General features: G+C 42.0%; 39 protein-coding genes and 1 pseudogene. 35 read left to right on the top strand and 5 right to left on the bottom strand.

Going from position 1 to position 45,330, the window contains the following annotated elements; all coding sequences use genetic code 11:
• The 4 genes from SST62_RS0106885 to SST62_RS0106870 form a co-directional block, all read left to right on the top strand.
• On the top strand, positions 1-648 hold a 648-nt coding region (locus tag SST62_RS0106885; protein WP_029186782.1), incomplete at its 5' end, for a MucBP domain-containing protein.
• A 699-nt stretch (positions 649-1,347) separates the two neighbouring features.
• Entirely contained in the window at positions 1,348-2,349 is a 1,002-nt protein-coding gene (trpX, locus tag SST62_RS0106880; protein WP_079267451.1) for a tryptophan ABC transporter substrate-binding protein, read from the top strand.
• A 22-nt stretch (positions 2,350-2,371) separates the two neighbouring features.
• Entirely contained in the window at positions 2,372-3,238 is an 867-nt protein-coding gene (locus SST62_RS0106875; protein ID WP_029186780.1) for an ABC transporter permease, read from the top strand.
• Positions 3,235-3,993 carry an ABC transporter ATP-binding protein gene (locus tag SST62_RS0106870; RefSeq protein WP_029186779.1) on the top strand — a complete coding sequence of 253 codons (759 nt, stop codon included), beginning with the start codon at positions 3,235-3,237 and terminating at the stop codon, positions 3,991-3,993. The genes SST62_RS0106875 and SST62_RS0106870 overlap by 4 nt, the downstream gene beginning before the upstream one ends.
• A 64-nt stretch (positions 3,994-4,057) precedes the next feature.
• On the opposite strand, the gene SST62_RS0106865 is transcribed toward SST62_RS0106870, so the two are convergent.
• A complete protein-coding gene (locus SST62_RS0106865; RefSeq protein WP_029186778.1) occupies positions 4,058-5,293 on the bottom strand; it encodes a DNA cytosine methyltransferase in 1,236 nt (411 codons plus the stop codon).
• A 112-nt stretch (positions 5,294-5,405) separates the two neighbouring features.
• Between SST62_RS0106865 and SST62_RS0106860 the strand changes: the two genes are divergently transcribed.
• The 8 genes and pseudogenes from SST62_RS0106860 (at position 5,406) to SST62_RS0106825 (ending at position 13,892) form a co-directional block, all read left to right on the top strand.
• Positions 5,406-6,389, top strand: coding sequence for a HaeIII family restriction endonuclease (locus SST62_RS0106860; protein ID WP_029186777.1), 984 nt, complete (start codon positions 5,406-5,408; stop codon positions 6,387-6,389).
• Between the two features lie 366 nt (positions 6,390-6,755).
• Positions 6,756-8,417: a ribonuclease J gene (locus tag SST62_RS0106855; protein ID WP_029186776.1), complete on the top strand. Its 1,662-nt coding sequence runs from the start codon at positions 6,756-6,758 to the stop codon at positions 8,415-8,417.
• Positions 8,418-8,476: 59 nt separating this feature from the next.
• The gene (locus SST62_RS0106850) at positions 8,477-9,253 is read left to right on the top strand and encodes an alpha/beta hydrolase (RefSeq protein WP_029186775.1); all 777 of its coding nucleotides are present in this window, start codon (positions 8,477-8,479) and stop codon (positions 9,251-9,253) included.
• Between the two features lie 65 nt (positions 9,254-9,318).
• The gene (locus SST62_RS0106845; RefSeq protein ID WP_029186774.1) at positions 9,319-10,014 is read left to right on the top strand and encodes a M57 family metalloprotease; all 696 of its coding nucleotides are present in this window, start codon (positions 9,319-9,321) and stop codon (positions 10,012-10,014) included.
• Between the two features lie 9 nt (positions 10,015-10,023).
• The gene (locus SST62_RS0106840; RefSeq protein WP_029186773.1) at positions 10,024-10,389 is read left to right on the top strand and encodes a hypothetical protein; all 366 of its coding nucleotides are present in this window, start codon (positions 10,024-10,026) and stop codon (positions 10,387-10,389) included.
• Positions 10,390-10,490: 101 nt separating this feature from the next.
• The gene (gene abc-f / locus SST62_RS0106835) at positions 10,491-12,389 is read left to right on the top strand and encodes a ribosomal protection-like ABC-F family protein (RefSeq protein ID WP_029186772.1); all 1,899 of its coding nucleotides are present in this window, start codon (positions 10,491-10,493) and stop codon (positions 12,387-12,389) included.
• 197 nt (positions 12,390-12,586) lie between these two features.
• Positions 12,587-13,063 (top strand): annotated as a pseudogene (locus SST62_RS01000000111620) (DUF3955 domain-containing protein).
• A 1-nt stretch (position 13,064) separates the two neighbouring features.
• Positions 13,065-13,892, top strand: coding sequence for a putative RNA methyltransferase (locus tag SST62_RS0106825; protein WP_029186771.1), 828 nt, complete (start codon positions 13,065-13,067; stop codon positions 13,890-13,892).
• Positions 13,893-13,930: 38 nt separating this feature from the next.
• Here the strand turns inward: SST62_RS0106825 and gatD are convergent, their stop codons facing one another.
• A complete protein-coding gene (gene gatD / locus SST62_RS0106820) occupies positions 13,931-14,716 on the bottom strand; it encodes a lipid II isoglutaminyl synthase subunit GatD (protein WP_029186770.1) in 786 nt (261 codons plus the stop codon).
• Positions 14,716-16,059 carry a lipid II isoglutaminyl synthase subunit MurT gene (gene murT, locus SST62_RS0106815; RefSeq protein ID WP_029186769.1) on the bottom strand — a complete coding sequence of 448 codons (1,344 nt, stop codon included), beginning with the start codon at positions 16,057-16,059 and terminating at the stop codon, positions 14,716-14,718. The genes gatD and murT overlap by 1 nt, the downstream gene beginning before the upstream one ends.
• A gap of 183 nt (positions 16,060-16,242) precedes the next feature.
• Here murT and cdaA point away from each other — a divergent pair, with 183 nt between their 5' ends.
• The 14 genes from cdaA to SST62_RS0106725 all read left to right on the top strand — a co-directional run bounded on the left by cdaA (position 16,243) and on the right by SST62_RS0106725 (position 31,079).
• The gene (gene cdaA, locus SST62_RS0106810) at positions 16,243-17,097 is read left to right on the top strand and encodes a diadenylate cyclase CdaA (RefSeq protein WP_029186768.1); all 855 of its coding nucleotides are present in this window, start codon (positions 16,243-16,245) and stop codon (positions 17,095-17,097) included.
• Positions 17,087-17,791, top strand: a complete 705-nt coding sequence (locus SST62_RS0106805; protein WP_024399761.1) for a YbbR-like domain-containing protein — start codon at positions 17,087-17,089, stop codon at positions 17,789-17,791. Before cdaA ends, SST62_RS0106805 begins: the two co-directional genes overlap by 11 nt.
• Positions 17,792-17,803: 12 nt before the next feature.
• Entirely contained in the window at positions 17,804-19,153 is a 1,350-nt protein-coding gene (glmM, locus tag SST62_RS0106800) for a phosphoglucosamine mutase (RefSeq protein ID WP_029186767.1), read from the top strand.
• A gap of 163 nt (positions 19,154-19,316) precedes the next feature.
• Positions 19,317-20,861, top strand: coding sequence for an ABC-F family ATP-binding cassette domain-containing protein (locus SST62_RS0106795; RefSeq protein WP_029186766.1), 1,545 nt, complete (start codon positions 19,317-19,319; stop codon positions 20,859-20,861).
• Positions 20,862-20,965: 104 nt separating this feature from the next.
• Positions 20,966-21,742 carry a class I SAM-dependent methyltransferase gene (locus tag SST62_RS0106790; RefSeq protein WP_029186765.1) on the top strand — a complete coding sequence of 259 codons (777 nt, stop codon included), beginning with the start codon at positions 20,966-20,968 and terminating at the stop codon, positions 21,740-21,742.
• 172 nt (positions 21,743-21,914) lie between these two features.
• On the top strand, positions 21,915-22,694 hold the full coding sequence (locus SST62_RS1000000111930; RefSeq protein WP_050571896.1) for a trypsin-like serine peptidase: 780 nt from the start codon (positions 21,915-21,917) through the stop codon (positions 22,692-22,694).
• A 368-nt stretch (positions 22,695-23,062) separates the two neighbouring features.
• Complete coding sequence (sstT, locus tag SST62_RS0106765; RefSeq protein ID WP_029186764.1) at positions 23,063-24,268, top strand: serine/threonine transporter SstT; 1,206 nt, start codon at positions 23,063-23,065, stop codon at positions 24,266-24,268.
• Positions 24,269-24,583: 315 nt separating this feature from the next.
• Entirely contained in the window at positions 24,584-25,984 is a 1,401-nt protein-coding gene (gene pepV / locus SST62_RS0106755; protein WP_029186763.1) for a dipeptidase PepV, read from the top strand.
• A 692-nt stretch (positions 25,985-26,676) separates the two neighbouring features.
• A complete protein-coding gene (locus tag SST62_RS0106750; RefSeq protein WP_029186762.1) occupies positions 26,677-27,135 on the top strand; it encodes a GNAT family N-acetyltransferase in 459 nt (152 codons plus the stop codon).
• Positions 27,122-27,700 (top strand): uracil-DNA glycosylase family protein, encoded by a 579-nt coding sequence (locus tag SST62_RS0106745; protein ID WP_029186761.1) that lies wholly within the window; start codon positions 27,122-27,124, stop codon positions 27,698-27,700. Before SST62_RS0106750 ends, SST62_RS0106745 begins: the two co-directional genes overlap by 14 nt.
• A gap of 71 nt (positions 27,701-27,771) precedes the next feature.
• Positions 27,772-28,554, top strand: coding sequence for a TPM domain-containing protein (locus SST62_RS0106740; RefSeq protein WP_029186760.1), 783 nt, complete (start codon positions 27,772-27,774; stop codon positions 28,552-28,554).
• Between the two features lie 71 nt (positions 28,555-28,625).
• Complete coding sequence (locus tag SST62_RS0106735; protein WP_029186759.1) at positions 28,626-29,207, top strand: LemA family protein; 582 nt, start codon at positions 28,626-28,628, stop codon at positions 29,205-29,207.
• 11 nt (positions 29,208-29,218) lie between these two features.
• The gene (locus SST62_RS0106730; protein WP_029186758.1) at positions 29,219-30,688 is read left to right on the top strand and encodes a flotillin family protein; all 1,470 of its coding nucleotides are present in this window, start codon (positions 29,219-29,221) and stop codon (positions 30,686-30,688) included.
• A gap of 82 nt (positions 30,689-30,770) precedes the next feature.
• Positions 30,771-31,079, top strand: coding sequence for a hypothetical protein (locus tag SST62_RS0106725; protein ID WP_029186757.1), 309 nt, complete (start codon positions 30,771-30,773; stop codon positions 31,077-31,079).
• A 122-nt stretch (positions 31,080-31,201) separates the two neighbouring features.
• Here SST62_RS0106725 and SST62_RS0106720 read toward each other — a convergent pair whose 3' ends face one another.
• Both SST62_RS0106720 and mnmE read right to left on the bottom strand, forming a co-directional pair.
• A complete protein-coding gene (locus SST62_RS0106720) occupies positions 31,202-32,278 on the bottom strand; it encodes a hypothetical protein (RefSeq protein ID WP_029186756.1) in 1,077 nt (358 codons plus the stop codon).
• Positions 32,279-32,481: 203 nt separating this feature from the next.
• Complete coding sequence (gene mnmE, locus SST62_RS0106715) at positions 32,482-33,855, bottom strand: tRNA uridine-5-carboxymethylaminomethyl(34) synthesis GTPase MnmE (protein ID WP_029186755.1); 1,374 nt, start codon at positions 33,853-33,855, stop codon at positions 32,482-32,484.
• Between the two features lie 297 nt (positions 33,856-34,152).
• Between mnmE and SST62_RS0106710 the strand changes: the two genes are divergently transcribed.
• The 9 genes from SST62_RS0106710 to deoD all read left to right on the top strand — a co-directional run bounded on the left by SST62_RS0106710 (position 34,153) and on the right by deoD (position 45,288).
• Entirely contained in the window at positions 34,153-36,057 is a 1,905-nt protein-coding gene (locus tag SST62_RS0106710) for a DNA methyltransferase (protein WP_029942673.1), read from the top strand.
• A 3-nt stretch (positions 36,058-36,060) separates the two neighbouring features.
• The gene (locus SST62_RS0106705) at positions 36,061-38,697 is read left to right on the top strand and encodes a DEAD/DEAH box helicase family protein (protein ID WP_029186754.1); all 2,637 of its coding nucleotides are present in this window, start codon (positions 36,061-36,063) and stop codon (positions 38,695-38,697) included.
• Between the two features lie 14 nt (positions 38,698-38,711).
• Entirely contained in the window at positions 38,712-40,754 is a 2,043-nt protein-coding gene (locus SST62_RS0106700) for a hypothetical protein (protein ID WP_029186753.1), read from the top strand.
• Positions 40,735-41,028, top strand: coding sequence for a hypothetical protein (locus SST62_RS0106695; protein WP_029186752.1), 294 nt, complete (start codon positions 40,735-40,737; stop codon positions 41,026-41,028). The genes SST62_RS0106700 and SST62_RS0106695 overlap by 20 nt, the downstream gene beginning before the upstream one ends.
• Before the next feature lie 123 nt (positions 41,029-41,151).
• Positions 41,152-41,826, top strand: a complete 675-nt coding sequence (gene rpiA, locus SST62_RS0106690; protein ID WP_029186751.1) for a ribose-5-phosphate isomerase RpiA — start codon at positions 41,152-41,154, stop codon at positions 41,824-41,826.
• Positions 41,827-42,153: 327 nt separating this feature from the next.
• Positions 42,154-43,365: a phosphopentomutase gene (locus SST62_RS0106685; RefSeq protein ID WP_029186750.1), complete on the top strand. Its 1,212-nt coding sequence runs from the start codon at positions 42,154-42,156 to the stop codon at positions 43,363-43,365.
• Entirely contained in the window at positions 43,365-43,721 is a 357-nt protein-coding gene (locus tag SST62_RS0106680) for an arsenate reductase family protein (protein WP_029186749.1), read from the top strand. The genes SST62_RS0106685 and SST62_RS0106680 overlap by 1 nt, the downstream gene beginning before the upstream one ends.
• Before the next feature lie 11 nt (positions 43,722-43,732).
• Positions 43,733-44,542, top strand: a complete 810-nt coding sequence (locus SST62_RS0106675; RefSeq protein ID WP_029186748.1) for a purine-nucleoside phosphorylase — start codon at positions 43,733-43,735, stop codon at positions 44,540-44,542.
• Positions 44,543-44,574: 32 nt separating this feature from the next.
• A complete protein-coding gene (gene deoD, locus SST62_RS0106670) occupies positions 44,575-45,288 on the top strand; it encodes a purine-nucleoside phosphorylase (protein ID WP_014638302.1) in 714 nt (237 codons plus the stop codon).
• Positions 45,289-45,330 lie beyond the last annotated feature (42 nt).

The following is a 45,330-nucleotide window of genomic DNA, read 5'->3' as shown; positions in this document are numbered from 1 at the left end:
ATCGAAGGTACAGAGACTGAAATCGCAGACGATAAGACAGTCAAACCAACTGATACACCAGTAGATGAGCCATATGGTGACACTCCACCAGCTACTATCACAAAAGATGGTAAGACTTACGAGCTTGTTCGTACACGTACTAACGAAGGTGATGTCCCAGAAAACGGCGTTGTAAAAGAAGGCGAGCAAACTATCACTTATGAGTATAAAGAAGTTGTTGATACACCAGTTGTTCCACCAGTTGTTGAAAAACAAGGTAAAGTAATTGTTCATTATGTTGATGAAAATGGTAATGTTATCAAGACACCAGTAGTTGATACTGAGAACGGTACAGTGGGCGGAGACTACGAAACTTCAGACAATCGTCCAAAAGTGATTGTATTCAATGGAAAACGTTACATTCTTGTAGAATCTCGTATTCCAAATAATGCAAAAGGTAAAGTAGTTGAAGGTGAAACTCATGTAACTTACGTTTATAAGCAAGAAAATGAGGAGCCAACAACACCGGTGACTGAGACAACAAAAGTAACACCTAAGACAAGCGCAATCTTGCCAGAAACAGGTGAAAGCACATCTGCACTTGCATTGGTAGGTTTAGCTTTGTTGTGTACAGTTGCAGTGGCGTCACGTCGTCGCAAAGAAAAATAGTAGTAATTTAGTAAGATTTGCAACATATCAAGCTAAATTGGGTGTATCATTTCTCTTGTCAATTGGTAAAAATTTAATCAAAAGTATTGACAAAGACTGATGGATGCCGTATAATCGTCTGTAATCAGAAGAAGTAGTAAAGCAGAAGTCTTCAGGGAGCCCATGGTGCTGAGAATGGGTGGCGGAGTTTTATGAAATGGGCTGATGTGCAGAATTGTCTGTTTCCAGACTTAGATGCACAACGATTGTTTGGTGTAATATACTTTGCGTAGACTGTTTTGGCTGAGTACGAGGTAGTTCAACGCAGCTTATACTGGCGGTATAGCAAGGAGAGCTAACGAAGTAATCAGCCAAATCAATCACGCAAATGAACTTAAAACAATGATAGTTCGGTCCGCACACCTTACAGTGCAACTCCTTGTTAGAGGAGATGAGATATGGGAGGATTCTAGACAATTCCCATAAGTGAGGTGGCACCGTGTCATTGACGCCCTCGCGTACTGTTTTTCAGTATGTGGGGGCTTTTTCCTTGTCTTTGTAGACTGTTGTTCAATTGAAAAAAACGGTATACAGATAATGACATTCTACTTTGACTATGGTAGATAATATGAGGTAATCAAGATGAAACGATGGCGATGGTGGAATAAAATAGTGATGACGTAGAGATTGGATAGTGTGTATTTTTAAAGGAGAATGAATATGTTGAAAAACAAAAACTTACTTGCTACAATTGTTGCCCTTACTGTGATGGTAGTTGCTGCCCTGTTTTTGACGCAAAAAGAGCAGAGTAGTCAGTCTGCTAGCTCTGAAAAAGTTAAAATTGGGGTTCTGCAGTTTGTGACGCATGATTCACTAGATGAGATTTACAAGGGAATTAAGGCTGGACTAGAAGAAGGGGGCTATTCAACGACGGATAATCTGGAGATTGATTTTATGAATGCTGAGGCTGACCAGTCCCAAGTTCAAACCATGAGTAAAAAACTGGTGGACAATGGCAATGAATTATTGATTGGTATCGCAACACCTGCTGCACAAGGTCTTGCCAATGCAACCACAGAATTACCCATTATCATGGGGGCTGTAACGGACCCAGTTGGTGCAAACTTGGTGACAGACTTGAAAAATCCTGGTGGCAACATCACAGGGGTATCTGACCAAACACCAGTTGCGGACGCTGTTTCACTCATCAAAGAAATCACACCAGATGTAAAAACAATCGGTGTCCTCTACTCTTCAAACGAGGACAATTCAAAAATTCAAGTAGCGGAATTTAAGACAGCAGCAGAAGAGGCTGGCTATACTGTTCTTGAATATGCAGTTGCTTCTAGTAATGAAATTGCAGCGACAGTAGAGGTCGCAAGTAGTAAAGCAGATGTTCTCTTTACACCAGTAGATAACACAGTTGCCTCAGCATTTTCAACTGTCGTATCTGTGGCAAATAAAACCAAAACTCCGATTTTCACCAGCGTAGAAGATATGGTAGAAGGTGGAGGTATCGCATCTGTTACCCTTAGCCAATATGACTTGGGTGTGGCAACTGGTAAGATGGCTGCGAAAATTCTTGATGGTGTCAATCCAGCGGATACACCTGTACAAATCTTTAACGAAGGAACCGTTGTCGTTAACCAAAAAGTTGCTAAAGAATTAGGAATTACCTTGTCAGATGACGTGATTAGTAAAGCAAGCAAGGTTATCGAATAAGAGATAAGAGAAAAGGAAAAATATGATTGTATCAACAGTTTCACAGGCTCTTTTATGGGCTGTACTAGGTTTGGGAATATTCGTTACCTTTCGGATTCTGAATTTTCCTGATATGACGACCGAAGGCTCTTTCCCTCTAGGTGGTGCAGTTGCTGTTACCTTGCTCACTCAGGGAGTTCATCCTGTTTTGGCAACTTTGGCAGCTGTATTGGCAGGGTGCATGGCAGGCTTGGTTACAGGCTTGTTATATACCAAGGGGAAAATCCCTACACTTTTGGCTGGTATTTTAGTGATGTCTTCCTGCCACTCCATCATTCTCTTTATCATGGGCCGGGCAAATTTAGGCTTGTTAAATACTAGTCGTTTACAGGACTTGCTTCCATTTTCAGAGCAGGTGAATGGTCTCTTGCTTGGTCTGGGCAGTATTGCTCTAGTCATTGCTTGTTTGATATTCTTCCTTTATACCCGACTTGGGCAGGCCTTTATTGCAACGGGTGATAATCCAGATATGGCTCGCAGTTTTGGTATCAATACTAGTCGAATGGAATTGCTAGGCTTAGTCCTCTCCAATGGCATCATCGCTCTTGCGGGTGCCTTGATTGCCCAACAAGAAGGCTATGCGGATGTGTCGCGTGGTATTGGGGTCATCGTGGTCGGTATGGCTAGTCTGATAATCGGTGAGGTCTTGTATGGAAACCTGACTATGTTAGAACGATTCTTGGCCATTGTTGTCGGAGCGATTTTCTATCAGTTTTTAATTTTGGTGGTCATTTCCCTCGGTATCAATACCAGCTACCTCCGTATCTTCTCGGCCATGATTTTGGCGGTCTGCCTCATGGTTCCTGAGCTGAAAAATAAACTTCTGAAAGGAGCCAGCCTGTCACGATGAATGCAATTGTTGAATTAAAAAATGCCACCAAGGTGGTGACAAACGGTTTTGATGAAGAACGTGTGATTTTGGACAATGTCAATTTGACCATCTACCAAGGTGATTTTATTACCATTTTGGGTGGAAATGGTGCTGGGAAGTCAACCCTCTTTAATGTCATTGCTGGAACCCTACCCTTGACTAGTGGTTCGGTCCATATTCTTGGTGAGGACGTGACCAATTGGCCTGCAGAAAAGCGTGCCAAGTATCTGGCCCGTGTTTTCCAAGACCCTAAAATGGGAACAGCTCCGCGGATGACGGTAGCAGAAAACCTGCTTATCGCTAAGTATCGTGGCGAGGGACGGGGCTTGGTGCCACGCAGATTGGCCCAACAGACCGAAGAATTTACCCAGCTTCTGCCGAGAGTGGGAAATGGTCTGGAAAAACATCTGGATACGCCAGCAGGTCTCTTATCAGGTGGTCAACGCCAGGCATTGAGTTTGTTGATGGCGAGTTTGAAACAGCCTGAACTTTTACTCTTGGATGAGCATACCGCAGCCCTTGACCCCAAAACCAGTCAATCCTTGATGCAGTTAACGGATGAATTGATTGCGACCAAGGGAATGACGGCTCTCATGGTCACTCATCAAATGGAAGATGCTCTCCGTCACGGCAATCGCTTGATTGTCATGAAAAATGGTCAGATTATTCAGGACCAAACAGCAGAGGAAAAATCCAAGATGAAACTGGAAGATTATTACAAGTTGTTTGATTAGTTTGAGGTTTATGTGTCAATAAAGATAAAGAAAGAATCCTGTGTTTGGTCAGGATTCTTGTTTTTTATAGTAGATTTTTGTAGTAAAATTCGACAATAGGTCTGGCAATTTTTTCAGCCAGCATAACAGGTACAGCATTTCCTATTTGCTTATATTGTTCATTTAATCGATGGTTCTCTGTCACATTTCCTTTATTTCCGTTAGAAAATTCAAACCAATCCGGAAAGGTTTGAATGCGAGCACATTCTCTGACAGATAGTCTACGATTATGGTTTCCTTGAAATACCCATGTTTCCTTGTCTATTTTTTTCATAGGTAATCCGTGGGGATGCTGGGGTGCCTGTCTAGCGCTGGCTTGGATTGTAAAGCTTTGCTCTTCCCATGTTTTCTTACGGTTTCGGCTCATGTACATAGAAGAATATGTTGAATCGAAGACATCGCTCGGCTCAAGAGGTAAATCTCCGATGGCATCTTTGAGTGTGACATATGCTTCTTTATCTGGACCGTGTGTTGCTGGTGGCAGTTGATAGACATAGTTGAATTTTTTCTGAATATCTTTTCTTACACCAATAATGAAAACACGTTCTCTTAATTGTGGAACTCCATAATCTCGTGCGTTTACAAGGTGAGCAGTAACGACATAGCCAGCGGCTGCAAAGTCTTCTGTAATTTGTTCTAGCACTTTTCCTTTTCCGAGTGTCATTAGACCTTTAACATTTTCTGCAATAAAGAACTCAGGTTTTGACTGCATGAGTGCACGGATGTAATGAATGTATAAGAAGTTACGCTCATCATCAAGCAAGCGTGGACCTGCAACACTAAAGCCTGGACAAGGAAATCCTCCAAGAATGATATTGGATTTTGGAAAAAGGGAAACTTTTTGGATATTTTTAGAACTTTTGTAAGTCGTATCAGGGAAGTTTTTTAGGTAAGACTGATTTGCTGATTCAAATAAATCATTTGAAAAAATGAAATTGATAAGCTTGTTTCTGTGACTATCATAGGACAACTTTGATTGGAACAGTTGATAAGCTTTTTCTTGACCGTACTGAGCAACAAGACCAGCTAATTCGACACCTAAATCAAGTCCACCACAGCCACTAAAGAGGGAAACAATATTGATTTTGCTTTCATCGTATTGAATAGTATCAATAACAGCTTGTTCCTTATCTTTTTCCTCTTGAGTAATGGCATCTTCGACTTTTTGAGTTTCTTCTTTGATTTTAGCTTGTAATATTTCTTCAATCTCTTCTACAGTGAAGGTGGATGAAGATATAAATTGCTTGTTTGTTTTTTTCATAAGAACTCCCAACTGAATATATACTTTACAAGTATAACAAAAAAAAATAAACTTGGCCAGTAGAAACTATTGTGGGATAATAAAGGTAGTAAAAATATATAGGAGTAGTAGAATGGCTAAGCAGACAGTACAAGGAAAAGGATTTGAATATGCTTGTATTACAACTTTTTACAAGGCTTTGACAGAATTGGGTATGAGATGTGAAATTGAAGAGAGCAAGGCCTATCTAACTGCACGGGATAATTTCCAAAAATTAGATAGCGTTTTACAAGAAGATATGTTCCAAGCTGCTAAGGCAAGTCTAACTACTATTTTAAAGGCAGAACCCAATCTGTCTAATGGTCAGGAATTAGTAACCTTATCCATTTTAGTTGATAAAAGTGGTGGAGATGGTGATGTTAGGGATATTGTATTTATCAAAGGTGAAACTGATTGGGAGATTGGGATTTCTTGTAAACATAATCATCACGCCCTAAAACATTCTAGGCTATCCAATGATATAGATTTTGGTATGAAATGGTTGGGACTTCCAGTTTCTAGAGATTACTTTGAAGCCATCAAGCCTGTATTCACTAGGTTAGCAATTTTGAGGGATGAAACCAAGCACCTGGATAAAGCTGAGCAGCATAAGTGGACCATGTTTGAAAATAAAGAAGTGGAAATTTATTTACCTGTTCTTGAAGCTTTTAAATTTGAGTTGCTTCGTCTATACGAGCAAGATCAGGATGTCCCCAAACTTCTAATTGAGTATCTACTAGGACGAAAAGATTTTTATAAAGTCATCGCAAAGGATAAGGAACGGAAAACGATTGTTCAAGCATTCAACTTAAATGATACCTTATCTATCAATTATCAAACCATTCGTCCAAAGACAAGGGTTAAGGGCTTGTCAACTGTTTTACCAACAAGAATTTTCTCTTTAGACTACAAGAGAGGTTCTAAAAATACTCTGGAGTTGATTATGGATAATGGTTGGTCCATCAGTTTCCGTATTCATAATGCCTCTTCGAGAGTGGAACCTTCCTTAAAATTTGATATTCAGTTAATTGGTATCCCTCAGAGTGTGACAAATGTTGAAGAGTATTGGGAAGATTGATTATCGACATACGGCAATCTGTTTGACTAAAGTCTGGAGCAATCCAGACTTTTAATATGTCTTAAATTTTAATAAGAATCGATATCTTAATACCAAACTGTAACTAGAATTTAATATGATGTGAGCTCTGTTGAATTTTAGCAGAGTTTTTGTAAATTTTCTTGAAAAAATGTATAATAGAAGCGATAGCTATTTAGGAAATTCTATTAAAAGTTGCTTTGATGGTTGAATAAATTTTGAACCAAAGTGTGTCTTTTGCAAATAGAGCTCCGACATAGCAGACTGTAATTCGACTTGGAACTCCCAAGGACCGTTGGTAAGAAAAAACTAGAGGACACCTGTGGGATGTCCCAAAAAGGAGAAATAATGAGTAGCATAAAAATCATGGCTCTCGGTGGGGTACGTGAAAACGGAAAAAACCTCTATATTGCCGAAGTAAATGAGCATATTTTTGTCTTGGATGCGGGAGCTAAGTATCCAGAAAATGAGCAACTTGGTGTCGATGTGGTTGTTCCCAACTTTGATTATTTGGAAGAAAACAAGCACCGTGTGGCTGGGGTCTTTTTGACACATGGACATGCAGATTCGATTGGTGCTTTACCCTATCTTTTAGAGAAAGTAAAAGTACCTGTTTTTGGGTCACATTTGACCATTGAATTGGCAAAATTAATTGTCAAAGGGAATAATGCAACCAAGAAATTTAATGATTTCCATATTATCAATGCGGAAACGGAGATTGACTTCGGGGATTCAGTAGTTTCCTTCTTTAAAACAACTCACTCTATTCCAGAAAGTTTGGGGATTGTTGTCAAGACGGACCAAGGAAATATCGTCTACACAGGTGATTTCAAATTTGACCAGGCTGCAGATAAATTCTATCGTACGGACTTTGGTCGTTTGGCAGAAATTGGCTCTGAAGGAGTTTTGGCCCTCTTATCCGACTCGGCTAATGCCGATAGCAATGTGCAGTCAGCTAGTATGCATGAAGCGGGTGAAGAAATTTTCAACACCATTGCAGACTGTGAGGGGCGTGTCATCGTGGCTGCAGTTGCCAGCAATATTGTACGTATTCAACAGATTTTTGATGCGGCAGAAGCAACTGGTCGTCGTGTCGTATTGACAGGACATGATGTAGAAAATATTGTCCGTACCGCTATCCAATTGAAAAAACTGCGTTTGGTTAGCGAACGCCTATTGGTTAAACCAAAGGATATGGGCAAGTATGAAGACCATGAATTGATTATCTTGGAAACCGGTCGTATGGGTGAACCCTTGAATGGTCTTCGCAAGATGGCTATTGGTCGCCACCGTTATGTTGAAATCAAGGACGGAGATTTGGTTTACATTGTTACCACACCAAGCGTTTCTAAAGAAGCAGTGGTGGCTCGTGTCGAAAACTTGATTTACAAGGCTGGTGGAACGGTCAAATCTATTACCAAAAACCTGCGTGTGTCTGGTCATGGTAATGCGCGCGATTTGCAGCTCATGCTCAATATCCTCCGTCCTAAGTACCTCTTCCCAGTTCAAGGGGAGTACCGTCAGCTAGATGCTCATGCCAAGGCTGCGCTTGAAATCGGCATGTTCCCAGAAAATATTATCATCGTCAAGCGTGGGGATGTCATGGCTTTTGAAGATGGTGATTTTGTCCATAGCGGAGCGGTTCCTGCTGGTGATGTCATGATTGACGGAAATGCCATGGGAGATGTTGGAAATATTGTCCTTCGTGACCGAAAAATCCTCTCAGAAGATGGTATCTTTATCGTTGCTATCACTGTCAACCGCCGTGAGAAGAAAATTATTTCCAAGGCCAAGGTCAATACGCGTGGGTTTGTCTATGTTAAGAAGAGCAAGGATATCTTGCGTGAGGCTTCTGAATTAGTGAATACAACGGTAGAAAACTACTTTACAAAGGATAGCTTTGATTGGACAGAACTCAAGAGTGCTGTTCGCGATGATCTAGCGAAATTCCTATTCGACCAGACCAAACGTCGCCCAGCTATTTTGCCGGTGATTATGGAAGTAAAATAAGTGAATAGTTTGTGAAGAGCCGAGGGGAACTCAGGCTCTTTACCATAAGGAGAACATTTATGGCAATAATGAAAATTGAATACCATTCAGAAGTATTGGATATGTCTAGACAGGTTACGGTCTTGTATCCAGATCGCAATCGTGTGGACAATCCTGATGATAAAGACATTCCTGTTTTGTATTTGTTGCATGGAATGGGAGGAAATCAAGATTCCTGGCTCAATCGATCAACTATTGAACGACTAGTACGTTATACCAATCTAATCGTTGTCATGGTCAATACAGACAAGGGTTGGTACACCAATACCACCTATGGCATGAATTATTATGATGCTATTGCGATTGAGCTTCCTCAAGTCCTCAAACGATTTTTCCCCAATATGTCAGACAAACGTGAGAAGAATTTTATCGCTGGATTATCCATGGGGGGCTATGGAACCTTTAAGATTGCCATGATGACCAATCGTTTTTCATACGCAGCTTCACTTTCAGGAGCCTTGCTAGTTGATTTCTCCAGTCCATCTGCCTTTGAATTAGGTAGTTCTGCCTATTGGAAAGGTGTGTTTGGAGATGTTGATGACCCAGAAAATCCAAATCTTCTGACCAATATTTGTCGATTATCGGACAAGAAGACCAAGTTCTATGCCTGGTGTGGTGAGGAAGATTTTCTCTTTGAAGGTCATCAAAAGGCAGTTGGAGAGCTGAAAGAGCTAGGCTTTGATATCGAAGCGAGTTTCGGACCTGGCAAACATGAGTGGTATTACTGGAACCAACAGATTGAAAAAGTATTGGCTTGGCTGCCCATTGATTTCAAATTGGAAGAAAGATTGTCCTAGAATTTAAGAAAAGTTTCAGAAAAAAACACTATACTGAAATCTATTTCGAGAGAGAGGTATAGTGTATGTCTTTTATTACTAATTTCTTTAAGTTTATTTGGCGGATATTTTGGAGTCTGGTATGGCTTTCCATGGTCATCATTGCTTGTGGCTTGGGGCTATTGTTTTATTTCCAGCAAGAAGCAGCGCCTCAGATGTTACAAACTCTAGCTCAAGAAGTGCAATTGATGGTCAAAGGGCAGTCAGAAGTGACGATTGAAGAAGGTGTTAATACCATTAAACACCTGACGACGGATACGGTCAATACAGCCGATCATGGTCGATGGGAAAGCAATACTGCGACTGTTTACCTTGAAACCCAGAATCCAACATTTGTAGCTGCCTATGAAACAGCTATTGCCAATTGGAATGCGACAGGGGCCTTCACTTTTGTGATGACAAGTGACCCAAGTCAGGCCGATATTATTGCAACAGAGATGAATGATGGGAATACCCAGGCAGCAGGTGAGGCAAATTCAACGACAAATTTATTGACCAATTATTATAGTTCTGTGACGGTACGATTGAATAGTTATTATTTATTGAATGATCAATATGGTTATGATATGGATCGAATCATCCATACGGCTGAGCATGAATTGGGCCATGCCATTGGTTTAGATCATGACGATAGTCAAACATCCGTCATGGAATCAGCTGGCTCCAATCATGGTATCCAGCAAGCAGATATTGATGCTGTAGTGGCCTTGTATTCAGAATAGAGGAGAAATATGTTACGAACAATTACGAATACTATAAAACGTTACCCAGAGCAAGCCTTGCTTTTCATTTACAATGCAGGTATTTTTGCTTGGTTACAATCTACTAGCCATTCGATTATGGAACAAATCGGTATAGATAGTACTTGGTTTGATAAAATCCCCGAACCAATTAAGGCCTGGACAGGTGCAAGTCTAGAGAGTATGCAAACCTTACTCAATTCTTCCGCTTGGGGATGGCTGATTGTATCTATGATATTGATGTTGGTCATCCGCTTTGTCAAGGGCTTGATTAAGTTTGTCATTATGCTGATTATTATCGGCGGTGGTCTTTACCTGCTCTGGCAGAATAAGGAATTGCTTAGCGGTTTGGTCTAAATATTTTTTGAGAAGGACAGTGACGGTAAAGTCGCTGTTTTTTTGTTGAAATCAGAAAAAGGATTCCGCACTGTTACCCTAAATTATGGTACAATATTTTTATGATTATTCTAAGTGGAAACAAGATTGAACGCTCATTTGCGGGCGAAGTTTTATTTGACAATATCAACATTCAAGTGGACGAGCGGGATCGGATTGCCCTTGTTGGAAAAAATGGGGCAGGCAAGTCTACCCTGCTCAAAATCCTTGTCGGAGAAGAAGCAGCGACCAGCGGTGAGATTTCCACCAAGCGAGATTTGTCCCTTTCTTATCTGGCACAGGATAGCCGTTTTGAGTCTGAAAATACCATTTATGATGAAATGCTCCATGTCTTTGACGACCTGCGGATGACGGAGAAACGCCTGCGGTCTATGGAAGAGCAAATGGGCAGTTTGTCTGGTAATGAACTCGACCAGCTCATGAAGACCTACGATAGTTTGTCAGAAGAATTTCGTCTGGCAGGTGGTTTTAACTATGAAGCAGATATTCGTGCTATTTTGAACGGTTTTAAGTTTGACCAGACCATGTGGGACATGAAAATCTCCGAACTTTCTGGCGGTCAAAACACTCGACTTGCTCTGGCAAAAATGCTTCTAGAAAGCCCAGAACTCTTGGTCCTCGACGAGCCGACCAATCATCTGGATATTGACACGATTGCCTGGCTGGAAAACTACCTAGTGCATTACAAGGGAGCCTTGATTATCGTCAGCCATGACCGCTATTTCTTGGACAAGGTGGCGACACTGACACTGGATTTGACCAAGCATTCCTTGGACCGCTATGTGGGCAATTACTCTCAGTTTGTCGAGCTCAAAGAGCAGAAGTTGCAAACGGAATTGCAAAACTATGAAAAGCAGCAGAAGGAAATTGCCAAGTTAGAAGACTTTGTCCAGAAAAATATTGTCCGTGCTTCGACCACCAAGCGTGCTCAGGCTAGACGCAAGCAGTTGGAAAAGATGGAGCGACTGGACAAGCCAACAACTGGTCAGAAGTCAGCCAACATGACTTTCCAGTCGGACAAGACTTCAGGAAATATCGTCTTGACAGTGGAAAATGCTGCGGTGGGCTACGATGGAGAAATACTTTCTCAGCCTATTTCCATTGACCAACGAAAGCTGGATGCCATTGCCATTGTCGGTCCCAATGGTATCGGAAAAACAACCCTGCTCAAGTCTATCATCGGAGCTCTGCCATTTATCAAAGGTCAAGCCAAGCTCGGTGCCAATGTGGAAGTGGGCTACTACGATCAGACCCAGTCGGCCCTGACGCCTTCCAACACCGTTTTGGAAGAACTCTGGTCAGCCTTTCCGACCACACCTGAAGTGGAAATCCGCAACCGCCTTGGAGCCTTCCTCTTCTCAGGCGATGATGTCAAAAAGTCCGTGTCCATGCTATCTGGTGGGGAAAAAGCCCGCCTGCTCCTCGCCAAGCTGTCCATGGAAAACAACAACTTCCTCATCCTCGACGAGCCGACCAACCATCTGGACATCGACAGCAAGGAGGTCCTGGAAAATGCCCTCATCGACTTTGACGGCACCCTGCTCTTTGTCAGCCACGACCGCTATTTCATCAACCGCGTCGCCACCAAGGTGCTAGAAATCTCGGAAACGGGCTCCAGACTCTACTTGGGCGACTATGATTATTATTTAGAGAAAAAGGCAGAGCTGGAAGTAGAAGCCCAGCCTGACCAGCTAGAAAGCACCAGCCAATCAGCCGGAGCCATGGACTACCAAGCCCAAAAGGAAAACCAAAAAGAGCAACGCAAACTGGCCCGCCGCATCGAGCAAATCGAGGCAGAAATTGACAACATCGAAAACCGCCTAAGCGAGCTCAACCAAGCCATGCTAGAAACAAACGATATCGCCCAGCTGACCGATTACCAGAAAGAAATCGACCAACTGACAGCCCAACAAGAAAGCCTCATGGAAGAATGGGAAGCATTATCTGAGCAGATGGGCTAGGTTGACAGGAAGTTGACAGTCTGTCAGAAACGCTATCATATCAAGCCTGCAAGTAGCACTTGCGCTGGAAAAAGTCTGCCGCAAAGTTCTCTTGCGGTCAAAAGTTCTATTGCAAGCCAGCCTTTCTTGGCAAACATCAACCGACGAGCTAAGATAAAGTCAGGACCTGCCAGACAGGGCCTAGAAAGGAGAACGAAATGAACTTTGGACAACAAATCAAGGACTTACGGAAGAAGGAAGGCTTGACCTAGGAACAGTTTGCCCTCAAACTTAATGTGACACGGCAGGCTGTTTCCAACTGGGAAAATGACAAAAACCTACCCGACTTGGAACTCTTGATTCTCATGTCCTCTGTCTTTTCAATCTCCCTAGATCAACTTATCTTAGGAGGAACTGACATGAACAACATGACAGAAAAACTAGTCAAGGACGGTCGTGAAGGCCGCCGTACCCAGATGCACCTGACCATTACCATTATCGGAAGCTTTCTCATGGTCTTAGGTTTTGTTTGCTTTCTCATCAAGGCCAATTCCGTCGAATATGTCGATTCCAATGGCATTCTACACGAAAACTTCTACCTGCTCCCAGTCGGCTACTTGCTAGTTTTTACAGGAGCCATTGCAACGCTCCTATCAGGACTAGCCCTTCACCGCTTTAGAAAAGAAAATACCTAACATGACCAAACACCCACGTTTCATTAATAGCGACCAATTTTTCGCCTGTCCACATTGTAGGCAGGCTCTTGGTCTTGACCTCAACAGCCTCCGCTGTCCCAACCGCCACACCTTCGACATCGCCAAGCAGGGCTACGTCAATCTGGCACCTCAGGTCAAGCAGTCCGCCAACTACCACAAGTCTAGCTTTGAGAACCGCCAGGCCTTTTTAGAGGCGGGCTATTACGATCATCTTTATGAGGCTTTGGAGGGAAAAATAGCAGAGCTGGGCTTGCGGTCTGTCTTGGACATCGGCTGTGGAGAGGGCTTTTATTCTCGTAAGTTAGCCGAGAAAATGGACTTGGACATTCTTGCTTTTGATATTTCCAAGGATTCTATACTCCTAGCAGCGAAAACAGACAGTACCAAGTCGGTCAAATGGTTTGTCGGTGACTTAACCAAGTTGCCTATTCAAGACAAGACCATTGACGGCATCTTGGACATCTTTTCCCCAGCCAATTATCATGAGTTTGCCAGAGTACTGAAAGCTGGTGGGGCTATTCTCAAGCTGGTCCCAGGCCCCAATCACCTCAAGGAGCTCCGCCATTTAGCCAAAGACCAACTCCGCAAGGAGTCCTATGATAACCAGGATATTGTGGACCATTTCAAGTCTTACGTGGGGCAGGTGGAGCAAGTGCTGGTCAGCCGGACCATGCCGATTACAGTCGCCCATGCCCAAGTCTTGGCAGACATGACGCCCCTCTTTTTCCAAGTGGACCAGTCCAAGTTGGATTTGAGCCAGTTGACCGAGATTACGGTTGAGGGAGTGCTTTTAGTAGGAACTGAATAAAAAATGAAACCGCCTCTGGATTCAGAAGCGGTTTTGCTTTATTTCTCAAATTCTGCCTTGCTTTTTACATCGCCGTATTCTTCAGCGACTTCTTTGCTGAGGATGTCAGCGTAGCTGGCAAGTTGGATGTCTTGTCCGTATTTTTTACGGAGGGCAGTTGTGACTAGGCGGTAGGCTAGGTTGGCATTGCGGGACAGGATTGGTCCGTGGAAGTAGCTGCCGAAGGTGTTTTTATAGTGTAGGCCTTCGCCGCCGTCTTCCTTGTTGTTGCCATTGCCATAGACAACCTTGCCCAGCGGTTTTTGGTTGTCAGCTAGGAAGGTACGGCCTTGGTGGTTTTCAAAACCGTAGTAGGTTTCATTGAATTCATCATTGTGAATCTTGATGTCACCGATGTAACGGTTGTTGGTCTGGTTGAGGGTGTAGTGGCCCATGATACCCAGTCCGTCAATCTTGCGGCCGCCAGCTTCGATGTAGTATTGACCAAGCAATTGGAAGCCACCACAGATAGCCAGCATGACACCGTCGTTTTCGATAAAGTCTGCTAGGCTGTCTTTTTTAGTTGGTAAATCTTTTGCAAGAATAGATTGTTCATAGTCCTGACCACCGCCGAAAAAGGCGATGTCGTAGAAATCCTTGTCAAATTCATCTGTTAGGGAAACGATGTCCACCTGGACGCGAGCACCCAGTTTTTCAGCTACATACTTGAGCATGAGGATATTGCCATTGTCACCATAGGTATTCATCAAATCGCCGTAGAGGTGAGCGATGTGGAGATCATAAGTGTAGTCTTTTTCAGGACTTTTTAATGATGTATAGACCATTATTTCATCTCCTTTCCAACGGCTTGGCGTTGAGCCAGCAAGTCACGGAATTCCAGCATCGCCGTATAGGTTGCGAGGATATAGGCATGCTGACTGCTAGACTGCTCAATCAAGGTCATGATGTCTTCCAGTTTTGGCGTTTCAGTAATCTGGTCCTCTGGATAGCCAGTCACACGGAGGCGACGGGCAATTTCAGACGAGCGAACACCACCTGCAAAGACTTGAGGAATGTCCATTTGAGTGATTTGTTCAAAGTCGGCGTCCCAAATCCAGCTGGTATCAATTCCATCAGCGTAGTTGGCATTGAGAAGGACGGACAGGCTAAAATCGTAAGGAGCCAGTTTCATCATTTCAATGGCCTGGGTTGCACCGATAGGGTTTTTAATCAAGACCAGAGTACAATCTTTATCGCCCAATTTAAAGGTTTCTTGGCGACCAAAGACTGCCTTAGACTTGTCAAATCCTGCCTTGATTTTCTCAGGAGAAACGCCGAAAAATTCTGCCACGCTGACAGCTGCCAGGGCATTGTAGATATTGTAAAGCCCACCGATGTTGATTTTATAATCCTGACCGTCAATGGCAAAGGTAGAAGAAGTATTGGTAATTTCCTTCAACTCTGTTAACTTGTAATCCAGCTCAGGTCGGCTAAAGCCACAGTTGTTACAGATGTAGCTGCCCAAGTTAGCGTAGGTATTGAGCTTGTACTGGATAATCTGGTGGCAATGCGGGCAGAGAACGCCTTCGGTATTGTAATGGGCCAGACGTGGCTCATGCTCTTCCGTCGCAAAACCGTAGTACTTAACTGGATTGATAATCCTCGTCGAGTTGAAAAGTGGGCTGTCACCGTTGGCGAGAATGGTCGCCTGAGGTGCCTTGGCAGCCCCATCTAAAATCATCTGGTAGGTGGTATAAATCTCGCCGTAACGGTCCATTTGGTCACGGAAGATATTGGTGAAGACAATCAGACTAGGCTTGATAAAGTCGGTCACACGGGCCAGGCTGGCTTCATCAATCTCCAAGACGGCAATCTTCTTGCCATTTTTATTTTTCTTGGCGGATAAAAATGTTGCTGTAATCCCCGTAATCATATTGGCGCCGCTGGTATTGGTCGTAATTTCTCCAAAGGCTTCTTGGAGGATGCCAACTGTCAGGGCGGTGGTCAGAGTCTTACCGTTAGTACCTGTCACAACAACGACTTCATAATCCTTAGCCAAACTATCTAAAATATGTTTATCGAATTTGAGGGCAATTTTCCCAGGCAGGGTAGTACCACGTCCTAGTTTGTTGAGGACAAACTGGCTGGCTTTCCCTGCGGCAATCCCTAATAATGTATTTAATTTCATGGGACTATTTTATCACAAAGGTTGGGGATTTTCTAGAATGGAGTACCTTCTTTCAAGTTATAGGATTGAAGTATATTTGTAATATTTTTAATGAGATGTTCATTGATTTCTAAAGAATTGGTGTGAAAATATGATATAATAAAACTATTATTATCTGTATGAGTTAGAAAGTATGAGAAATGTATGCTAAACTTAAACCAGTTATTAGATGCTGGTTATTGGTCAAGCCTGATTGCTAGTCCATGGACTGCAATTTTACACTTGATTGACATCAGTATCGTTGTTTATTTAATTTATAATTTTAGTAAGGCTATTGCAGGTACTAAAATTATGACATTGATTCGAGGGGTTTTTCTCTTCATTATTGTCCAGATTATAGCTAGTTTATTCGGTCTGCAGACGATTGCTTGGCTGATTAATCAAGTAATCACGTATGGAGTTATTGCAGCAGTAGTTATTTTTGCACCAGAGTTGCGTGCCATGCTTGAAAAACTTGGCAGGACAACTCAGATTTTTGGGGCAAATACTGTGAGTGCAGAAGAAAAGTTAATTGTTGCTTTTCTCAAATCTGTTGCTTATATGTCTCCGCGTAAAATTGGTGCACTTGTGGCAGTAGAACAAGCCCAAACATTACAGGAATATAGAGCAACGGGGATTCCTCTCAATGCGGATATATCTCAGGAATTGTTAATAAATATTTTCATCCCGAATACACCGTTACACGATGGGGCCGTAATTGTCAAGGAAGACAAAGTAGCGGTTGCTTGTGCTTATTTGCCCCTGTCAGAGAGCGCAGGAATTTCAAAGGAATTTGGAACACGACACCGTGCAGCCATTGGCTTATCGGAGGTATCTGATGCGTTTGTGTTTATTGTTTCTGAAGAAACTGGCAGTATCTCTGTTGCACGAAACGGGATATTCAAACATGACTTGACTTTGGATGAGTTTGAAGCAGAGTTGCGAGCGACTTTTATTTCTGAAAATGTAGAGAAAAAGTCCATCTGGAAGCGATTAGGAGGTGGCAAACATGAACGATAAGTTTAAAGCTGTAGGTCACTTAGCCCTATCTATTTTTCTAGCATTGTTGCTCTTTTTCTATGCAACAACCACCAACTATAAAAATTCAGAATCAGCTGCACAGAACACGGAGTCAGAAACCTATGTTCACACACTTAACAATGTACCGATTGAGATTGAATATGATACAAACAAGTATTTTATTTCCGGATTTTCTTCGACGGTGGCAGTTGAATTAAGGGGCTCTAATCGTGTTCTCCTACAGAGAGAATCCGATGAGTCAACTCGGACTTTTCAAGTGACTGCGGATTTGAGAGAGTTGAGTGATGGGACACAAACTGTCAAGCTACAATTGACCAATTTGCCGGCAGGAGTGAGTGCGACACTGGCACCTGATGCGATTACCGTCAAGATTGGTAAAAAAGTTAGCAAGGCATTCCCAGTAGCAGGTCGAGTCTATAGTAATCAATTGGCAGAAGGTTACAGTCTGTCTAAGGTTTCAGTCAACGTAGATACCGTTAAAGTGACAACGGATGAAGAAACAATGGCTAAGATTGATCGGGTCGAAGCTGTTGCGATGGATGTGAGCAATCTGTCTGAGAATTATAGTGGCACAGCTAAATTACAGGCTGTAGACAGCGATGGCAATGTCTTGCCAGTTGTACTGTCTCAGACGGAAGCAAATATGCAAATTATACTTACAAAAACAAAATAAGAGGTTATGAAAATGGGTAAATATTTTGGGACAGATGGTGTCCGTGGAGAAGCAAACGTAGAATTAACGCCAGAATTAGCATTCAAATTGGGTCGTTTTGGTGGTTATGTCCTTAGCCAGCATGAGACGGATGTTCCTCGTGTCTTTGTGGCGCGTGACACACGTATCTCAGGTCAAATGTTAGAGGCTGCCTTGATTGCAGGGCTTCTATCAGTAGGGATTCATGTGTATAAATTGGGAGTTTTGGCGACACCGGGTGTTGCTCACCTAGTCAAAACTGAAAAAGCAAGTGCAGGTGTCATGATTTCTGCAAGTCATAACCCAGCGCAAGATAACGGTATCAAATTCTTTGCTGGTGATGGTTTCAAATTGGATGATGTATTGGAAGCGGAAATTGAGGCTCTTCTTGACGCTGAGGAAGACACATTACCACGCCCATCTGCTCAAGGTTTAGGAGATGTGGTAGAATATCCAGAAGGTCTACGTAAGTACCAGCAATTCTTGGTGTCAACTGGTACAGATTTGGAAGGCATGAAAGTTGCCTTGGATACTGCCAATGGCGCTGCATCAACTTCTGCCCGTCAGATTTTTGCGGATTTGGGAGCTGAATTGACAGTCATGGCTGAAAATCCAGATGGTTTGAACATCAATGAGGGCGTTGGTTCAACTCATCCTGAAAAATTGCAAGAACTGGTCAAGGAAACAGGTAGTCAAATTGGACTTGCCTTTGATGGTGATAGTGACCGCTTGATTGCTGTCGATGAAAATGGTGACTTGGTCGATGGCGATCGTATCATGTACATCGTTGGTAAGTACCTATCTGAAAAAGGTCTTTTAGCAAAAAATACCATTGTGACAACCGTTATGTCCAACCTTGGTTTCCATAAGGCTTTGGACCGTGAAGGTATTGAAAAAGCTGTGACCGCAGTTGGTGATCGTTATGTGGTAGAAGAAATGCGTAAAGGTGGCTACAATGTCGGTGGTGAGCAGTCAGGACATGTGATTCTGATGGATTATAACACCACAGGCGACGGCCAGTTGACCGCTGTGCAATTGACCAAAATCATGAAAGAAACTGGTAAGAAGTTGTCAGAATTGGCAGCAGAAGTGACCATTTACCCACAAAAATTGGTCAATATCCGTGTGGAAAACAGCATGAAAGACAAGGCTATGGAAGTACCTGCTATTGCAGCTATCATTGAAAAAATGGAAGCAGAAATGGCTGGCAACGGTCGTATCTTGGTTCGCCCAAGTGGTACTGAGCCCCTCTTGCGTGTCATGGCAGAAGCGCCAACGGATGCTGAAGTCGATTACTACGTGGACACCATTGCCGATGTGGTCCGTGCGGAAATCGGGAGTTAGACAGAAATCAGTAACTCGTAGAGTTTGATTTCGTTGTCTAACCCCCGCAAGGTTGAGTAGGAATTTCACAGCTGATAGGCGAAGAAATTCCACTCAACTACTGCGAAAATAAAAGTAAAAACTGGGGTTTGTTACTCCAGTTCTTTGATGTTATGAGGAAATTATGAGTATTTTAGAAGTAAAGAATTTGAGTCATGGTTTTGGTGACCGTGCGATTTTTGAGAATGTCTCCTTCCGTCTCTTGAAAGGGGAACATATCGGTCTTGTCGGTGCCAATGGTGAAGGGAAATCGACCTTCATGTCCATCGTGACAGGTCAGCTGCAGCCTGATGAGGGCAAGGTTGAATGGTCACGTTATGTAACAGCAGGTTATTTAGACCAGCATGCTAAACTAGAAAAAGGTCAATCAGTCCGTGATGTCTTGCGGACAGCATTCGATGAACTCTTCAAGACAGAAGCTCGTATCAATGATATTTACATGTCTATGGCAGAAGAGGGAGCCGATATGGATGCCCTCATGGAAGAGGTTGGTGAGCTGCAAGACCGTCTGGAAAGCCGTGATTTCTATACGCTTGATGCCAAGATTGACGAAGTAGCGCGTGCTCTTGGTGTCATGGAATACGGTATGGACAAGGATGTGACGGAATTGTCTGGAGGTCAACGGACCAAGGTTCTTTTGGCAAAATTGCTCTTGGAAAAACCTGACATCTTGCTTCTAGATGAGCCGACCAACTATCTAGATGCCGAGCATATTGACTGGCTCAAACGTTACTTGCAGAACTATGAAAATGCCTTTGTCTTGATTTCGCATGATATTCCATTCTTGAACGATGTGATTAACATTGTCTATCATGTGGAAAATCAGCTTTTGACTCGCTACACAGGTGATTACTACCAATTCCAAGAAGTCCATGCTATGAAGCGGGCTCAGTTGGAGGCAGCCTATGAGCGCCAGCAGAAGGAAATCGCAGACTTGCAGGACTTCGTTAACCGTAACAAGGCCCGTGTTGCAACTCGAAACATGGCCATGTCTCGTCAGAAGAAGCTGGATAAAATGGAGATTATTGAGCTTCAAGCAGAGAAACCAAAACCATCATTTGATTTCAAAATGGCTCGAACTCCAAGCCGCTTTATCTTCCAAACGACTGATTTGGAAATTGGTTATGACCGTGTATTGACACGTAAACCGCTCAATCTGACCTTTGAACGCAACCAGAAGATTGCCATTGTCGGTGCCAATGGTATCGGTAAATCTACCCTTCTTAAAAGTTTGCTGGGGATTATTCCACCGCTGGGTGGTTCTGTGGAGCGCGGGGAGTATCTGGAACTAGGCTATTTCGAGCAAGAAGTAGCTGGTGGCAATCGTCAGACCCCGCTGGAAGCCGTTTGGGATGCCTTTCCAGCCCTTAACCAAGCAGAAGTACGAGCAGCCTTGGCTCGTTGTGGTCTGACTTCCAAGCATATCGAAAGCCAAATTCAAGTTCTTTCAGGTGGTGAGCAGGCTAAAGTTCGCTTCTGCCTACTCATGAACCGTGAAAACAATGTCTTAGTTCTCGACGAGCCGACTAACCATTTGGATGTGGATGCCAAGGATGAACTCAAACGTGCCCTTCAAGCCTACAAGGGCTCTATTCTCATGGTCTGCCACGAGCCTGATTTTTATGAAGGCTGGGTGGATGATGTCTGGGACTTTAACGACTTGACATAAGGAAAGAAGCTATCGAAAGGTAGCTTTTTCTCTTTCTTTATGCTATAATATTGATAGAATAGAAAGAGATCAGACTTGCTAGGCCTCTACCAGGAGAAATAAGAATGACAGATTATGTAAACTACAACCAAGAACGTTGGAATCGGGTTTCAGCTAGACAGGGAAATGGCTATACAATTCCCCTCAGTCATGAGGAATTTGAAAAGTCAAAAGCAAAGCCCCTGACAGTTTCCCTGACGGTTGGAAAGACGGTACCGCTTGACTGGTTTGAAAAGGTCCAAGGCAAGCAATTGTTGGGTTTGGCCTGCGGTGGCGGTCAACAGGGGCCGATGTTTGCGGCTCACGGTTACCAAACGACCATTATGGACTTCTCCAAGGAACAGTTGGACAAGGATCGTTTGGTTGCGGAGCGGGAAAATCTGAACTTGCAGACGGTGCAGGCAGATATGACACAGCCTTTTCCTTTTGAAGACGAGAGTTTTGACATCATTTTTTGCCCTGTTTCAAATGTCTATATCGAAGATCTGGAAAATATGTGGCAGGAATCCTATCGGGTTTTGAAAAAAGGCGGACTGCTCATGGCTGGCTACATGAACCCTTGGATTTATATCTTTGACGGGGACGATGTTTGGGACAGTCCAGACAAGACCTTGGTGCCCAAGTATAGCCTACCTTTCAACGCACGACAATTAGAAGAAGCAGGACAAATCACGATTGACCCAGAATATGGCTATGAATTTAGTCACACCTTAGAAGAACAGATTGCAGGGCAATTACGAGCTGGTTTTGCCATGATTGATTTTTATGAATCCAAAGACAGTCGCAATCGCTTGACTCAATTTGCCTCAGATTATATAGCGAATTTATCGATAAAGTGGTAGGCAAATCTTCTGACAGAAAGTATTTTAACAGGGCTAGTTGGATAAGTACTAGTCCTATTTTGGGGCTATTGTCAATGGATGAGAAGAGCCAAATCGTTGAACAAAAAACTTGGAAACGTTTGCATTTTGTAATTAGGATTGATATAATGAAAGAAAAACAGGAGGTTTTCAAATGAAAACGAAATTACTGCTTGGCGTAGCCCTTCTTAGTGTCGGTCTATCGGTGGCTCCTCCTACAATAGTAGAGGTTGAAGCACAGACGACTCACGTTTCAGATCCAGCTCTACGCAATAGTTATCCATATAATTTATCACATTATTTGGAAGTAAATGTTGGTTCCGGTCAAACCAAAAAAGGTTCAGCCATTCTGATAGCTCCGAATACTTTATTAACCGCAGCTCACGTAGTGGCTGATGATGGGACTGGACGTGTGACCAGCCAAACGTGGTCTGGAAATGCTGTTTGGAGTGATGCTTCACCATACTATGAACTGTCAGAAATTAAGAGAACCAATACCTTCAATCCCTTCATTCCGATGCCAGGATATGGTGGAACATGGGATGCTAGTCGTGACGTAGCCCTTGTGAAAATCACCACCCCTAGCAGAAAAACACAGACAGCCAATACGGCAAATGCTCGGCTAGGAATTTACCGTAACACCTATGACCTAGTTGGCCGCCAATTTCTAATGGTCAGCAACAGCATTAATCTCTACGGACGTTGGGAATACGAATATGGAACCATTACGGAAGTCCGTTATGACGGTTTGCTTCAAACCAATATCACAGGTGTTAAGGGGCAATCCGGCTCTCCTGTTGTTGTAGACGGTCGCATTATCGGTGTCGTATCCAATATTGATTCTAATTCAAAAATCGTTATTACTCCGTTGACTATGGAGATGAAAACACAATTATTTGATAAGAATGGTATCAAAAATATTGATATTTACTAGAGATATTCTTGAGCCATTAAAGTCCTGCTTTACTGATAAGGCAGGGCTTTTAATTGCAATCCTAACACATTTTTCGCACATAAAAAAATGATAGGTCAATGTTACCTAGCTGTCATTTGAAATAAAAGTAAGTAGTGGAGTCATCTGTTTAGGTAAAAAAATGATTGCGTAAATCGTTGAGGTCTGGGCAGTAAGTAGATAAAGCTTATAAAGTATTTTGTTTTGATTACAGATGTATATTTATTCGTAAAAATATGGGCGCCACACATAGATTGCATCATGCAGAAAATAGGTTTTAGAAGCGAAGGCTATTGACCTGACTGGATTTTTCTGCTATGATTGAAAAATGTTTGTTTGGAGGTAAATGAGTGAATAAAATAATATCTGTATGGAAAAAAATGAATTTAATCCGAAAAATTGGAATTGGTGTTGTTTTGGGAGTGTTACTAGGCTTAATTGCTCCAAAAATAACAGTCATTGCTCTCTTTGGTAGTCTATTTGTAGGAGCATTGAAAGCTATAGCTCCTCTTTTGGTTCTGACACTAGTTGCGCATGCTCTATCACAAGCTCCTGCTGGTCAAAAATCGAATATGAGGACAGTTATCTGCTTGTATCTATTTGGCACTTTTGCTGCGGCCTTCATTGCTGTAGGAGCAAGCTATTTATTCCCTATTAAACTGGTTCTCTCTACTACAACGACTACGGACATTACTCCTCCACAAGGGATTGCTGAAGTATTCCAAGACCTCTTGTTGAAGGTCGTTGACAATCCAATCAATGCACTTGCAACGGCTAATTATATTGGTGTTTTGACATGGGCGGCAGTGTTTGGCTTGGCCTTTCGTCATGCAAGCAAGACAACAAAAGATTTATTACAATCTGCTGCGGAAGTGACTTCTAAAGTTGTAGGCTGGATTATTGGTCTGGCACCATTTGGTATCATGGGCTTGGTTTTCTATACCATTGCAAATAATGGTCTGACAGCTTTAAAAGACTATGGTTTACTGCTCTTACTCTTGGTTGGAAGCATGGTTTTTGTCGCGCTTGTTGTCAATCCCTTGATTGCTTTTCTTGTAATGAAGAAAAATCCTTACCCGCTGGTGTTTGAATGTCTTCGGGTTAGTGGGGTTACGGCATTTTTCACAAGAAGTTCAGCAGCTAATATCCCTGTCAACATGCAGCTCTGCAAACGTTTAGGAGTGGATCCAGATTCATACTCAGTATCCATTCCGCTCGGTGCCACAATTAATATGGCTGGCGCGGCTATTACGATTAATATTTTAACAATGGCAGCTGTTCATACACTTGGCATCAGTGTTGATTTCAGCTCAGCTCTTCTTTTATCCGTTGTTGCATCTCTGTCAGCAGCAGGAGCATCTGGGGTAGCAGGTGGCTCGCTTCTCCTCATCCCAGTAGCATGTAGTCTTTTTGGTATTCCAAATGAGTTAGCCATGCAAGTAGTTGGAGTCGGATTTGTGGTCGGAGTGATTCAGGACTCTTGTGAAACAGCCCTCAACTCATCAACCGATGTTTTGTTTACAGTTGTAGCAGAACGATCTGCCTGGAAAAAATAGAAAGAAGTTGGGAGACCAACTTTTTTTCTTCGCTTTACTTCTGAAATCTCTTTCATTTTATGATAAAATAGACTTACTTTGATATAGTCTTTTGGTTTACTTTTATTACTAGCTTCAAAGGTTCGGGGAACCTTTGAAGGTTGGAGATGAAACAAACGAAGTTTGTGTCAACAGCCGCAGGCATAACTGGAGTTAGGCAAGGTGAGTTCAAACACTCCAGTGGAGTGTTTGAAGTTGGAAATAAGGAAACGATGTTTCCTCGCTCGTCGCAGTAATAAAAGAGAAACCAAATGACGATACTGAAAAGGAGAACACATGACAGTAAATTTTAGAGCAGAGTTTGACAAACGCAAAGATGAGTTTCTAGCGGACCTCTTTGACCTCTTACGCATCAATTCTGAGCGTGACGACAGCCAGGCAGATGCCCAGCATCCATTTGGACCTGGACCAGTGCGTGCCTTGGACAAGTTCCTGGAAATCGCTCAGCGTGACGGCTATCTGACCAAGAACGTTGACAACTACGCAGGTCACTTTGAATTTGGCGAGGGCGACGAAGTCCTCGGTATTTTCGGTCACTTGGACGTGGTGCCAGCAGGAAGTGGTTGGAATACCGACCCGTACGAGCCGCAAATCATCGACGGCAAGCTCTTTGCCCGCGGATCCTCTGACGACAAGGGACCGACCATGGCTTGCTACTACGGCTTGAAAATCATCAAGGAGTTGGGGCTTCCGACCTCTAAAAAAGTCCGCTTCATCGTCGGTACCGACGAAGAGTCAGGCTGGGCGGATATGGATTACTACTTCGAGCACGTCGGCCTTCCCCTGCCAGATTTCGGATTTTCTCCAGATGCCGAGTTCCCGATTATCAACGGCGAAAAGGGCAATATCACAGCTTATCTTCATTTTGCGGGGGAAAATAGCGGAGCTGCTAAACTGCATTCCTTCGCAGGCGGTTTGCGTGAGAACATGGTGCCTGAATCTGCGACAGCTATCATCTCTGGCGACCTAGCAGACTTGGATAGCAAGTTGGCAGCATTCACAGCAGCCTATGGCCTAAAAGCTGACGCGGAAAACCTTGAAAACGGTCAAGTTCAAGTCACCGTCATCGGAAAATCAGCCCACGGTTCAACCCCAGAAGAAGGTGTTAACGGAGCAACCTATTTGGCAAAATTCCTCAGCCAATTCGCCTTTGACGGAGCAGCCAAAGCCTATCTTGACTTGGCAGGACAAGTCCTTCTAGAAGACCATGACGCTAAAAAACTCGGCGTAGCCATCTACGATGAGCAAATGGGTGCCCTTTCTATGAACGCAGGTGTCTTTCAATTTGAAGAAACTTCATCTGACAACACCATTGCCCTCAACTTCCGTTATCCAAAAAATACCAACCCTGAAGCTATCAAGGCTGGTTTGGAAAAACTGGGCGTGGAAACTGTCAGCCTGTCTGAGCATGGCCACACCCCACATTACTGCCCAATCGATGACCCAATGGTTGCAACCCTCTTGTCTGTTTATGAAAAACACACAGGCTTGAAAGGTCACGAACAAGTAATCGGTGGCGGTACATTCGGCCGCTTGCTCAAACGTGGTGTTGCCTACGGAGCTATGTTCCCAGGCGATGTCAACACCATGCACCAAGCTAACGAATTTATCGAAGTTGAGCAACTCTGCCGTGCCGCTGCCATTTACGCAGAAGCTATTTATGAATTGATCAAATAATACGAACCCATATTTACAGTACAGCACTTTTATCTAAGGCTAGTTTTTCAGCTACTCATTGTTCGTTTTTTGGGAGTGAGAAAGAACTCGATTGGTCTCAAAACGAGTTCGTCAACAAATTTTCGTTTCAAGTTGTTGACCTGAAACAGTCTATCCCCAGACTTTGAATTATGTGATCTGACTACCGTCAGCTTGTATTTCCTACTTCAAAAGGTCTCCCAGACCTTTTGAACTCCCACCCCCGCATAGCTCCAAAGGTTCGGGGAACCTTTGGAGGTTGGAGATAGAGCGAACAAAGTTCGCATCAATCGTTAAGTCAGAGTAGTGACTGTTGGAGGTTGGAAATGAAGCGAACTTGTTCGCAACAGTCGTAGAGGTCGGATTTGGAGTGTAAAACACGAATTGCAGAGATTTGCTTCACAAATCTTATCTCCAACCTTTTTACCTCGCTTTTTCATTTTTAGGCTCAGGCTGAAACAGTTCCCCAAACTGTTTCACTCCACTGGACTGTTAAACCCAATCAACCACTGCGCAGAGATGTTGACCCAAACTCTGAGAAGTGGCGCTGGGCTTGAGCCCAGCCTCAAAAAACTGCCTTGATTAGCGAAAAACTATCTCTTATATCAAAGTACTTTACTTGTGAATACGGGTTCATATCAAGACGGGTTCGCCCGTCTTTTTTAGGAGGGAAAATGGAACTGAAAGAACTCACACTTGCAGATATAGAAATGGTCAAACAGCTCTTCTTATCTGTATTTAGTCAGGAGCCATGGAATGACGATTGGTCTGACGAGGAACAACTGGACCGCTATCTAGGCGATTTGCTGTCACACCCCAGAGCACTTTGTTTTGGATTGCTTGACCAAGGTAGCCTCATTGCCCTTTCTCTAGGGCATATTCGCTACTGGTATGAGGGGACCGAATACCGTATTGAAGAGCTCTGTATTGCTCGCAACTACCAAGGACGAGGAATTGGTAATGACTTTCTAAAAAGAATTGAGGAGCAGCTGGTCGAGAGAAAGATTGTTCATATTCTCCTGCAAACCGAACGCGCTCTGCCAGCCTTTTTCTTCTATAAAAAATGTGGTTTTCATGCCCTAGAAGCAGATGTAACAATGGTCAAGAAAGTAGGACATCATGGAACTTGCTGATATTCGTCAGGCGATTATGGAAGATTTACCCAATCAAGCTTTTACGAAAAATGGGATAAGGCCGCTTTTCCAAGCATCTTCTACCGCAAAAATCCTCATTATTGGACAGGCACCGGGATTAAAAACACAAGAAAAAGGTCGCTTATTTGATGATGCTAGTGGAGATAATCTGCGGAAATGGTTGGGAGTAGATAGGGAATTCTTCTATGAATCTGGCCATTTTGCTATTCTTCCTATGGATTTCTATTATCCAGGAAAAGGGAAGGCTGGAGATTTGCCGCCTCGCAAGGATTTTGCGCCCAAATGGCACCCACTCATTATGAAGCAACTATCCCAGATTGAGCTGACCTTGTTGATTGGTAAGTATGCCCAGGACTATTATTTAGGAGAATCCCATAGGACTGTGACCGAGAGAGTGGAGAATGCAGGTGATTACCTACCCACCTATTTTCCCCTACCTCATCCATCGCCAAGGAACAATATCTGGCAAGCTAAACATCCTTGGTTTGTTGAACAGACTCTACCGTTACTGAAAAACAACATAAATATATTGTTGGGAAAATGATAATATGATATAATTGTATATATATACCTAATAAATTTTTCTTATCTTTGTTCATCGAAGGAGGTGTTCTGATGAGAAAATGGAAAAAAATTGTCATTGGCTGTTTCGCTATTCTAACGGTTTGCTTGCTATTTGCACCCACACTAGCTAGAGCAAATCAGATTCCAGACCGACCCACTGGTACAACGGTAGTGGATGAGACGCAGTTACTCTCTAGTGATACCATTGCAGAAATTGATCAACTCAATCGAAATTGGGCAAGCACCGAGCAAGCTTTACAGGTTGGTGTTTATGTAATAGAAAGTCTGTCCAGTGATATTGAAAGTTTGGCTAATGAAACCTTTCGTCACTGGCAGGTCGGTTTTGCAGGAACGGACAACGGAGTTCTTTTAGTGGTTGCCATAGCTGACAGAGCATTTCGGATAGAAACATCAGACAATGCTGCCACAGTCATCACGGATGTAGAAGCCAAGGATATTCTAGAGAATGCAAGGGAATTCTTTCGACAGGAAGACTACAGTAGAGGAATTTCCTATATCGTCAACTCCATTGGGGATAGATTTTATGGTACAAGCATTGGTAAAAATCAGTTAGCTGCTATAGAAGAAGGTACAAGTGAGGAGGATGACGGCTTTTGGCTGTTTCTCGTAGTTATTCTGATCGCTATCCTATTTGGTATCATTGACAAATCTAGTCGTGGTGGTGGCGGACCAGGTAATCTACTCTGGATGTTGGTTGATGACCATCATCACTATCACAATCATCACTCGTCTAATTCCTCATCGTCTAGTTTTGGCGGAGGTAGTTGGTCAGGTGGTGGAGGCGGCGGTGGCGGAGCCTCTTCTGGATGGTAAGGCTCGTATAGGGCTTCTGATAGTTGTTTGCTTTTTTACGAATATTTAATCGTAGTTAGAAAGGAAATCTTATGAAAAAGAAATGGTTGGTCATCCTTATACCAGTCCTAGCTCTGCTGTTTTTAGGAATGGGAGCAGTTGGGCAATACAATGGCTTAGTTGACAGTTATGCTGAGGTTGAAAATGCGCAAGCCAATGTAGACACACAGTTGCAACGTCGCTATGACTTGATACCCAATGTAGTCGCAGCTGTCAAAGGCGCCATGGAACACGAGGAAGAAATATTTACTGCTATTGCAGAAGCGCGTGCTAAAATCGGTTCCAGTCAACAAGGAACGAGTGACTATAATCAAGCTCAAAGTCAGCTAGATTCTGCAGTATCTAGATTGTTGGTAGTGGCTGAGAATTATCCTCAATTGACAGCCAACCAACAGGTATCAGACCTGATTACAGAGCTTGAAGGTACGGAAAATCGGATACTGGTAGCCCGTAAAGATTATAATGCGGTGGCAACAGCCTACAATAAAAAAATCAAGCGGTTCCCGACTTCCATCTATGCCAATCTATTTGGCTATGAAAAAGTCGAGCTTTTCCAAGCCAGCACAGATGCGGCAACAACAGTACCAAGTGTTGATTTGAGTGATAAGGAATAAAGGAGATAAATATGGACTTTGGATTTGATATATTGGCAATTATGATACCAATTATTGTTGTTGTACTATTTGTTTTATTGTTTGTATTTGGTTATGTGTCCGCCAAGCCTAACGAAGCAATTGTTATTACCGGCTTGGGCAAACCTCGGACCTTAATTGGTCGTTCTGGTTTTATGATTCCCTTTATCGAAAAACGCTCCTATATCTCTATTGAGCAGTTTTCAACAGATGTGCAGACCACAGATTTTGTACCGACTCTTGATTTTATCAACGTAAAAGCTGATGCGGTCGTAAAAGTAAAGGTTGGGGTATCTGATGAATTGCTCAATGCGGCAGCTCAAAACTTCCTTAACTGGAAAACTGCAGATATTTCTGCCTCTATTCAAGATGTCTTGGAAGGAAATCTGCGTGAAATCATTGGCCAGATGGAGCTGCGTGACATGGTCAATAACCGCCAGGCTTTTGCAGAAAAAGTCCAATCCAACGCGGCTCCTGACTTGGCTAAAATGGGGCTGGAAATCATTGCCTTTACGGTTCAGTCTTTCACAGATGACAACGATGTCATTAAAAACCTCGGTATTGACAATATTGTGACCATCCAGAAGGATGCCGCAAATGCTCGTGCCAAAGCAGAGCGGGAACAAGCAGAAGTCCGTGCCCGTGAGGATAAGGCGGCTAATGATGCGCGTGTTGCTGCAGACTTAGAAATCGCCAAGAAACAGAATGAACTAGCTATTGAGCAAGCTAATCTAAAACGTCAGTCAGATGTCCAACTGGCACAGGCAAACGCAGCCTATGGCATTGAGGAACAAGCTCAACGGAAAGAAATCGAGCGTGCAACTGCTGAAGCCAATATTGTCAAGCAACAAAAAGAAGCAGAAGTAAAAGCAGAGGAAGTTAAGGTCCGTGAACAAGAGCTCTCAGCTACTATCCGCAAACAGGCAGAGGCAGAAAAATATGCTCGTCAGCAAGCTGCAGAAGCAGATTTGATTGAACGTCAACGCAAGGCAGAAGCAGAACTCTACGAAACGCAGCGTGAAGCGGAAGCTCAAAAAGCGCGAGCAGAAGCTGCTAAGTATGCTGCGGAGCAAGAAGCGGCAGGTATTGAGGCCAAAGGACGTGCCGAAGCAGAAGCCATCCGTTTGAAACTCGAAGCAGAGGCAGAAGGTCTTAGCAAGAAAGCGGATGCCATGGCCAAGTTCAACGATGCAGCCGTGACTGAAATGGTGGTCAATGTCCTTCCAGAAATCGCCAAGAATATTGCAGCACCACTTGGAAATGTTGATAAGATTACCATGTACGGCGAAGGAAATGCCTCAAAAATGGTAGGAGACCTGATGACGACCATGGACAAGACAACAGAAGGTCTAGGCCTCAATGTCCGTGATTTAATCAGCGCAACCCTAACTGGTCGTGCCATGTCAACAGGTTTACTGACTGCCCAAGAAACAAAAGAAGCGGAAGAGGTCAAAGAAAAATAATAAGCAGTTGGAAGAGATGGGTGACTGAGTAGGTTTACACCATCATTTCCATCGCATGATTGTTTCAGAAATCCCTACGAAGATGAAAATGTTTAGAAACAGTAAAAAAAGTAAGTTGTTTATACAAAAAATAAATGAACTATTATCTGATTCAGAATTAAAGTTGAGCAAAGCATTGAAATTCCAGTTGTTGGAAGCAATGGAGTTGTGTGAAAAAGGTAGTAAGATTAGCTATCTTTCCCATAAAATATATCCATGTGTATCGGAAGAACTAGCTTTGAATAGGATTCAATCGGATAAATTAAAGATGTTTAAGCGCTATTTAGAGCAAGAAAGGTGGAAATATTATTTTGGTTCTGCTTTGGGAATGGCGTTTACTTCGATTAGATAGTGGTTCTGAGGATTTGTAAGTACATTGATTGTGCTATGCAACTTCGATAGAATATGAGAAAGTCCCAAGAAAGAGTAATCTTGGGACTTTTACAATCTTTGATTGAGATTCGTTTTTGTTTATCAGTCATTTACCCACACCCCGCTGACATAATCCTCAGATAGAATGGTTTGGCTTAAAACTTTTTTTGCTTGCCAGTCATAGATGAGTGCCTTACCAGCCAGAATCAATAATAATCTGTTACCGTCTAGTTGGCGGACATGGTCAATATAATAAGGACGAGGATTAAGCTCGTCTAGACGATGGTAGCTCTCTTGACCTGTTTGGGTATTATAAATGGTGAAAGAGATTGCAGATAGCCAATCGCTTTCGTGTTCAATGAATAATAGGTTATCTTCCTTGAGTGGTTGGATGCTTCCTGGTGTAGGCTGTGATAAGGTTATGGAGGAAAATGTACGTGTCTTTGTATTGAAGGTCAAAATATCATAGGAAGTCTCAATATCCTTGTAATCTAAAGCATGGTGACTAGTGATTGGAAGATAGAGTGTATCCTTTGCAAGGAGTCCTTCATGAGTTACTAGATTTTTGTCATATTCGACTATATCTGATGTTGTAAAGCTTGTTTTATCGATGATATAGAGAACATTTTTTTGAGAATCTGATTGACCAGTGGTTATTTGATTGCCGTTTAAATAAATGGATGTATCATCTGCATAGACATATGGAAGTGGGAAAAAATCATCATCTAGTTTTAATTGATTTTTTAATTTGAACGTATTATCGAACTGTGATAAGGCATGGAAAGGACCTGCTGTATAAAAATGTTGTCCATCAGTTCCGCTGATGTAGGTAGCGTATTTGCTTGGCTTACGAAGAATTTCTCCTGTTTTGAAATCAATAGAAACCAAATTGTCATTGGTAAATTTCTGCTGGTCATTGGCAAAAACTAAAGATTGATTGTCTAGAATGTGGTTTTTTCCAGAGCCGAAATAGTTGTCCGAATTCATTTTTTGAGTGTGAATGAGCTTTGGTTGGTCATTAGATAATTGAAAGGCTTCGATTTTACCTGGGTAAACGAGATAGAAGTCAGCATTTGAATCGAGTTCTACTTTGGCGTGTTGATAGGTTTTCAATTTCCAAGCGATAAAGGAAAAAATAAGGCAAAAAGCGGCAAGTAAAGCGATTATCATTTTTTTCATAGGGTAAGCCTCCTTTCTATCCATAGTATAGTTTATTTTTTAGAGAAGGACAAGTTTTAATCTGTTAATATACAAAAAGTGTGCAAAAGCTGAACCTTTCGTCGTCAATCACAATTTGAATCATTAAAAATAGTTTAGAATCACGGTTTCTTAGGACGTAATTCTAAGCTATTTTCTATTTTTAAGACTTGCCTAGCCTCTTTCTATTTTCCAAGACAGAATTGGCTAAAGAGTTGGGTAATGAGTTCATCTGGAGCAGCATCACCTGTGATTTCTCCTAAAATCTGCCAACAGCGTGTCAGGTCAACCTGTAACAAGTCGACTGGCATGCCCATTTCCAGACCGTCGTTGACAGCTTGTAGACTTTGAACGGCTTGCTCAATCAGGGAAATATGACGAGAATTGGAGAGGTAGGTGGCATCTTGCTCTACCAGACCAGCATTTTCAAAGAAGAGCTGGTTGATTTTTTCTTCGATTTGGTCGATATTCTGGTTTTTCAAGACGGAAATGCGAATGACATCCTCAGGCAGTTGGTCTGCTTCAATCTGTTCTTCCAGATCGGTCTTGTTGAGCAGGACGATGCGGTTGGCCAAATCGGAAATGGCTAGGAGATTGCGGTCTTGCTCGGTTAGTGGCTCGGCTGCGTTGAGCACTAGTAGGATGAGGTCGGCCTCCTCAAGGGCTTTTTTAGACCGTTCCACGCCGATTTTTTCAACGATGTCATCTGTTTCACGAATACCTGCTGTATCAATCAGCTTGAGGGGGACACCTTTGATGTTGACGTATTCTTCGATAACGTCGCGGGTTGTTCCTGCGATGTCTGTAACGATGGCTTTTTCCTCGCGGAGGAGGTTATTGAGCAGGCTGGATTTTCCCACATTTGGACGACCGATAATGGCGGTTGCGATGCCTTCACGCAGGATTTTTCCACGGCGGGCAGTGCGGAGGAGATTTTCCAAAAGGGCTTGGAACTGGAGGGTCTTTTCACGGACCAGCTCTGTCGTCGCTTCCTCGACGTCGTCGTACTCAGGGTAGTCGATGTTGACCTCGACCTGTGCCAGCGTGTTGAGAATCTCTTGGCGGGTGTCGTTGATGAGCTGAGAGAGAGAGCCATCAAGCTGGCGGACGGCATTGTGCATGGCCTTGTCGGTCTTGGCACGGATAACATCCATGACAGCTTCGGCCTGGGTCAAATCCACACGGCCGTTGAGAAAGGCACGCTTGGTAAACTCGCCTGGTTCAGCCATTCGAGCCCCTTGGCGAATCAGGAGCTGGAGAATTTCGTTGGTAACGGCGATGCCTCCGTGGGTGTTAATCTCAATGACATCTTCGCGCGTGAAGGTGCGTGGGGAACGCATGGCTCCAACCATAACTTCGTCCAGCACTTGCCCTGTCGCAGGATCAATAATGTGGCCGTAGTTGAGGCTGTGGCTGGGAACAGTCGCCAAATCCTTGCCCTTGAAAACCTTGCTGGCAATGGCAAAAGCATCCGTCCCAGACAGGCGGACAATCCCAATGGCCCCCTCACCGAGAGGAGTGGAAATAGCGGTAATAGTGTCGAATTCCTTAGTTATCATATATCTTTCTTTCTAAAATCGTCTTATCTATTAGTGTATCATGGAATGATGAAAAAAGCACAGATGAGGGATGGGGAGTGCAGAAATGTATTGAGAGGTCAATAAATATAGTAATTAATTTGAGAAGATAATTTGATAGAAATACAAAAAGTGTTGCTATTAATTTAGGTTGACTATGTTATAATAGAAACATAAAAATTTAAGAAAACCGAAGGGTATACCCTTCATTTATTATGAATATAATAAATGAATCCTATCAGCCCTTTAGGAATTTTCAGCTGAAAGGTAGATCAAATAATGAAGCAAGAACTGGAGCAACTTTTGGCACAAAATGAAACTTTTATGGTGGAAGGTGTGCTCAATAAAAATAAACTGGCCGAGCTGGCGAGACAATACAATCCTGAACTCCTTAATATATTGATGAGTAATGGTAAAATTTCTAAGCATTTCTTTTCTACTCTAGATACTGGTGTTCTTGTTTTCAAGAAAGACGTCTTTTTACAGTTTCTGAATAATAAGGAGTTTCTCCCTGACAGCTTTACCGCCTACAAGACTAAAATTGGTTTGGCGACTGGTGACAAGTATTTATCAGAAAATCAGGAAGTTGTCCTGAATTTTCCATACAAAGATTGTGTGCTAGAGGGTGGACAGACTAAGGATGATGCCAAACGTCAAGAAATTTTCTTTAACGAGACACTCGCACCGACTGAAATCAATCGTCTTTTGGATGATAAGGTCTTAACCAACTTTAAACGCTATGATGAAACTGGTGAGCATGAAGTAGAAGAACTCAGTGATACCGATAACCTCATCATCAAAGGTAATAACCTCATTGCCCTTCATAGCCTCAAGAAACGCTACAAAGGTTCAGTAAAAGTTATTTATATCGATGTTCCATATTATTTTAGAAAAAATATCGGTGATGCTTTTCAATATAATTCCAACTTCAAAATGTCGACTTGGCTAATTTTCTTGAAAAATCGACTGGAAGTCGTCAAAGAATTTCTACGAGAAGATGGCTCAATTTGGATACACACAGGTGAAGATGGTATGCACTACCTGAAAGTCTTGGCTGATGCAGTTTTTGGGCAAGATAAGTTCGTAGGAACTTTACCTAGAAAAGTTCGTGATGGTAAGTCTGATGTTCCTTTCAATTTTTCGCAGGATTTTGACTGGGTGTTGGTCTATACAAAAGGTACTGAACAGCAGGCAATTGTCGGTCGTGAAGTTGAGCGAAAATACTATGAAACACCTGACTTTCCAAACAGACCTTGGCGAACTGCTGATTTGACAAAACAAACAACCACTAAAGAACGTCCAAATTCAGATTTTACAATGGTCAATCCTAAGACTGGAAAAGAATATCCAGTTAATCCGAAGAGGTCTTGGGCTGTGACGAAAGATACATTTGATGAGTGGTATCAAAGTGGTGGAATTGGCTTTCCTGATGACTACGACTTTATGAAAGGTGATAGGCCATTTCGACGTGTATTCAGAGATGAGGACTTAGCCAAGTCAAAACCAGCCTATGCAAGTAGTGATACATTACTGAAAAATTTTGTAACTGACTTACTTGCAAAAACGAAAAACAAAGACGGCAATGATGAAATTACCGAGTTGTTTAGTCGTGACGATTTTAGCTATGCAAAGCCTGAAAAACTTATCAAAGATATTCTTCAGGTTTCAAGTTGCGAGGGGGATATTGTACTTGATTTCTTCCTCGGTTCTGGTACAACAGCAGCCGTCGCTCATAAGATGAACCGACAGTACATTGGTATCGAACAGATGGATTATATTGAGACGGTTTCGGTGGAGCGACTGAAGAAGGTTATCGCTGGTGAACAAGGTGGTATTTCAAAAGACGTTAACTGGTCTGGCGGTGGTAGCTTTGTCTACGCTGAATTGAAAAACGATGCTCAAGATTTCAAAAATGCGATTATTGAGGCGGCAACAACGGAAGAATTATCAGAACTGTTTGAGCTTGCGAAAAAATCTTCCTTCTTGTCCTACCGCATTGACCCTAAAAAATTGAAAAAGAATGAGTTTAGTCAACTTTCTTTGGCAGAACAAAAGCAAATCTTGTCTGAAATCATTGATAACAATAACCTCTATGTGAATTATTCTGATATTGATGATAGTGATTATCAGATTTCTGCTGAGGATAAGAAGCTCAATCATGCTTTCTACGGAAAGGAAAAGTAAGCCATGACATTTATTTACGAAACCTATGATACAGTCAGTCGGTCTGGCTTTAAGGATTTTCGGACAGATTTGCCAGATTACCTCACGAAAAATTTGAAGCACCCATTACGACCTTATCAGCAGGAGGCTATCGGACGTTATCTTCACTACAAAACAGACAAAAATCGTCTCATTCCAGAGCAAGTTCTTTACAATATGGCAACTGGTTCTGGTAAAACGCTCTTGATGGCGACGATTATCTTGGAGAAGTACCAGCAAGGTGAGCGGAATTTTATTTTCTTTGTGAACAACGATAATATCCTGACGAAAACAAAGGATAACTTCTTAGAAAGTGCTTCTGGTAAGTATCTTTTTGCGGAAAAGATTGTCATGGACGGACAAATCGTGACAGTGCGTGAAGTGACAGATTTTTCAGATAGCCGTGATGATAGTATTAACATCGTCTTTACTACTATCCAAAAGCTTCACCAAGACCTTAATACTCCGAGAGAAAATCGCCTCTCTTATGAGCAGTTTAAGGATATTTCGGTTGTCATGCTGGCGGATGAAGCTCACCACTTGAATGCTGGTTTGAGTAAGTCGGAGAAAGATGACAATACTAGTTGGACTAGTACGATTGAAACGATTCAAATGACCGCTAAAAAGTCCAGTATCTTTGAGTTTACTGCAACAATTGATTTAACAAACCAAGTGATAGCTCAAAAATATCAAAATTCCCTGTTGTTTAAGTATGATTTGAAAGAGTTTCGTTTAGATAAATATTCCAAAGATGTACTCTTTCACTTGGTGGATGGTGATGTCAATCATCGCATGCTTCAGGCAATCATCATCAGTCAGTACCGCAAGAAAATCGCTTTGAAAAACGGAATTAACTTAAAACCCTTGGTCATGTTTAAGTCTCAGAAAATTGCAGAAAGTCAAGAAAATTTGGATGCGTTTTTAGGTGTTTTGAATAATCTTTCATCAGTGAATATTCAGGAACAGCGTAACCTCGTTTCAGAGTTGGATAAAAAATCTAGTATTTTGAAAAAGGCATTTTCTTATTTCGAGACAGTTGGGATTTCAGATACTGACTTGGTGGCTGAACTTCAGGAGGATTTCCGCAAAGAACGCCTGCTATTGGTGGATGGGAAAAACAAGAATAAGGATAGCCTACACCTTCTAAATACCTTGGAGCAGCCAAGTAATGAAATCCGAGCGATTTTTGCCGTCGATATGCTAAATGAAGGCTGGGACGTTCTTAATCTTTTTGATATTGTACGCCTCTACGATACTCGTGATGGGAAAACAATGAAAAACGGATTTGTTCCTGGAAAAACGACCAACACAGAGAAACAGCTGATTGGTCGCGGTGCTCGTTATTTTCCATTTGTGATTGGTGATAATCTGGAAGAGAAGTATATTCGGAAGTTTGATGATAATGAAAATAAAGAGCTTCGTGTCATTGAGCAACTGCATTATCACTCTGCGAATAACCCTCGTTATATTTCAGAACTAAAGCAGGTTTTGCGTGAATCTGGGATTTTCGATGACCAAAATCTTGAGGAACGAGAACTTAAACTCAAGGAATCTTTCAAGAAGACGCGGACTTATACTGATGGTGTTGTTTGGATGAATAGGCGTCTCTCGTACGAACAACTTCTTGAACAGCGTCAAGGAAGTCTATTTGATACCAATTTTATTCCCAAATCGTTCGAGGTCAAACTCCCAACACATGGTGTGCGAGATATTGAAGCGTTTGATGAATCGATGTACATTTCAGAATCTTTAGAAGTACTTACTTTCAAATTTGGCAAAGTTATCGGTAAAAATATTGTTCGAACAGCTATCAATCGGAACAAAAAATTTACATTTGAAAATCTCAAAAATGCCTTTGTAGGTCTTGGAAGTGTATCTGCCTTTATTGGTATGCTCGCAGAAATCGATATTCGAGCTGAATCTCAATATCAAATGATGTCTGATTTAACGCCAGATGATAAACTTTATATCACGGAAAAACTGCTCCATCATATTGAAAAAGATTTGATTGCGACCGAGGAGCGCTTCTTCGGTTCAGAAAAATTCGAACAATACAAAATAAAAGACTTGTTTGAGGATAATATCTTGCGAAAATACACCATCAATCATCAAAGTCAGTCAGAGTTTGGTTTATCTCAGAAAAATCCAGCTGAGACGCAATATTTTGAAGACTTAGACAATCTAAACTGGTACGCTTACGATGACAACTTCGGCACAAGTGAGGAAAAACTTCTCGTTCGCCTGATTAAAGATTTAATGGTTGAACTTGAAGAAAAATGGACGGATATTTACCTGCTTCGAAATGAAAAAGCTGTAAAGATTTATAGTTTTGATAAGGGGCAAGCCTTTGAACCAGACTTTCTCATGTTTGCCAACGACAAAAATACAGGAAATGTTTCGTGGCAGATTTTCATTGAACCGAAAGGGAGCCAGTTCTTGGATTGTGATAATACTTTCAAAAATAGCAAGGAAGGCTGGAAACAAGAGTTCTTGCGTCAGATTTCCGAGCGAGACGAGGCGAGAATACTGGTTGATGATGACCGCTATCGTATTGTTGGATTGCCGTTCTTTAATGAGGTGGTAAGTAAGGATGAGGTTAGGGAAGAATTGCGTAAATTGTAATGTAGGAGAATATTATGGTAAAAAGGATTGATTTTCATATTCATACAGTTCCAAGTATAAAAGATTCGTACTTTAACTTTTCGATTGAGTGGCTTAAAGCATATGTAGATAAGACAAAATTGGATGCTATTGCTATAACGAATCATGACTTATTCGATAAAAACAATTTTGAGGAAATTTCAGAATATCTACCTAATGTAAAAGTTTATCCAGGAATTGAACTTGCTTTGGATATAGGACATGTTAACATAGTTTTTCCTTGTGATTGCATTGATGTATTATCACAATTTTCTGAGTGGTTATCTAACATTCATCAAACCCAATCAGATAGTATAACAAGCGAACAGTTACGCGAACAATTGCCTTGTTGGGATCAAGGGATTTATATTTTTGAACTTGGAAAAAGTAAAGGAGTAAAAGAGATTCCCAATATTTTTAGCAACTTGGTGTGTGTTGGCGGTGTTCCTAATCAATTAAGATTTAATATTGCAAAAAATAACCCAGAGAGTTTAGTGCCCTGTTTATTCAGCGATGCACATGCAACAAATCAAGATTCAGATAATCGAAATGATATAGCTAAATTACAAAATAAGCAAACTTATTTACAGATTGATTCTTGCGAATTTGAAGATATAAAAAAATGTTTGAGAGATAAGAGTAAAGTTAGCATAAATAAAGAAAATTTAAAAGATGTTGTCGACATTGATGGTGTAAATATATCATCTGGACTTAATTTGGTAGTTGGAAAACGAGGAACTGGAAAGACTTATTTTCTCAATAAAATAAAGGAATTTAGTGATGATGAATACTACGAAATAAAGCAATTTGAAACCGCTAAAGCTGATGAGTATATTGAGAAGCAAAGAAAATACCAAGGTTCGATTGAATTTTCAAAATGGCAGGAAAAATATACAAATGAATTCTCGAAAATTAAATCATATTTGCAAGATACCTATACGGAAACTGATGATATTGAAAATTTTTTGGTAGATGTTAAAAGATTTGCTACTGAAATGGCAAGAAGTAAATCTAGCCAAAAATATTTGTTATTTCAAGAAACAGAATTTGAACTGTCTAATATTAATTACATAAGAAGTGCGCTTACAAATATTAAAGAGGTAATTGAGAATGAAGAAATCTGGAACCTCCTAAACAAAAACTCTCAGAAGAAAAGTGACTTTATTGAAGTTTATTCAGAACTTAGGGATATTTACCTAAAATATAGAAAGGATAATGAACTTAAGCAAAAAATAAATGAGATAATGAGGGATGTAAAATCTACAGTTACAGCTAGAACTGGAATTTCGAATGTTCAGGAATGCAGTATTAATAATATTATCCATAAGCTGCAACTAGAGAAAAAAATTGATAGCTTTTTAAATCAAATCATAGTTGAGACTCCGCTTAAAAATGAGCGTCTGCATGGTTATCAAATATGTGTAAATCTTATTCCATACAAGAATGCTAGTCAGTTTCAGAAAGAAATTGGGACGCAAGAGGCTGTAAATAATGATTTAATAAAAGTCTATAGAGAAAAGGATTTTATAACGTTTTTAAAAAGGTTGAAACAGAAAAAATTCTATAATGAAGCTAACTTTGCTGAATATTTACTTCAAAAAGAAGTTAAACTTCTTGACTCCGAAGGAGTACCGGCTTCAGGTGGTCAAGCTGTAGGCTTTGCTCTGATGTTAAGATTAAATGAAGCTAAAAATAAACCAATTATTCTAATTGATGAGCCAGAATCATCATTAGATAATGCTTATATAAAAAACGAGTTGAATAAAGAATTGAAGCAACTTGCAAGAAATAGTATGGTTGTTGTTATTACACATAATTCTACGTTGGGTACATTATTAGAACCAGATTATTTGATAATCACTTCAAAAGATAATAGCGGAAATTACTCTATCATGTCAGGGGAGTTTAGTTCCAGTAAAATCAAAGATTCAATAAATGGTACTGAGGAAAAAAGTTACGAAAAATTTATTGAAGCAATGGAATCCGGAATGGATTCTTATACTAAGAAAGGAGAAATATATGCAAATCTTAACGAATGATTCGGGATGTTATTTTATAATTAACGAGAGGAAGGTCAGACCTGAAGCTCTTTCTAAGAATGACCTATTGGATTTGTTTAATGCCATTTATCAGATAGAAGATATTACCACTCTTCAAATTCCAGAAGATACTGAAATTGAGAATATCAAAAATCCAGTAGAAAAAGAAATTGTCATTCAAATTATTCAAAAAGTAAAAGAGTTTGTTGATAATCTTGACCAGATAAAACATGATATTGACTCCTCTTTCCCAAGTCTTATGATTGAAAAGTAATTTCAGCATTAGTCACTATGTCACATATTGTAGTCTTTGCTGTCTGAAGTTGGAGTTGTTATTTTGAACAGCTGTCTTAGCTGTGGTATAATTATTTCATGAATGACTTCAAAGGAGACAAAAATGACAAACCTAAAAGAGCAGGTTGGGATTAAGGCGGCGGAATTTGTGGCTGACGGGATGATTGTTGGACTTGGAACTGGTTCGACGGCATACTATTTCGTGCAGGAGATTGGCCGCCGGGTTGCAGAAGAAGGGCTACAGATCACAGGCGTAACGACCTCTCATGCTACGGCAGAACATGCTGCGTCCCTTGGGATTCCCCTAAAAAATATCGACGAAGTCGAATATGTGGACTTGACGGTGGATGGAGCAGATGAGGTTGATGGAGACTTCAATGGGATTAAAGGCGGTGGTGCAGCGCTTCTCATGGAGAAAGTGGTCGCAGTCAACAGTAAGGACTGCATCTGGATTGTGGATGAGTCTAAGGTGGTGCAAACCCTAGGTGCTTTCAAGTTGCCGGTGGAAGTTGTACAGTACGGTGCGGAAAATCTTTTCCGACTATTTGAGAAAAAAGGGTATCGTCCAAGTTTCCGTATGCGTAATGGAGAAAAACATATCACGGATATGCAGAACTTTATCATTGACCTTGATTTGCGCAGAATAGAAGACACATATGCATTGGCGGAAGAATTGGATCGGACCGTCGGTGTTGTAGAACACGGTCTCTTTATTGGATTGATTTCCAAGGTAATTGTTGGTACACCAGAAGGGCCGAACATCATCGAAAAGAAATAAATTGAAAACGCTTCTTATTTTGGTACAATGAGAGGCTTTTTTATGGTATAATGAAAACACGAACGTTTAGACTCTTCAAAAATCTATCCCCTTACCTCGTAGCAGTCAGACGATAGGTACTGAAAAAGCGATAGCTGAACAGCAGGCAGTGAAGCGAGTAACAGTATCTAGTTTTGATGGTTAGGAAGTTTGATGCCGAGAGCTGTGACTGTATAAGTATTGCACCCCATTAAAATGTTTAGATGTGGTAACGATAATTTCCAGTCTAGCAACTTGGTTGGACGTTGATTTTGGTTGAATCTAACTATTCAAATAAAGGAGACAATTATGCCTAAATTTAAACGTGTTCACTTGGTAGTTATGGACTCTGTCGGAATCGGCGCAGCACCAGACTCAGATAATTTTTTCAATGCGGGTGTAGCAGATACAGAATCTGACACTCTCGGTCACATTTCTGAAAAAGCTGGGCTTGAGGTGCCTAATATGACCAAGATTGGTCTTGGAAATATCCCTCGAGATACAGCGCTTGCGACAGTTCCTGCTGAAAGCCATCCAACTGGTTACGTGACCAAGTTGGAAGAAGTATCGCTTGGTAAGGATACCATGACTGGACACTGGGAAATTATGGGTCTCAATATTACTGAGCCATTTGATACATTCTGGGATGGTTTCCCTGAAGATATTTTGACAAAAATCGAAGAATTCTCAGGGCGTAAAATCATCCGCGAAGCAAACAAGCCGTATTCAGGTACAGCTGTCATTGATGACTTTGGCCCTCGCCAAATGGAAACAGGGGAGTTGATCGTCTACACCTCCGCAGACCCTGTGCTTCAGATTGCAGCCCATGAAGACATTATTCCACTTGATGAGTTGTATCGTATCTGTGAATACGCTCGTTCCATTACCCTTGAACGCCCAGCTCTTCTAGGCCGTATCATCGCCCGTCCATACGTTGGTGAGCCAGGCAATTTCTCACGAACTGCCAACCGTCACGACTATGCAGTATCACCGTTTGAAGCAACCGTACTCAACAAACTGGCAGATGCGGGTGTACCAACTTACTCAGTTGGTAAAATCAGTGATATTTTCAATGGTTCAGGTATTACAAATGATATGGGTCACACCAAGTCCAACATGCACGGTGTCGATGTGTTGATTGATACTCTGAAGTTATCAGACTTCGAGGAAGGTTTCTCCTTCACAAACTTAGTTGACTTTGATGCTGTGTATGGTCACCGTCGCAATATCGAAGGCTACCGCGATTGTTTGCAAGAGTTTGATGCACGTATTCCAGAGATTATTGACAATATGCGTGAAGATGACCTACTCTTGATTACTGCAGACCACGGCAATGATCCCTCCTATGCTGGAACAGACCATACACGTGAATATGTACCACTCTTGGCATACAGCAAGGCTTTCAAAGGTAGCGGTGTCTTGCCAGTAGGCCATTTTGCGGACATTTCAGCAACCGTTGCGGAAAACTTCGGTGTCGAAAAAGCCATGATTGGCGAGAGCTTCTTAGGAGCCCTGGTCTAATGGAACAACTGACGGTCTATTACAATCCCGACTGCAGCAAATGCAAGAAGTTGAAAATCTTACTGCCCAGTCAGGACCTGGACATCAAGTGGGTCAATTATTTAGAACATCCACTGACAGCGGAAGAATTGACAGCTCTTTTGGAAAAAATGGATAATCAGCCCTCTGCAGTTATTCGGTTGACGGAAGAAGAGCGAGCAGGCTTGTCAGAAGAAGAGCTCTTTGAGCGTCTAGTGGAAGAGCCTGCTCTTCTCAACCGTCCCATTATCGAGCGAGAACAGACAGCCTTTCTCTGTCGTCCGCTTGATATCATCAAGGAAAAAATGCCAGAATACGACTGGTCAGCTTATTTGTAAAAGGAGAAAATATGAGTTTACTTGCAAAAATCAATGAAACAAAAGCCTTCTTGGAAGAAAAAGGTTTGGTCAAGCCAGAATTTGGTTTGATTTTGGGTTCTGGCTTGGGCGAATTAGCGGAAGAAGTAGAAAATGCTATCGTAATCGATTATGCAGACATTCCAAACTGGGGCAAGTCAACAGTTGTAGGTCACGCTGGTAAGTTGGTTTACGGTGATTTGGCAGGTCGCAAGGTTTTGGCTTTACAAGGTCGTTTCCATTTCTATGAAGGTAATCCAATGGAAGTCGTGACCTTCCCAGTCCGTGTTATGAAAGCTCTTGGTTGTGAAGGTGTGATTGTTACCAATGCCGCAGGTGGTATCGGCTACGGCCCAGGTACCCTCATGGCTATTACAGACCACATCAACATGACTGGTCAAAATCCACTGATTGGCGAAAACTTGGAAGAATTTGGTCCACGTTTCCCAGATATGTCAAATGCCTACACCAAAGAATACCGTGAAAAAGCTCATGCCATTGCGGAAAAATTGGGTATCAAGTTGGACAATGGTGTCTACCTCGGCGTGACAGGTCCTACCTATGAAACACCTGCAGAAATCTTGGCCTTCAAGACCATGGGTGCCCATGCAGTTGGTATGTCAACAGTGCCAGAAGTTATCGTGGCAGCTCACTCAGGTATGAAAGTCTTGGGTATTTCTGCTATCACAAACTTTGCGGCTGGTTTCCAATCAGAACTCAACCACGAAGAAGTCGTAGAAGTAACCGAGCAAATCAAGGGCAACTTCAAGGGCTTGGTGAAAGCTATCTTGGCTGAGTTGTAAGCATTCGAAAATAGAACAAAGAGGTACATTACATGTCTATCCATATTTCCGCAAAACCAGGCGAAATTGCTGATAAGATTTTGCTTCCTGGTGATCCGCTTCGTGCTAAATTTATCGCTGAAAACTTCCTTGAAGATGCCGTTTGCTTCAACGAAGTTCGCAATATGTTCGGCTACACAGGTACCTACAAGGGTCATCGTGTCTCTGTCATGGGAACAGGTATGGGAATGCCATCCATCTCTATCTATGCCCATGAATTGATTAACGAATATGGTGTGAAAAAACTAATTCGTGTGGGAACAGCAGGTTCTTTGAACGAGGATGTCCATGTCCGTGAATTGGTCTTGGCTCAGGCAGCTGCAACCAACTCTCGTATGATCAATATTGACTGGCCAGAGTACGATTTGCCACAAATTGCTGATTTTGATCTTTTAGATAAGGCTTATCATATCGCCAAAGAACTCAACATGACAACGCATGTTGGCAATGTTTTATCATCAGATAGTTTCTATTCTCCAAAATTGTTTAGTCGCAACTTAGAATTAGGTCAACTAGGTGTCAAGGCTGTAGAAATGGAAGCAGCTGCACTTTATTACCTAGGTGCTAAGTTTGGCGTTCAAACGCTTGCCATTATGACGATTTCAGATAGCTTGGTTAATCCAGAGGAAGACACCACAGCAGAAGAGCGTCAAAATACTTTCACGGATATGATGAAAGTTGGTTTGGAAACTCTGATTGCAGAATAATTAAGAATAATTCTGGGAGTGGGAAAGAACTCGACTGGTCTA

It is taken from the genome of Streptococcus suis YS56, from assembly GCF_000440115.1.
Taxonomy (GTDB): domain Bacteria; phylum Bacillota; class Bacilli; order Lactobacillales; family Streptococcaceae; genus Streptococcus; species Streptococcus suis_L.
The sequence above is the reverse complement of the archived record's forward strand: the minus strand, read 5'-3'. Positions and strand labels throughout refer to the sequence as shown.

Bases quoted from the DNA above. Each gene is read 5' to 3' on its own strand.
- SST62_RS0106805 (WP_024399761.1), top strand. From the start codon at position 17,087: ATGAACGATAAGTTTAAAGCTGTAGGTCACTTAGCCCTATCTATTTTT.
- SST62_RS0106675 (WP_029186748.1), top strand. From the start codon at position 43,733: ATGAGTTTACTTGCAAAAATCAATGAAACAAAAGCCTTCTTGGAAGAA.
- SST62_RS0106730 (WP_029186758.1), top strand. From the start codon at position 29,219: ATGGACTTTGGATTTGATATATTGGCAATTATGATACCAATTATTGTT.
- glmM (WP_029186767.1), top strand. From the start codon at position 17,804: ATGGGTAAATATTTTGGGACAGATGGTGTCCGTGGAGAAGCAAACGTA.
- SST62_RS0106685 (WP_029186750.1), top strand. From the start codon at position 42,154: ATGCCTAAATTTAAACGTGTTCACTTGGTAGTTATGGACTCTGTCGGA.
- SST62_RS0106875 (WP_029186780.1), top strand. From the start codon at position 2,372: ATGATTGTATCAACAGTTTCACAGGCTCTTTTATGGGCTGTACTAGGT.
- SST62_RS0106860 (WP_029186777.1), top strand. From the start codon at position 5,406: ATGGCTAAGCAGACAGTACAAGGAAAAGGATTTGAATATGCTTGTATT.
- abc-f (WP_029186772.1), top strand. From the start codon at position 10,491: ATGATTATTCTAAGTGGAAACAAGATTGAACGCTCATTTGCGGGCGAA.
- SST62_RS0106850 (WP_029186775.1), top strand. From the start codon at position 8,477: ATGGCAATAATGAAAATTGAATACCATTCAGAAGTATTGGATATGTCT.
- SST62_RS0106720 (WP_029186756.1), bottom strand. From the start codon at position 32,278: ATGAAAAAAATGATAATCGCTTTACTTGCCGCTTTTTGCCTTATTTTT.
- SST62_RS0106680 (WP_029186749.1), top strand. From the start codon at position 43,365: ATGGAACAACTGACGGTCTATTACAATCCCGACTGCAGCAAATGCAAG.
- SST62_RS0106695 (WP_029186752.1), top strand. From the start codon at position 40,735: ATGCAAATCTTAACGAATGATTCGGGATGTTATTTTATAATTAACGAG.
- SST62_RS1000000111930 (WP_050571896.1), top strand. From the start codon at position 21,915: ATGAAAACGAAATTACTGCTTGGCGTAGCCCTTCTTAGTGTCGGTCTA.
- SST62_RS0106855 (WP_029186776.1), top strand. From the start codon at position 6,756: ATGAGTAGCATAAAAATCATGGCTCTCGGTGGGGTACGTGAAAACGGA.
- rpiA (WP_029186751.1), top strand. From the start codon at position 41,152: ATGACAAACCTAAAAGAGCAGGTTGGGATTAAGGCGGCGGAATTTGTG.
- SST62_RS0106735 (WP_029186759.1), top strand. From the start codon at position 28,626: ATGAAAAAGAAATGGTTGGTCATCCTTATACCAGTCCTAGCTCTGCTG.
- SST62_RS0106750 (WP_029186762.1), top strand. From the start codon at position 26,677: ATGGAACTGAAAGAACTCACACTTGCAGATATAGAAATGGTCAAACAG.
- SST62_RS0106725 (WP_029186757.1), top strand. From the start codon at position 30,771: ATGAAAATGTTTAGAAACAGTAAAAAAAGTAAGTTGTTTATACAAAAA.
- SST62_RS0106845 (WP_029186774.1), top strand. From the start codon at position 9,319: ATGTCTTTTATTACTAATTTCTTTAAGTTTATTTGGCGGATATTTTGG.
- SST62_RS0106870 (WP_029186779.1), top strand. From the start codon at position 3,235: ATGAATGCAATTGTTGAATTAAAAAATGCCACCAAGGTGGTGACAAAC.
- mnmE (WP_029186755.1), bottom strand. From the start codon at position 33,855: ATGATAACTAAGGAATTCGACACTATTACCGCTATTTCCACTCCTCTC.
- trpX (WP_079267451.1), top strand. From the start codon at position 1,348: ATGTTGAAAAACAAAAACTTACTTGCTACAATTGTTGCCCTTACTGTG.
- SST62_RS0106700 (WP_029186753.1), top strand. From the start codon at position 38,712: ATGGTAAAAAGGATTGATTTTCATATTCATACAGTTCCAAGTATAAAA.
- SST62_RS0106745 (WP_029186761.1), top strand. From the start codon at position 27,122: ATGGAACTTGCTGATATTCGTCAGGCGATTATGGAAGATTTACCCAAT.
- SST62_RS0106790 (WP_029186765.1), top strand. From the start codon at position 20,966: ATGACAGATTATGTAAACTACAACCAAGAACGTTGGAATCGGGTTTCA.
- SST62_RS0106865 (WP_029186778.1), bottom strand. From the start codon at position 5,293: ATGAAAAAAACAAACAAGCAATTTATATCTTCATCCACCTTCACTGTA.
- SST62_RS0106795 (WP_029186766.1), top strand. From the start codon at position 19,317: ATGAGTATTTTAGAAGTAAAGAATTTGAGTCATGGTTTTGGTGACCGT.
- cdaA (WP_029186768.1), top strand. From the start codon at position 16,243: ATGCTAAACTTAAACCAGTTATTAGATGCTGGTTATTGGTCAAGCCTG.
- SST62_RS0106710 (WP_029942673.1), top strand. From the start codon at position 34,153: ATGAAGCAAGAACTGGAGCAACTTTTGGCACAAAATGAAACTTTTATG.
- pepV (WP_029186763.1), top strand. From the start codon at position 24,584: ATGACAGTAAATTTTAGAGCAGAGTTTGACAAACGCAAAGATGAGTTT.
- SST62_RS0106825 (WP_029186771.1), top strand. From the start codon at position 13,065: ATGACCAAACACCCACGTTTCATTAATAGCGACCAATTTTTCGCCTGT.
- deoD (WP_014638302.1), top strand. From the start codon at position 44,575: ATGTCTATCCATATTTCCGCAAAACCAGGCGAAATTGCTGATAAGATT.
- SST62_RS0106705 (WP_029186754.1), top strand. From the start codon at position 36,061: ATGACATTTATTTACGAAACCTATGATACAGTCAGTCGGTCTGGCTTT.
- SST62_RS0106740 (WP_029186760.1), top strand. From the start codon at position 27,772: ATGAGAAAATGGAAAAAAATTGTCATTGGCTGTTTCGCTATTCTAACG.
- SST62_RS0106840 (WP_029186773.1), top strand. From the start codon at position 10,024: ATGTTACGAACAATTACGAATACTATAAAACGTTACCCAGAGCAAGCC.
- murT (WP_029186769.1), bottom strand. From the start codon at position 16,059: ATGAAATTAAATACATTATTAGGGATTGCCGCAGGGAAAGCCAGCCAG.
- gatD (WP_029186770.1), bottom strand. From the start codon at position 14,716: ATGGTCTATACATCATTAAAAAGTCCTGAAAAAGACTACACTTATGAT.